The organism is Sporomusa rhizae (genome assembly GCF_041428845.1).
GTDB lineage: Bacteria > Bacillota > Negativicutes > Sporomusales > Sporomusaceae > Sporomusa > Sporomusa rhizae.
In genome coordinates this window covers 4,130,858-4,188,528 of sequence record NZ_CP156925.1, presented here as the reverse complement: position 1 = coordinate 4,188,528, position 57,671 = coordinate 4,130,858, and the positions used below count along the sequence as shown (strand labels likewise).

Sequence of the window (57,671 nt, the reverse complement as noted above, 5' to 3'; positions counted from 1 at the left end):
GCAGAAATTGAAAAATGGTTATCTCCTCGGACAAAAGCAATTATAGTAACCAATTTGTTTGGTTTGCCGGGAAATTTACCTGAGATTTTAAGAATTGCCAGAAAACATGGTTTATATGTAATTGAAGATAACGCTCAAGGGCCTGGTGCTACAATCGAGGGAAAACAGGCGGGCACATTCGGTGACTTAGGAATCTTCAGTCTTAACTATCATAAGGTCATTCATAGTGGCGAAGGCGGGATTATCCTAACTGATAATCCCAAATTGGCTTATCGCTGCCAGTTAGTTCGAAACCATGGCGAATTGGCAGTAGATGATCTTAATGATGATGAATCAGTAGTTTTGGGTTCTAACTATCGCATGACCGAGCTGCATGCAGTTATCGGCATTGAACAACTAAAAAAATTAGATGGCTTTTTGTCAATTCGTCGTGCACTAGCGGACAAGCTGACTGCTGCCTTAAAAAGCTATAATGGCTTACAGGGTGTTGTTGTACCTACAGGGTATGAGCATTCATATTATGTCTATCCTATTCAATTTGATAAAGCAATATGGGGAATTACACGCGCTACTTTTGCTGCCGCGATGAAAGCGGAAGGATTCCCGTTAGGTGAAGGTTATGTCAAACCAATTTATTTAATGAAACTATATCAGCATAAAAAGGTATATAACCAGACACAGTATCCTTTTTCGTTAATCGATAAACCGAGTCAATCTTACAAAAAAGGGATTTGCCCAGTAGTAGAAAATATGTATGAAGATAAACTTTTGATAGCTGATGTGTGCAGAGTACCTTATTGTGAGCAGGATATTGATGATTTTATGACAGCTGTTGATAAGGTTTGGCAATCGCGTCAAGGGCTTTATGAATATGAAAAAAATAATCTTACTAGCTCATGATCCTGGTGGCTATGATGTGGTTTTTCCAGTTGCGCAAAAATTGCAACGAGATGGTAATGCAGTAGATTTTTATACTATAGGTCCTGCTGCAAAGCTAAATCCAATGTACAGTGTTGCAAAAGCCGAACTGCTGCGATTAATCAGAAATCTTTTGAGCAACGGCGAAATATGTGGGCTTGTAACTGGAACGAGCGGGGGGAGCAGCCTGGAGTTACAAGCTATCGCTGCTTGCAGACAAGCCGGAATACCAACGGTCGCGATTATCGATTATTGGTCGAATTACCGAAGCCGGTTTGTCTGTCCCACGGGAGAGGTTATTTATCCTGATTATTGTATTGTGATGGATGGTTTGGCTAAAGATGAAGCTATTCGAGACGGTATACCCAAAACGATTATTTCGGTTTTGGGACATCCAGGATTAGATAAATATACTGCTTGTCAAACAATGATGCGTTGTTGTAGTAATGAATGGAATAAAGTATTATTTCTTTCCCAACCCTTATCGGCCTTCTATGGTGAGAATTTAGGTTATACGGAGCAGCAGGCGTTGTCCGACTGTATCAAGGTTGTTACTAAAAGAAATAATTGTAGTTTACACATAAAATTCCACCCTAAGGATGCAGAGTGTTTTCAACAGCGCTATGCGAAAATAGCAGTATCGGGGAATTTAATTGATATTTTGTCTGATTACGATTTGGTTATTGGTATGTCTACTATGGGTTTACTACACGCAGTACTAATGGGAATCCCAGCAATAAGCTACCAGCCGAATCTTCGGCAACAGGATTTATGTATTACCAATAAACTAGGATTAACTAAGTTGTCAACTTCGCCACAAGAGTTAGAAATGCTGATGAATTCAAGGTTTGACGTTCAAGTTACTACTAATAGTAGTGTTTTGTCACAAAAATTTATCTGGCTTGACGGGCACTCGACCGAACGGGTAGCCGGATTTATCATGGAGGTATTCAAGTGAGGATTAATGCGATAGTAGCGACTCGGATGACGTCTTCCCGGCTGCCGGGCAAGGTGCTAATGGATTTGGCCGGAAAGCCTGCCTTGGTTCGCCTGATTGAAAGACTGAGAAGATCAAAATATTTGAACGATATTGTTATTGCTACAACTACCAATCCGACGGATGATGTTGTAATGGAAACCGCTAAATCACAGGGAGCTAAGTTTTACCGGGGCAGCGAAGAGGATGTACTGTTACGGACCGTAGAGGCAGCGGAAGCTACCGGGACTGATTTTATTGTCCAAATTACCAGTGATTGCCCGCTTATTGATAATGAAACAATTGACAGGGTTATTGAGCAAATGCTGGAGCATCCTTATCTTGACTATGCTGCAAATCAGCTTGTCCGAACTTATCCATTAGGTTGTAGTGTCGAAATTTTCCGAACTGCGGCCTTGCGGCAGGTTGAAGAGACTATTTCCGATCCGGCTGTACGGGAACACGTTTCTTTATATTTTTATGAGCACCCTGAATTATATAATCTGTCAAATAGCGAAGCTCCACAATTTTTACGCCATCCGGAATATCGCCTAACTCTTGATACTGAAGATGATTATCAATTAATAAAAAGTATATATGAGGCTCTGTATTCTATTAAACCGGCATTTGATTTATATGATATTACTCGCTACTTGGAACGGAATCCCCAGCTAGCAGCTATGAATCGGCATATTGTTCAGAAGAAAGCTAGATAGGTGGTACAATTTGAACTTTTTCACAGGAAAAAAGATACTAATTATTGGCGGTACAGGGACAATCGGTCAGAGTTTACTAAAATATATACTAAGAGAAAATCCCGAGGTTGTCAGGGTATTTAGCCGCGATGAACATAAACAATTTGAATTGCGAGAGCAAATGAACCAATATTGCAATGTTCGCTATTTAATTGGTGATGTCCGGGATTGTGACCGCGTCGAACGGGCTATGCAGGATATTGATTATGTTTTCCATGTGGCGGCCATGAAACATGTTCCAGCTTGCGAGTACAATCCGTATGAAGCGGTGAAAACTAATATCATTGGTACACAGAATATTATTAAGGCATCACTCAATACTGGGGTAAAGAAAGTCATTTTTACAAGTACGGATAAAGCGATTGCCCCTACGAATACTTATGGGGCATCGAAACTTATGGCTGAGCGCTTGATTGCTTCAGCGCAGTATAATAGTGGTAACCATGAAACAATTTTTGCTGCTGTTCGGTTTGGCAATGTCATGGGGTCCCGCGGCTCGGTAATCCCATTGTTTAAATCCCAGATTGCCGATAAGCGAAAAATAACGGTTACTGATCTTACGATGAGTCGGTTTATGATGACTTTGCAACAAGCTACAGACTTGACCATAAAAGCGATGAAAAAGGCGCAAGGCGGAGAGGTATTTGTTTTAAAAATGCCTGTAATATGCCTGAAAGATTTAGTTGAGGTTATCATTAGCGAAACAACTAAGAAGCTAAATATTAGTACAGACGATATTGAGATAAAGGAAATTGGCTTGCGGCCCGGCGAAAAGATGTATGAAGAACTGATGACAATTGAAGAGGCCAAAGATGCTTATGAATTGCCTGATATGTTTATCATTCCCAATACCTTTTTGCAAAGAGAGTTCTCGTACCCGGGGGTTAAAAAAGCTATTCAGAAAAGTTATAGTTCTAATGATGAAGCACCTGTAAGCCGCCAAGAACTATTAGCTATGTTAAAAGAAAACGGACTTATTTAGCCGCGAATAAGGGGCGGTATTTTAACCGCCCTATTTTATTTAAATGGGGTATTGTTATGGAAATTAGAATTCTAGATAAGGTTTATAAATGTGAAAACCAAATTGTTGCTGCTGAAAGTGTGTTCAGCCAAATTAATGAATTGTTAGCAAATGCAAATGTTAACATTAGCAGTATAGAAATAGATGATATCGAACTATATTGCGACTATAACCAATATTTACTAGAACATATTGAAGACATCAAAACAATTGTTGTAAATGTAAGAACATTAAAGGAATTAATGGATGATACACTTATTTCAATCCAGGAATATTTAATCCGGGCTATTCCTGAAATAGATAACATGGTAAATGAATTTTATCAGGAAGTAACTCAAAATACTTGGGATAAATTTGGTCAGCTGCTGGAAGGATTGCAGTATATCACCAATACTTTGACTACTATTAGCGACAATAACGAATGGTATTATAACGCTTCCCAATTTGAGATTGTAAGAAAAAATATTTTAAAGCAAATAATCTTGCTGCAAGAGGCTATGGAACTTCAGGATCGTGTAAAGTTAAGCGATGTTCTTCTTTATGAAATTATTCCTTCGTTTAAGGCATTGGATAAAGAAATTTCTTTAAATACAGAATACGGAAAAGTACAATAAATGAAGGTGGATGCTAGTGAAGACAGTAGCTGTTATTCAAGCCAGAATGGGTTCGACCAGATTGCCGGGAAAGATACTGAAGGACTTATTGGGGCAAACTGTTTTACAGCACGTAATTGAGCGTGTTCAGCAGGTTAATAATATCGATGAAGTCGTTATTGCAACTACTACACTTAGCCATGATGACGCTGTCATGGAAGAAACAGTTAAATGTGGTGTTAAATGTTTCAGAGGCAGTGAAGATGATGTTTTGGCCCGATATTATTTTGCGGCTAAGGACAATAAGGCTGATGTAGTGGTAAGGATTACGTCTGACTGTCCTTTAATTGATCCGTTAGTAACCAATGAAATTGTTGGCTTCTTTAAGGATAAAAAAGATTATGATATTGTGACTAACGCCGCAAGCGATTTAAGTAAACGTACTTATCCACGCGGCTTGGATACAGAAGTGTTTTCATTTGAGGTATTAGAAAAAGCCTTCAAACAAGCAGATAAGAAATATCAGCGCGAACATGTAACTCCATATATTTATGAAACTAGTCCGCTAATATATTACTATACAAATGAAACTGACTATTCCAAGCACAGGTGGACTTTGGATACTGAAGAGGATTTTGATCTTATAAAAAAGATATACCAGTATCTATACAAGGGCAAACATGACTTTTATTTAGAGGATATTATAAAGTTATTCGAGAGGTATCCTGCCTTAATAAAAATTAATGCTCATATTGAACAGAAAAAAATAACTTTTTAAGGGAAAAAATGTGCTATGATTCTAAAAGAAGCTACGGTAGAAAATATCGATTTACTCTTTATATGGGTAAATGATAAGAGTGTTAGAGAAAGTGCATTTAACTCTAAAGTTATAGCATATCAAGAACATAAAGACTGGTTTTATAAGAAGCTGAATTCTTCGAATTGTAAAATCTATATTGGTTACGTAAATGATTACCCGATTGGGCAAGTAAGGATTGATATTGAAGAAGATATTGCGATTATTGATTATAGTGTTGACAGACGTTACCGGGGAAAAGGGTACGGAGTTTTATTATTAGAAGCACTCGCAAATAAAGTAAAAAATTTCGACCGGAAAATCGATAAATTGATAGGTAATGTAAAATATAGTAATCTTTCATCTCAACGAACATTTGATAAAGCCGGATATAATAGGCAAAATCAAAAAGAAAGCATATTTTTTTACAAAAAAATAGAAACCGCCTAAAAATTCGACTCTATCCTCTGTTTTACTATGTTAGAAATTAGTTTGATACATATCAAATTAAGGTAGGAGATTTGCTTGAAAAGTATCGCTATATCACAACCAAGGTATTTACCAGCTTTAAACTACTTGCAGAGAATAGCTATAACAGATGTTTTTGTTTTATTAGACAATGTACAAAGACAATCACGGGGAATTGAAAATCGTAACAAAATTTTGACGAGCGGAAAACCACAATGGTTAACTATACCTATAGCTAGTTCCAGTAGAGAGAAGATTCAGAATACAGTTGTAAGTAACGATGGTTGGATTGAGCATCACAAAAAATCTTTGCACTTTACATATTGTAAACATCCTTATTATAACCGAGAATTAATTGAAGCATATTATAAAGATTTGAATTCACTTAACTATGTTGACATGATTGAAACTATGTTAACGAACTTATGTGAAATTTTTGGAATTAAAATCAATTTTGTTCGAACAAGCAGTTTAAGCATTAATCAAGATATAACCGGCGTTGAGAATCTGTACGTTATATCAAAAGACCTAAAAGCAGATTTATACTTATCGGGCAGTAACGGACGAGATTACGGTGTGAAAGAGTGTTTTGAAGGTAATCAACCTAAAATAAAAGTATTATTTCATGATTTTGACTATCCAGTTTATGCGCAATTTGGTAATAGTGCTCAAAATTTTCAACCTTGGCTTTGTTTTTTTGACCCTCTATTTAATCTTGGCACAGATAAGATTAAGGAATTGATTTTTAATAAACCATTGCTGCGGGAGCGCTGAAATGAAAGTAAATTTTATTGGTAATTTTGACGAAGCATTTTATTATTTGGTTAATAATGAATATGAAATTAATTATTATTTTTTTCAATCCGGAAGAGCATCAAAAATGATTCTTCTATTTTGTAAAACTATGGGAATACCTACTGTTGAAATTAAAAATGCGGAAGATTTCCAGCGGAATGAAATAAATAAGTTATTCAATGAACGTGTTATTAATATAATTGCTAGCTTTGGTATTATTATTCCCAATGAACTCACACGGCAATATGTATTTATTAATGTTCATCCTGGTATATTGCCTGATTATAGGGGAAGACATCCGCTTCCACAAGCCATTGTCAATCAGGAAAAATATGCTGGTATTACTGTACATATAATAAGTCCAAATGGAATCGATACAGGTAAAATTCTAGGATTAGAAAAAGTAGAAATAGATTATTCGGAGAACTATAAATACAATGAATTAAAGTTACGGGGATTAATTCAAAGTGTACTGCATAAAGCAATTCATAATTATTTAAACCAGAAGTACTTAGGCGAGTCAAGTGATGGGAGTTACTATAAGCCCCTTACCGGTGACAGACTTAACCTAATATTTTCTGTTAGCCGATTAATTGATTTAAGAGATTAGGAGAGATCTAGATGTTTAATAAGACATTTGTGATAGCTGAAATAGGATCAAACCACAATCGAGACAAAGCTATATTAAAAGAACTAATCGATGTTGCGGCTAATGCCAAAGTGGATGCTGTAAAATTTCAAACTTTTTTTTATGGTGATATTGCTTCTGACATAGTATCGGCAACTGCTTATGGAGAAGCCGATTATACAAATAAAAAGAAAACGTGGAATAATGTTCTTGAAAACTTAGCTTTGCCTTTGGAATGGTATGATTATGCGTTTGAATATGCAAGAAGTAAGGGGATTATTCCGTTCTCAACTCCAGAGAGTTTGGAAGCAGTTGATTTCTTAGAGAGTCTTAACGTAGATTTATACAAAGTTGCTTCCATGGACTTAAATTATACAGATTTATTAGTCAAAGTGGCAAAAACGAATAAACCGGTTGTATTTTCTACTGGCATGGGAAAAATATCAGAGGTTGCTACAGCCTATGAATGTTTGAAAAATTCCGGGTGTAAAGAAATTGGAATATTGCATTGTTTATCTCAATATCCACCAAAGTATAATGAAATTAATCTGCAAATGCTTAAACGGTACCAAGACTTGTTTACTAATGCAACTGTTGGATTTTCAGATCATTCGTTAGGAATTTATACATCTATCGCTGCAGTCGCAATTGGTGCAAAAATAATTGAAAAGCATATCACGCTCGATAGAAGCATGCCGGGTCCCGACCACTGTTTTGCCATGGAACCAATCGAATTAGAGGATTTAGTTAAAGGAATACGGGCTGTTGAACAAGCTCTTCAAGATAATGAAAGAAATGATTTTGCAAGCAGAAAACACTATAGACGCAGTCTGGTTTATGTAGGTGATCTAAAAAAAGGAGACATTCTTAAAAAAGAAGATATTGAATTCAAAAGGCCTGGAGATGGAATGGGACTAGAATTCACTGATGTATTAATAGGACTGAAACTGACTAAGGACGTTTATAAGGGTGAGTTAATAAACTCGAATGATTTTAAAGAAGACTAACTATTTATTAAACACTTGCTGAGTCTTTATAAATTATGTCGGGAGGAGTTTAAGTTTACATGAAAACAATTCTCCTAGTAGCTGCTCATCCTGATGATGAGATTCTTGGAGTAGCAGGAACATTAAAAAAGTATATTAATAATGGCAATAAAGCTTATTGTTTGATTTTGGGTGAGGGAATTACATCCCGAAACGAACAAAGAGAAAATTCATCAAAAGAATTATTAGATGAATTGCACGCACAAACTTTGCAAGCAGCAAGCATAATCGGCTTCGAAAAAGTTTATTTTGCTAATTTTCCGGATAATAGATTTGACTCAATGGATTTACTTGATATTATTAAGAAAGTCTCAGAATATGTCCAAGAGATTAGACCAGACATTATTTTTACACATCATTACGGTGATTTGAACATCGATCACCGTAAAACTTTTGAGGCAGTAATTACGGCTTGCCGACCGGTTGGAGAGTATTGTGTTAAAGAAATTTATTGTTTTGAGACTCCCTCATCTACAGAGTGGAATTTCCAATATGGTGACAAAGCTTTTAAACCGAATGTATTTGTTGACATAGAAGATACTTTACAGGCAAAGCTGAATGCTATGGCGTGTTATAAAAGTGAATTAGGCCAGTATCCACATCCTAGGTCATTAAAGGCTTTGCAAATTTTTGCGGCAAAATGGGGTACTGTAGTGGGAAGAAATTACGCCGAGGCTTTTGAGTTAATAAGAAAGGTTATCTAATATGCTAAATATTGCTGTTCGAGCCGACGGCGGAAAAAATGTTGGTATGGGGCATGTTATGCGTTGCTTATCTTTAGCTAACGCGTTTAGGCGGAATGGTCACAAAGTTTGTTTCTTTACTAAACTAAACGAGGGAATAGAAGCAGTCAAGAGTGAGAATTTCGACGTTGTTCGTCTTCCTTCTGTAGCGCATAATGCAGAAGGTTTTTTTTACGGTGATCCTTCCGAACTAGGGACAGAGATTCAAAGAATTACTAAATTACTAATTACCCACCATATAAATATTTTAGTTGTTGATACTTACAATGTTAGTAACGAGTATTTTTTATCGCTCAAGCCGTATGTTGAAAAACTAGTATATATAGATGATATTAATACAGCAACTTATGCCGTTGATATTATTGTAAACGGTAATATTACCGGTCAATACCTGGAATACCAGGTTTATAACGAACAGCAGGTACTGCTATTAGGTCCTGCTTATAATATGATTCGAGATGAGTTCCGAGGTTTGCCCAAGAGAATGATTAGCAGGCAAGTTTTCGAAATTATGATAACTACGGGTGGAAATGATCTCTATAATCTAACAGAAAGACTGCTTGTGAGTTTATTGAATGACACAAGATTTAATGATTTGCGGTTTAATGTTTTAGTGGGTGGCGGTTTTACTAACAAAGAGTATTTAATTAAATTAAGCCAAAGGTACGATAACATTGTTCTTTATGCAAATTCAGAGGTAAATAAATTACCCCAGATATTATATTCTGAAGTGTCTGCTATAATGTTGAGGTCCGATCTAGCGATATCAGCGGGAGGCAGTACTTTATACGAATTTGCTGCCTGCGGTACGCCGACTATAGCCTTCATATTGGCGGAAAATCAGGAATTTATTGTACGTAAGATGGAACAATTAGGGTATATACAGAGTTTCGGATGGTATAATGAGATTGACGACACAAAAATAAGTAGCAAATTGGTGAACTTGATGTGTGATTATGAAAAACGCAAAGAAATGAGTCAAAAGGGACAAAGCTTGGTTGATGGCAAAGGCACAGAGCGAATTGCCCAAAGGATTATTGATAGTTTTGGAAGAATTTTATAAAGAGAGGATGATCTGGTTGTGAGAGAAAGCTATTTACCTTACGGCAAACAATGGATTGATAACGATGACATCAAGGCTGTAGTGGATGTGCTGAAATCCGATTACCTAACGACCGGACCTAATATTGCTGAGTTTGAAAAGGCTTTTGCCCAATATGTCGACGCGAAGTTTGCTGTTGCAATATGTAATGGCACCGCAGCTTTGCATGCGGCATGTTATGCAGCAGGAATCCAGGCAGATGACGAGGTTATCACTACACCGATTACTTTCGCCGCTTCTGCCAATGCAGTACTTTACTGTGGGGGTACTCCGGTATTTGCTGATATTAATGCTGCTACATATAATATTGACCCAAGTGAAATTCGTAAAAAAATTACGAGTAAGACTAAAGCTATTATTCCGGTGCATTTTACTGGACAGCCTTGTGATATGGACGGGATAGGACGAATAGCAAAGGAGTACAATCTAATAGTAATCGAAGATGCTGCCCATGCTGTAGGCGCCGACTATAAAGGCAAGAAAATTGGTAGCATTTCCGGTATGACAACCTTCAGCTTTCATCCAGTAAAGCATATTACCACGGGTGAAGGCGGTATGATTACTACTAATAGCGAAGAGTTATACCAAAAGCTATTGTTGTTTAGAAGCCACGGGATTACCCGCGATAAAGCTAAAATGCATAGTAATCAAGGTTCATGGTATTATGAACAGCTTGATTTGGGATATAACTACAGGCTGACCGACATCCAGGCGGTATTGGGGCATAGTCAGCTCAATAAAGTGGACAAGTTTTTAAAAAGACGTCGTGAGATAGTGGCAATGTATACGGAAGCATTCAAAGATAACAATTTATTGACAGTGCCATATCAACAAGCCGGCTGCAATTCAAGCTGGCATCTGTATGTAATTAAATTAAATCTGGAACGGCTAAGCTGTGGCCGGAAAGAGGTCTTTGAAGCATTGCAGCGAGAAAACATTGGTGTAAATGTGCATTATATTCCGGTATACAAGCATCCTTATTACCAGCAAAACGGTTATCGGGATGTGAAATGTATTCACAGTGAGAATCTTTATGAGAGGATTATCAGCTTGCCCATTTTCCCCAAGATGACAAATCAGGATGTACAAGATGTAATAAATAGTGTAAAGACCATTCTGGAAAGGAATGAAAAATAGTTGAAGATATTAGTTACAGGTGGAGCGGGCTTTATTGGCCGTTGGATAGTAAAAAGACTATTAGATGATGGTCATGATGTATGGGCGATGGATGATTTGTCCAATGGCCGCCGGGAAAATATCGAAGAATTTAAAGGGCATCCCGGATTGAAAGATTTTATCGAGGGTGACATTAAAAATGTAGAATTGCTTAATAAGCTCTTCCTCAATGGTTTTGATATCTGCTATCATTTAGCCGCAAGTATTAACGTTCAAGATAGTATTGATGACCCGCGTACTACTTTTGAAAATGATGTAACCGGAACATTTAATGTTTTAGAGCAATGTAAAAAATATAATACTAAAATTGTATTTATGAGTACTTGCATGGTATATGATCGTGCCAACGATGAAACCGGAATCACCGAAATCCATCCCGTAAAACCGGCTTCGCCGTATGCTGGCAGCAAAATAGCCGGCGAAAATATGGTTCTGTCATATTGGTATGCCTATGGCATGCCGGCGGTTGTTGTTCGTCCCTTCAATACTTACGGGCCGTTTCAAAAGACCGGCGGTGAAGGCGGCGTAATTGCTATCTTTATCAAAAATGCCCTTGCCAGTGCTGATTTGGGTATTTACGGCAGTGGTGAACAAACCAGGGATTTTCTATATGTAGAAGATTGTGCATCTTTTGTGGTACAATGCGGATACAATGATGCCGTTAACGGCGAAATTGTCAATGCCGGACTGGGACAGGATGTGACAATTAATGAGTTGGCCAAGCTCATTGCCAAGGATAACATTAAAATTAAGCATTTGCCGCATATCCATCCCCAAAGTGAGATTATGAAATTGCTTTGCAATTCAACTAAGGCTAATAAACTGCTGGGGTGGCAGCCAAAGTATGATTTAGAGACAGGTATTGCTAAGACTACAGACTGGATCAAAAATAACGCTAATCTCATATAATTATCCACATACCTGCCTCAAGGTAAATAGGTTATGGCTGGATTGCCAGTTGTAGTTGGGACGTTAAATACTTGAGGTGGGTGTGCCAAGTCCTTCAGAACGCAGGCAAAAGTCTGGTCGTTCTTATTTACTATCAGCAAGGGATATACTGTTGATAATGTAAAAAGCGGCGTTACTTTAGTAATGCCGCTTTTTCTTAAACCATAGGTTATTTTAATATTGCCAGTCTGCTTTTGGCCGGTTGGTATGTACCACACTGTTCATAATAGGCTCTTGCTTCTTTGCTGTAGCCCAGGATTTCATAAATAACAGCAATATTATAGTTTGCTAAATATGAATTAACACCTTGCATTTTTCCTTCTTTCATGCCAATGCAATTGTGGAAACTCTCCACTGCTTTGCTGAAGAGTGCATTATTCATATATATAAGTCCCAATAGAAAATTAAAATCTGGAGAGTTTTGGTAGTATACGCTATATTGCTCAATTTGGAGGGCTTGTTGATATTTTTCCGTGTTTATTAATGTATAGCCATAGCTCTCAATCAGATCCTGAACATATTCATAAGCGAAATTTAAAGGAAGTGATAGTGAAATTTGAAAACTGCCATGAGCTTGTTGGTATTCTTTCGCCATATAGTAGGATTTTCCCAACTGATAATGTAAATACGGATCATTGGAATTGGTGGTAATTGCTTGTTGAAGCATAGTGATATTACGGTTTAATTTGGATTTTTTGTTAACAACTTCTTTGTCATAGCCAACATGGTCGACAGTTATTCCAACCGGAATGGTTTTATAGGATTTGTCGCTGTCTTTTTGCACGATTTGTTCATGAATTATACCTTCGTAATGGAACCATCGTTTATTAAACAGACGGCTTATTCTTTCTGTGTTTTGGGTTGGCCCCCATTTATCTTCAATGCTATTAATTCTTTTTATTCTGCCTACAGTTAATTCCTCAACTTTCTCAAGCGATTTCAGGATATTTACATCAAATTCCGTTACTATTTCATCCGCATCCAGCACCAGAATCCAGTCATTCGAAGCCTTGGATATCGAAAAATTTCTTGCTTGCGAAAAATCATTGCACCATTCAAAGTCGTAAATGCGATCAGTAAACTGCTGGGCGATTTCTTTTGTTTTATCGGTGGAACCTGTATCAACAATAACGATCTCACTAACGTGAGAAAAAATCTTTTCTAGACATTTTGATAGTAATTCCTCTTCATTTTTTACTATCATACATAAGCTTAGCTTCATCCTAATCCTCCTGATTTTTTCTACATTTTCTTGTTCGATGCTAATCTACAGAAACCTTTATTATATTACCTAACAAGAAAAGAAAAAAATTAACGGACTTAGTAAGAAGGTTTATCCCGTGAATGTTTCCGGTAAAATATTAATTCTTTTTTAAATAACAAGGAGGGATTTATTCTTATGTCCAATAAAACTCGTAAAATTCTCCAACCAGAATATATGGAAAATTTCCACTGTATTGGAACTGACTGTGAAGAGACATGTTGTGCCGCCTGGCGGATTGTAATTGATAAAGATACCTATCAAAAGTATCGTCAATGTCCCGATAAGGATTTACGCAACAAATTGAAAGATGGCGTAACTCGGATTCGTACAGATGCTAGCGATATCAATTATGCCAAAATTAGGTTGAATCCTGATGATGGTATGTGTCCGCTGCTTGATTCTGATAAACTTTGTTCTCTCCAACGCAAATTGGGTGAAGAATATTTGTCTGTAACCTGTAGTTCCTATCCACGGTTAACAAACATAGTTAACGGTGTAGCAGAGAAGGTTTTAACCGTATCCTGTCCAGAGGCTGCCCGAGTTGTCTTGCTCAATCCTGATCTCATGGAGTTTGAGGAGAATTATGAAGATATGGGAATTCGAAATACACAACTTATTGTTTTTGAGCCTGAGAAAAGCAAAATTGTTCATCCTTTTTTGCGCTATTTTTGGGAAGTGCGTATTTTTATTATTTCCCTACTACAAAACCGTACCTATAAACTATGGCAGCGAATGGTTATTCTTGGTCTGTTTTGCCGGAGTCTTGACCAGCATATTAGCGAAAACAACAGTCAGGCTATACCAAATCTAATTACTACTTATCTCAATTATTTGGATTCAGGCGAATTTTTAAAAGAACTAAATGCTATTCCAAACGAATATACAATTCAAATGAAACTGATGAAGGAAATAGCAGACTACCGATTAGTTAAAACTGGCGTAACAGAACGATACCTTAAATGCTTTGCTGAATGCCTAGAGGGTATTCAATATACCGATGAAAATACGGTAGAAGAAATAGGTCAATACTATGCCGAAGCATATGTAAAGTATTATCAACCGTTTATGGAAGATCATGAATATATTTTAGAAAATTATCTTGTTAACGATGTTTTTACTAACTTGTTTCCATTTGTTGGGGCAAAGCATATTTTTGATAATTATGTAATGCTTGTTGTTAAATACTCTATGATTAAGATGTTGTTGATTGGTATGGCTGGTTTACATAAAGAAAAGTTTAATACAGAACATGTAATTATACTTATCCAATCGTTTACTAAAATGGTTGCTCATGATGTAGCTTTTTTAATAACTATATTTCAACTATTAGAGTCATCTAATTTTAATACCATGCCCTATATGGCAATTTTAGCAAAAAATTAATTGTAAAATCACACCAGCTATTATAGCCGTTTAAAAATATCTGCTTGCTTTTTTCAGACTGCATATCTATAATCTAAGATAAGAACCAATTTGCTTAGGTCTGTGGTTGAAAGTCGATGCCAGTCGCAGGCGAAACGACCCACGTAAGAAGCCCAAAGTGGCTTTGAGCATGGTGCGGCTTAGAGGTAAGTCCTGCCGATAGGAAAACAAGCTACATATATATGATCGAGAGAAGCAGTAGTGAGGGGATTGAATTCCTAGTAGCGAACCTTCCAGCAGGCGAGTGTGGGGTCAAAGACCAGGTCGGCTAAGCAGTGGTTTTTAATTTCTTAAGGTGAGGGGATTTCGTTAATGGCTTTTCAGGACAAAACTCTAAAGTGCAAGGACTGCGGAAAAGACTTTGTTTTCACAGCAGGGGAACAGGAGTTTTACGCAGAAAAAGGTTTTGAGAATGAGCCTGCCCGTTGTCGTGAATGTCGTGGTAACAGAAGACGCGGCCGCGATGGCGAAGGTCAGACAACTCAGCGGGAAATGCATGAAGCGGTATGCGCTGAATGCGGCGTAACCACTCAAGTTCCATTTAAACCTCGCAATGATCGTCCGATTTACTGCCGTGACTGCTTTATCGCCAAAAAGGAACAATAATACATATATATAGATGTGCTAAGCAATGCCCGGGATGATAATCCCGGGCTTTTTATATAGCATACAGCTTAAATTGCCAAAACTGTAGAATCTTATAGTAGCAGGCTTAATAGACTATGTTCCGCCTTAGCCGATTAGTAGTAAAGAAAAAATATTTGTGTGTACACATGTAAAATATCTTGATTAATTATACACTTAAATGTATAATTATTTACACAAGCTATTAAGGAGGTTACACTATGTCTAAAAAAGTTATTGCATTATCTGTTCTTATTCTATTTGTATTAGTTATAGGACTTACCGGTTGTGGCCAGCAAACTGCCAAACCGGCCGAGCCGGCAAAAGCTAAAGTATTAAAGGCTGGCGCTGATGCCGCGTTTGCGCCGTTTGAGTTTCAAGATGAAAAGACAAAAGAATATACTGGATTTGATATCGATCTGATTAAAGCGATTGGCAAGCAAATGGGTGTTGAGGTTGAAGTGCAGAACATAAACTTTGACGGACTTATTCCAGCCTTGGAAGCTGGCAATATTGATGTGCTTATCTCCGGGATGACGATTACCGAGGAGCGCACTAAGAAGGTTAATTTCTCCAAGCCTTATTACAGATCCGGCCTGTCGATGGTTGTTAAATCGGATAATAATACCCTAAAGAGCTTTAAAGATCTGGAAGGTAAAAATATTGCCGTACAAATCGGGACCACCGGTGCTAACGAAGCCAAGAAGATTAAAGACGCCAAAGTTCGTGAATTTAATAATGCCCCGGAAGCATTTATGGAACTTAAAGCCGGCGGTGTAGATGCTGTTGTTAATGACTTGCCTGTTAATGAATACTATATTGCCAAGACCGGCAGTAAAGACGCCAAGATTGTTGGTGAACCGCTGAACGCGGAAGAGTATGGTATTGCAACCGCTAAGAAGAATACCGAGTTGGCCGAAAAAATCAACAAAGCCTTGGAAGAACTGAAAAAGAATGGCGAGTATGAAAAAATTTACATGAAATGGTTTGGCAAGAAGCCTCCACAATAAAGGCGACTTACGGCTCGCCTGTACCCGTATGGGTATACCCCATACTCAGAGAAGGGGGAGTCTTAGAGTAAGTTCGTCAACAGATCAGAAATAGCTGCGGTGCGAGTATTCGCGCCGTTTTTCTTTTAATTGCTTATTGACACTCTGGACGTGTGCGCATATAATTGACATGTGAATTTATGCAACCTTTTATAATTTTTATTAAGGGTGAGGATGTTGAATTTTGATTTTGATTTAGTTGTACGGTCATTTCCGCTGCTTCTGATGGGAGCCGGTATTACTGTACAAATAACGGCACTTAGTGTCGGATTTGGTCTGTTAATTGGTATGTTTGTAGGCATATCTCGGCTGTCACTGGTTTGGCCGGTAAAAGCGTTGGCGGCTGTATATGTTGATTTTATCCGCGGCACCCCTTTGCTGGTACAGATCTTTCTGATTTACTTTGCATTGCCGCTGGTAGTAGGACAGCGAATCGATCCGTTTATTGCCGCGATTACGGCTTGTAGTATTAATAGCGGTGCCTATGTTGCTGAGATTTTCCGGGCTGGTATTCAGTCAATTGATAAAGGCCAGATGGAAGCAGGCCGTTCTTTAGGCATGACCTGGGCGCAGACCATGCGCTATATTATCTTGCCCCAAGCTTTTAAGCGGATTATTCCGCCGCTGGGCAACGAGTTTATTGCGATGCTTAAGGACTCATCCCTGGTGTCTGTAATCGGCTTCGAAGAGCTTACCCGGCGTGGTCAGCTCATTATTGCCCGTACTTATGGTTCCTTCGAAATATGGCTGACGGTTGCGTTTATTTACCTTGTAATGACTTTTACCATATCCCGCCTTGTGGATTATCTTGAGCGGAGGTACAAGACTGATGATAAGCATTAAAAATGTACACAAGAAATTTGGGAAATTACACGTTTTAAAAGGCGTTAATACTCATGTCAGCGAACAAGAGGTTGTTGTTATCATTGGCCCCAGCGGCTCAGGGAAAAGCACCTTGCTGCGCTGCATTAACTATTTGGAGCAGCCTACCGAAGGCGAAATTATTGTTGACGGCATTCCGCTTACTAATGAAGCAAACATTAATAAGGTTCGGGAAGAAGTCGGCATGGTGTTTCAACGCTTCAACTTGTTTCCACACATGACAGTGCTGAAAAATATCACGTTAGCACCGGTTCAAGTCCGGAAGATGCCTGCAGCCGAGGCGGAAAAGATTGCCCTCGACCTTCTAGTAAAGGTTGGGCTTGCCGATAAAGCCAATGCCTATCCGGACCAGCTTTCCGGCGGTCAGCAGCAGCGGGTGGCAATTGCCCGGGCGCTGGCTATGAGACCGAAAGTTATGCTGTTTGATGAGCCTACATCAGCCCTTGATCCTGAGATGATCAAAGAGGTTTTGGATGTTATGAAGACCTTGGCCAAAGAAGGTATGACCATGGTTGTTGTTACCCATGAGATGGGTTTTGCCCGCGAGGTAGGCAACCGGGTACTCTTTATGGACGAAGGCCGTATTGTCGAAGAAGGCACTCCCGACGAAGTATTTCTGAATGCCAAAGAAGAACGTACCCAGGCGTTCCTATCGAAAATACTCTAAGAATTTTAGAGAATGTAAATATTGCCAAACTATGCCGGATTGCCCCTGGGCACAACCGGAGCGTACTAAAAGTCCGCCCTTGCAGTTAATTGCAACGGCGGACTTCTTTTATTCAAGATACAACTCAAGGCCGGCAGCTGGCTTATTATAACTGCATTGACAAGAGGTCTCTATTGTCTTTTAGACTACTTATGATTTCAGGTTAGCCGGGGGATGGCGGGAACGATATTGCGCCGGTGAGACTTTGTCTCGCGCCTGGCCCCGCGATTGACAGTGCTGCCAATATATGTTATACTTCCTCTTGTGACTGTAAAGAGCAGTCGGTAGTTTATCTTAGGAGGAGTTTCACATGATTGGTAAAGTTAAGTGGTTCAGCGCAGAAAAAGGTTACGGATTCATTGAGAGAGAAGATGGCGGCGACGTATTCGTACACTTCTCGGCTATTCAAGATCAAGGTTTCAAAACCCTGAACGAAGGCCAACAAGTTGAATTTGATATCGTTGAAGGCGCTCGCGGACCTCAAGCTGCTAACGTTTACAAAGCGCAATAACAAATATAAAACCGCCCGGCGATTAATCGCCGGGCTTTTTAATTTCCTGATAAAAATTGCCCAACACTTAGTGTGAACTTCCTGTGTGTTTTATGTATATTTACATCTATTTTTGATTAATCGCAGTAACATAGTTAAGAATTATGCCGTCAAGATAAAAAAGCTGTAAAATAATGAATTTTCGGACAGGAATTTTTGATTTTATAGGGAATATTAAATATATAGGATTCATGAAAGGGGATGGGTAATATGGCAATTACAGTACGAGGAAAGAATATTGAGATTACACCAGCATTGAAAGACTATGTTACCAAACGCGTCGGTAAAGTCACCAAATATTTTGAAGGTGGTAATACTGGCGACATTACTGCAATCCTCACCGTTACTAGAGGCAAACATATTGTTGAGGTTACGGTACCGATCAATGGCATACTGCTGCGTGGTGAAGAAGCTACTACTGATATGTATGCTTCCATTGATTTAGTCATTGAAAAATTAGAAAGACAAATTGTAAAATATAAAGCTAAGTTATCTCGTAAATTTAAATCAGGCGGATTTAAAGCAGATGTGATTCCGGCGGCAACGCTGGCCAGTGAAGCGCTCAGTGATGAGGACTTCCATATTGTTAAGACCAAGCGGTTTGCAGTTAAACCTATGGCAGTGGATGAGGCTATTATGCAAATGAATCTGATTAACCACGACTTTTTCGTATTTACCAACGCCGACACGGAGCAGGTGAATGTTTTATACCGGCGTAAAGATGGCCATTACGGTCTGATTGAACCAGAATATTAAAAGGATAAAAACGGAGTCGGGATTTTTCCCGGCTCCATTTTTTTTGCAGCGACATGTTATTCCTGCTGCTGTACTTCTTACGCCACAGCGAAAGCTACGCATGTTGCCTTGTAGGTACAATTATTAGGTATCCTATTTGTGTGTGCGCAGTTCTGCTCGGCGCTTGAGAATAATTTCGACCAAGGAAGCCGATTCCAGCTCCTGCGCCTTCTGACTAAACTCCTGACGGGTAAATAAGCCTTTATCGATGAGGAGTTCTATAAAAGTGGCAATTGCCAGTGTATTCTTATGATCAATTTCTTTTAGGTCGGCGATCTGGCCGACAATATCTATTGTGTTCATTACATCCTGTTTCACTGTTGTACCTCCTAGGCAAACTCCTTTGGTAATAGTATGCTCTTAGGCAAAAAAATTTAAACTAAATTTCCTATTTTTTACATAAGTGAAATAATTAACTTATTCAGACTATTTCAATATTATTGACAAGTCATTAAATATAAATTAAATTTAGACTATGGCGTTATTATCTTTAGTACTTCATAATTGGTGCCAAATGTTCTAAATTTCACAAAAGCATTATTTTACAGGACTCTTAATTAATTTTCGTGGGTGAGGAGGTTTTGTCTTGAAAGGTTTTCAATCACAGGAATTAACACGTATTATTGAGATTGACCGCAAGACATGCAAAGGCTGTGATTCTTGTAAGGCATTTTGCCCGACAGAAGCAATTGAGGGCAAGTACGGGGCCATTCACAAAATCAACAGCGAGAAATGTATATCCTGCGGTCAATGCCTTATCAACTGTCCATTTGGTGCGCCCAAAGACGTTGTGGACGTAGTTGACAAGGTCATTGAGAAACTCAAGAACAAGCAGCTGACTGTTGTAGGTACAGTTGCGCCGGCTGTTCGTGTTGCTATTGGCGAAGAGTTTGGTATGGAACCAGGCAGCCTTGTTACAGAAAAACTCTACGGTGCCTTGAAGCAAGCTGGTTTCAAAGTTCTGGACACTAACTTCACGGCGGACCAGACAATTATGGAAGAAGGCATGGAACTCATTGCTAAAATCCGCCATTTTGCACTGGGCGAACCGTCAGAACATCACCTGGGGCCATTACCGCAGTTTACTTCCTGTTGTCCGGCATGGGTTCGCTATGCAGAACTCTATTACCCGGAATTACTACCCAATATGTCCTCGGCTAAATCGCCGATGATGATGGCAGGTGCTTTGGCTAAAACCTATGGAGCCCAGGAAGTTTGGAAGGTTAAACCTGAAGATATCTTCATGGTAGGAATTATGCCCTGTACTGCGAAGAAATTTGAAGCATCCCGTCCCGAATTTTATAGCGCGGCACATTACTGGGGAACCCAGGGGAAACCCGGCAGCTATCCGGATATTGACGTAGTATTAACTACAAGAGATTTGGCACGGTTGTTCAAAAAGCTGAACATTGACTTCAAAACAGTTCCCGAGTTTACCGACAAAGATAACCCGCTGGCGCAATATAGCGGCGCAGGTACTATCTTTGGCAATACCGGAGGCGTAATGGAAGCTGCGATTAGGACAGCCCATTTTGTTATCACCGGTAAAGAGCTTGGTGTTTTAGAATTTAAGCCTGTACGCGGACTTAAAGGGGTAAAAGAAGCTTCTGTAACCCTGACAGACGTTAAGACCGGTAAAGAGGTTACCCTTAAGGTAGCAGTAGCGCACGGCATCAAAGAAAATGTTAAACCGCTCCTGGAAGAAGTCAAGGCCGGTAAATCGCCGTATCATTTCATTGAAATAATGAATTGCCCGGGCGGTTGTGTAAATGGCGGCGGTCAGCCAATTAATCCGATGGGCACTTCCTGGCTTGATAAAGCCAAGGCTGTAATGCCTTGGTCATAAGGAGGGGACAGTATGGCACATTATGATTATGTAGAAAAAGCCGTCAAAGTTACACGGCGTGAATTTATCGGAATTGCGGGCGTAGGCGCGGCTGTACTTTGGACTGGCGCATATGTAGCTACCGATTTGGTACAAGACCGTAATAAATATATAAAAATGCGGGCACAAGGGATTTATAAAGATGATGAAAAGGCCAAAGTCCGTCAAAGCCATAATAATGAGGCTGTGAACGATGTGTACAAAAAGTTTGCACATAATCCACTGAGTCCGTTGGCTGAAGAACTATTTCATACTAAATATGTAAATAGAACCAAGTTGGTATAGGAGGGATTAACTGATGAGTCATCATGATGAACATGGTCCGCGGGTACTCAAGCACCCTCTTATCTCGCGGTTGTTTCACTGGGGTCTGATTTTAGGCTTTATGCCTGCAGCAATTACCGGCTTTTTTATTTGGCTTAAACCGTTTAGTGATGATACCCAGAATCTTTTAATGCAAATCCACATCGTAGGCGCTTGGATTCTTACTATTGCTTGTGCAGGTTACATAATTTTTGCTATGGATAGGATTGTTGCTTTTGTTCGCCGCCTAACTACCTGGGATGAGCGGGATATGAAGTGGATGCTCGTCGGCGGCGGCTATCCGCAAAAAATGTTATTAGGCAAAACCATTCCCGTACCGCCTATGGGGAAAATGAATTCCGGACAGAAACAAATGGGTATTATGATGTTGTTAGGTGGTATCGTTCTGATTGTTACCGGCTGGGGACTGTATGCGTTCTTACCGGTGGCCCCCAAAGCAGTAATGTATTGGTTCGATATGTTCCATCTGGTTATTGGTATTATTCTTGGATTGGCAGTATTTGCCCACATCTTCTTGGGTGTCTACAACTGGGGCGAATTCCTCTGTATGTTTGGTGACGGAACTCAATCCCTTGAGGAAGCCAAACACCATAACCCGGTATGGGTAGAAAATGAAATTGAGCCGGTTAAAGACAGTCAAACCACTACTCCTGGCCAACATCAACCAGGGTAGTCCTAAATACAGGTTCTAGTTAAAAATAAGCGAGATTGCTGCGAAGGTCACAATGTAACCTAGCGCGACAATCTCGTTTTTCTTTATTTTCGCAATAATTTTCGTAAGCTTACCAACCAATCCAGTTTTTGACTTTGCTAAGGGAATCTGTTAAAATCATATATTAGGCACATACTAACCTATAGGCTGCTTTTAATGTCTCGTGTGCCATAACAATTTCATTTGTTTTGCCGGGGAGTTGATAACTATGTTTAACTTTTTGAAGAACATATTTGGTGATGATAACGAAAAAGAAATTAAACGCATGATGAAGATCGTAGAGACTATTAATGCGTTTGAACCTGAGCTTCAGAATATGAGCGATACCTCACTGACATCCAAGACGAGTGAATTTAAACGTCGCCTTGAGAAAGGTCAGACATTGGATGATATTTTGCCAGAAGCTTTTGCTGTAGTACGAGAAGCATCTCGCAGAGTACTGGCCATGCGCCATTTTGACGTCCAAATGCTGGGCGGCATTTCCTTGCACGAAGGTAAAATTTCCGAGATGCGTACAGGCGAAGGTAAAACCCTTGTGGCTACCCTGCCGGTATATTTGAATGCGCTTACCGGTAATGGTGTGCATGTAGTTACCGTAAATGATTATTTGGCTCGCCGTGACAGCGAATGGATGGGTAAGTTGTATCGTTATCTTGGCTTGTCGGTTGGTCTGATTGTCCATGGCCTTGATTTCGATGATCGTAAATTTGCTTATGGTGCCGATGTTACATACGGAACTAATAATGAATTTGGTTTTGACTATCTACGTGATAATATGGTTATCTATCCGGAACAGATGGTGCAGAGGCCGCTTCATTATGCCATTGTGGACGAAGTTGACAGTATCTTAGTCGACGAAGCGCGGACACCGCTCATTATCTCCGGACCTGGTGAGAAATCAACTGAGTTATATCATGTATTAGCTAAAGTTGTGCCAAAATTAAAAGAAACCGAAGACTATACTATTGACGAAAAAGCCAACGTGGCAACGCCTACCGAAGCCGGTGTAGCCAAAGTTGAAAAACTATTAAATGTTAAAAATCTCTACGACAGTGAAAACATGGAAATGTCCCACCACTTCAATCAGGCGCTGCGGGCACATGCCATTATGAAGCGGGACAAAGATTATGTGGTCAAAGATGGAGAGGTTGTTATTGTCGATGAATTTACCGGACGGTTAATGTTTGGCCGCCGCTATTCCGAAGGTCTGCATCAGGCTATAGAAGCCAAAGAAGGCGTTAAAATTGAGCGCGAAAGTCAGACCCTGGCGACAATTACCTTTCAGAATTATTTCCGGATGTACCAAAAATTAGCCGGTATGACAGGTACCGCTAAAACGGAAGAACCTGAATTCCGCAAGATCTACGGTCTTGATGTTATTGTTATTCCGCCTAACCGGGAAATGCAGCGACAAGATTTACCTGATGTTATTTATAAAACAAAACGCGCCAAATATAAGGCCGTTGTAGCCGAAATTGCTGAGCTTCATGCTAAAGGCCAGCCGATGCTTGTAGGCACAACCTCGATAGCCCAATCGGAGGATTTATCAGCCATGCTCAAAAAGCAGGGTGTGCCGCATAATGTACTAAACGCCAAGTTTCATGAAATGGAAGCCCAAATAGTAGCGCAAGCCGGTCAGCATGGTGCGGTTACCATTGCTACTAACATGGCAGGCCGTGGTACAGACATCGTGCTTGGAGCAGGCGTAGCCGAACTAGGTGGTCTTCATATCATTGGTACCGAACGGCATGAGAGCCGCCGGATTGATAACCAGCTGCGTGGCCGGGCAGGACGTCAGGGTGACCCTGGTTCCTCACGGTTCTATCTGTCGTTGGAAGACGATTTAATGCGGCTGTTTGGCTCTGATAACATTGCCGGCATCATGGATAAACTGGGAATGGAAGAAGACGAGCCAATTGAACATTCGCTGATTACCAGGTCAATTGAACAAGCGCAGAAGAAAGTGGAAGCGCGTAACTTTGATATTCGTAAATATGTCCTTGAGTATGATAACGTTATGAATCAGCAGCGCGAGGTTATATACAGCCAGCGCAGAAAGATTTTGACCGGTGACAATCTCAAAGAAAACATCTATAACATGATTGAAAAGATCGTCGATTTTGGTATGGATGTATATGCCAATGAAAAGGTTTATCCCGAAGAATGGGATTATGCCGGTTTAATCGAATATTGCGAAGGCTATTTTGCACCCGAAGGCGAGCTTAAGGTTGACGTACTTGATAAGTTAAGCCGCGATGAACTCAAAGAAGAACTGATGCGTGCAGCCGATGCCGCTTATAGTGCCCGTGAAGCTTTATTTGGTTCTGATAATATGCGGGAACTGGAAAAAGTAGTTATGCTTAAAACGGTTGACTCGAAGTGGATGGATCATCTGGATGCCATGGAAATGCTGCGTCAAGGCATCGGATTGAGAGCCTATGGTCAAAAAGATCCGCTTATTGAGTATAAATTAGAAGGCTATGATATGTTCCAGCAGATGATTGAACATATACAGGAAGATATTGTTAAGTATATGTTCAGAGTCAATATAATTTCTCAGGCTCAGCCTGAAGATCATCTGCGAGGCGCTCATGCCACCCGTGGCGGTGAAGAAGGCGAAGAACAGTCACAGCCGGTAGAGCCAATTGTCAATAAAGATGTAACCGGACGCAATGAACTGTGTCCCTGCGGCAGTGGCAAAAAATACAAACGCTGCTGTGGTGCTAAATAGGTAGGAGTTGAGAAAGTGCTTTTGGAAGACTTGCGTGGGTCAATAGAGGCCCTGGCTGAACGACTTGAGGAAATGAGGGCTTCTCTTTGACGTAGCCGGTAAACTGGAACGTATCGAAGAGTTGGAAGACCGAATGAGTGACCCCAATCTCTGGGATAATCCTGAGGAAGCGCAAAAAATTGCCCAGGAGGTCACCCGTTTAAAAGACAGCATTGCCCAGCACCGGGAATTGTCAGACCGTCACAGTGATACGGTGATCTTGTGGCAGCTGGGAATGGAAGAAAACGACGAGAGTGTATATCCCGAAGTAACGGCAGCTCTTGCCGGTATCGAAAAGGATATTGAACATTTGGAACTGACGCTTATGTTGTCAGGTGAGTATGACAATAACAATGCAATTTTAACACTGCATGCCGGAGCCGGCGGTACTGAAGCCCAGGACTGGGCGCAAATGCTCCTCCGGATGTATGTACGGTGGGCGGAAAAAAACAACTATAAAGTAGAGACCATGGACTTTCTCGCTGGGGATGAAGCCGGCGTGAAAAGTGTTACCATCATGGTAGCCGGCACTAACGCATACGGGTATTTAAAAGCAGAGAAAGGCGTTCATCGACTTGTCCGCATATCTCCCTTTGATGCCAGCGGCCGTCGCCATACCTCGTTTGTTGCTGTTGATGTGATGCCGGAAATTGATGACTCGGTAGAGATTGCCATTAATCCGGCTGACCTTCGGGTCGATACCTACCGGGCCAGCGGTGCCGGTGGTCAGCATATTAACAAGACTGATTCGGCTGTCCGTATGACCCACTTGCCGACAGGGGTAGTGGTTCAATGCCAAAGTGAACGTTCCCAGATTCAAAACCGCGAACAGTGTATGCGCCTCTTGCGTGCCAAATTGTTTGAACTGGAGCGCCAGAAGCAAGAGGAGAAGAAGGCCGAAATTGGTGGCGAATATCAGGCCATCGAGTGGGGCAGCCAAATTAGGTCCTATGTTTTCCATCCGTATAATTTGGTAAAGGATCATCGTACATCGGCCGAGACAGGCAATGTTCAGGCCGTAATGGATGGAGACTTAGAGTTATTTATTGAAGCATATTTGAAAAGCGATTTAAGTCAGAGGGGGTAAGTAATACCCTATGAAACGTTTAACTACAATACTCTTATTTATTGTTATGGTCGTGGCCGCCGTAGAAGTGGTGCTGCCCAAAGTGGTATCTGATGCTGTGGCTCAAGGAATACGCGACATGACGGGCAGCAGGCAGGTAACTGCCAAGGTGAGTAAGAGTCCGGCCATACTTATGCTTGATGGCAAATTTGACAAGATTTCCGCTGATGCCAGTGACGTAAAGACCGAAAAGATCACTTTTCGTAATATGCATATCATGCTCACTGGGGCGGCTGTGGATATTAAGACGCTGTTAACAAAGAGAGCGCTGGTACTGGACAAAATTGATGAGGTTGAAGTAACAGCAATCATTGCTCAGGAAGAACTGGCTAACTATCTTAATACTTCGATAAAAGGCGTAAAAAATGCCGTTGTAACTATATCGTCAGGCAAAGTGGAAGTTAGCAGTGCTTTAACCTTAGGTGGTATTGCGCGGGTTGATGTTAAGTTAGAGGGACGGATTGTCGGTGACCGGGAAAATCATCGTATCAAATTTGTTACAGACAGATTTTGGCTGAATAATACGCCTGTAGGCAACATTGGCGGTTCTCTTCTTACTGAACTGCCGCTGGTAGACCTCAAAAAACTCCCGTTTGGCGTCAACGTACGTGATATTGTAATGGAACCCGGGCAAGTAGTTATTTATACCGATAATCATAGCTAGTACCTTGGCAACCCTAAAACAGTATTCACTGAATTAGGGTTGCCAAGGTACCGCTTCGGGAATAATTTGATTATACGAATATATGAGACTACGAAAAGTTTCAAAAGGGTGGAGAGATTTTGTCAACCTTTCACTATAATAAGCTGCTAATCTGCCTGATTATTATCGGATTATTAGCATCGCTGACCATTGACTGGCAGCGTTACCATGTTGAGAAAGCCAATTCTACTGTGGAAATGGTCATGGATTATGAAGATATTGTAGAACTGGCCCAAATTGAAGGTATTCCGCCGGTTGCATTGTTTAGCCAATTCAAAACGGCAGGGATAACTTCATTGGCTGTTTATGAAACTACATTAGAAAAGCTCAATAAAAATGGCAAAGTCACAGCAATGCCTGGGACTGATATTCTCCACCAAGAGCGTACAGGCACGCTGACAGATCCATTTTGGCGTAGTTTATTGGCCGAAGGAAAAATTAAGGCGGAAGATGTTTACATTGTCGGTCAGGACAAGAAAATCTTCGATGAGGTCAAGAGTGATTTAATGCGCCGTCTCGGGCCGGGCCGGGTAACAATGCTGGCCGAAGGTGACCGCCCGGTGCTGGCAGCTAAGGCTAATTATGAAAAAGTGGTAAAATGGAATCTGGGCTTGCCTACCGATGAGCTTATGGCTGTTGAAAACATGGGTTTCTACGTAGTAGCCCGCCCGACAAACTATACTAAAGTAACACCGGAAGATGTCAACTCGGTGTTTCAGCGTTTAGCCAGTGTGCAGAATGTGAGTTCAATTATGTTTGTTGGGGAAGAGGTCTTAGGATATCCTGACCTGCTGCCGTTAACTGTCAGCAATTTCAAAGAGCGTAAGCTGACGTTAGACATGATTGAACATCCCTTACAGCTGCAGTTCGTAAAACAGGAAGGTCTGACACAAGTTGCGGCTGCGATAAATTATCAGGCGGCCCGCGTGTATGTCATTCCTAAGGATGAACAACCAAAACTTAAACTGACCGAAGCGATTCAGCGTTGGATGGTTACCGACCAAGAGCGTAATATCCGCGTAAATCTTATGCGTAAATACGATAAAGCTGAGCCGGGAAAAACACTTGTCGAAACCAATCTGGCTTATGTGTCAGGAACTAAGGACGTGTTGCTTGCAGAAGGCTTTAGCCTGGGGCGGGCAACTACTTTTCCACCGTACTTTGCTTCCCCTTGGCTGTTGGCTCTGGTTGTCCTGGGCGCTACTGCAGCCGGCGTACTGTTCTTGTCACTGATCTATCCGTTTGCCGCCCGCTGGCAGTATGCGCTTACTTTGCTAATAGCCGTATTGTTACTAGTCCCGATTATTAAAGGCGGCGGGACCTTCTGTCGTCAGCTGACGGCGCTTGCCTGTGCTACTGTTTTCCCTGCCTTAGCTATGACTTGGCAGCTCGACCGCTGGCGCAGTCAGGAAGCGGCCGGATTATTTAGCCGTCCGATTGGCGTAACTAAGATTATCCGGGACGGGTTGGGCTCTATCGTGCTGACAACTTTGTTCTCGTTGGCCGGCGGACTATATTTAGCTGCTGTGCTTAGTGATGTGCGGTTTTTCTTGGAAATAGAATATTTCCGGGGCGTAAAAATAACCTTTGTAGCTCCGATTATTCTTGTTACCATTGCTTACTTAGCCCGGTATAATTTGTTTGGTAATGTTCAGACATTAACTGCCCGGAACATTTGGAAACAGATAACCGGTTTATTGAATTACCCGATCTATGTTAAGACTATGCTGCTATTTGGCGCTGCTGCATTTGCCGCTTGGGTATATGTCGGTCGCTCCGGACATACTGCCGGTGTGCCTGTTCCAGCTGTGGAACTTAAACTAAGAGCTTTCCTGGAGCAAATTTTATATGCAAGACCCAGAGGCAAAGAGTTTTTAATTGGCCATCCGGCATTTTTGCTTGCCGTTATGGCGATTTATCGGCAATGGCCGCGTCTTACCCAATACCTTTTGATTGTGGGGGCAACTATCGCACAGGGATCTCTTGTCGAAACCTTTGCTCATATTAGAACACCTATATTTATGTCAACGATTCGTGGACTGGACGGTATGGTGCTCGGGGCTGCAATTGGTGCGATTGCTGTAATCTGCGTATATCTAATTCAGGTAATAGTGGCCCGGTTGGCGGGAAGGAGTCCGGCTGCCAATGAGTAATATTGTTATTTCTGGCTATTACGGGTTTGCTAACGCCGGTGATGAAGCTATGCTGGCAGCTATGATTGAGGCTCTGACTGACATTGAGCCAACTGTTAGTATAACTGTTATTTCCGGCAACCCTGAGGATACTAGACAGCGGCACGGTGTGTCTGCTGTCTACCGCCTTAACTACCCGGAAATCGCCAGAATTATGGCTAAGAGCAACTTATTAATTAGCGGCGGCGGCAGTTTGTTGCAGGATGTAACAAGTGACCGCAGTTTATACTACTATTTAAGTATTATGATGCTGGCCAAAAAAATGGGCTTGCCGGTCATGCTTTACGCCCAGGGCATAGGCCCGGTACAAGGAGCATTGGCCCAGGGCGCTATGCGCTATATTGGCAACATGGTGGATTTGATTACCGTTCGCGACGATGGTTCCTATGATGAATTAAAACGGTTGAAAGTAACGGCGCCGCCTGTATATATAACGGCTGACCCGGTATTGGCAATGCATCAGGTAGATAAATCCATTGGCCGCGCTATTTTGAAACAACATGGTCAGGAAGGGGTAGCCCCACTGATTGGTATCTCAGCCCGGGAATGGAAAGACTGGGGGCACTACAAGCAAGTGCTGGCCCATGCTGCCGACCAGATGATCGAAGAGTTAGGCGCCCGTGTGGTATTTATACCTATGCAGTTTCCTGACGATTTTAGTGTTTCTCAGAAAATTGCCGGCCGCATGACTAATAAAGCAGGAATGCTGCCGGATGAATATACTACCGGCGAGTTATTATCGCTGGTGGGAAATTTAGATATGCTTATTGGCATTAGACTGCATGCGCTCATTTTCGCGGCTGTTATGCATGTGCCGATGGCGGGCATATCTTATGACCCGAAAATTGACCGGTTCCTGGAAACCATTGGCGAACGGCATGTTGGCACACTAAAAACGGTGACCGCCGATAACTTAATGGCAAAAGTACGCCAATTATGGGTTGAACGTAAACAGCCCAATCAGGAGCGCACAGAACGTATTAATACTCTTAGAAATAGAGCTTTTCAAAATGCCGAACTTGCGCTCAGCCTGGTTAAAGAACGTAAGTAGGAGGTTAGCTATGGTCAAGATGAAGTGGCTGAAGGACTATTTGGGTATTGCGCTGGGGACAGTAATTACCGCATTGGCGCTGAATATGTTCCTCATTCCCAATAAGGTCGCGGCTGGCGGTACAAGTGGTCTGGCCACAGTTCTTCATTACACCTTTGGACTGCCTGTGGGCATGACGATGTTGTGTTTTGACATTCCGATGCTTTTGCTTAGTGTTAGGATCCTTGGGGCGCGTTTTGGCATTAATACCCTGCTGGGAGCCGGCATATTGGCGGCAACCATTGACTTAACTGCGCCATATGTGCCGGTATTGACCCATGATTTGCTGCTGTGCTCCTTATACGGCGGTGTTATGAGCGGGATTGGCATGGGGATTGTATTTAAATTCAAAGGAACAACCGCAGGTACTGATCTAGCAGCTGCTATCATTAATAAGCTAACAGGTATCAGCATTGGTCAGGCTCTGCTAGGGGTTGATTTCTTCGTAATTGCGCTTGCCGGCGTTGTTTTTGGTAAAGCGGAATTATCGTTATATGCACTTATTTCTTTATATGTCACAACGAAAATTATTGATCTTGTACAGGAAGGTCCCAGCGCTGCTAAAGCCTTTATCATTATGTCCGACTCCTCGGCTGAAGTTGCCGATGCAATTATGGCTGAGATTGGCCGGGGGGTGACTTTCTTATCCGGGCGCGGCGCGTATACTAAGGTCGAGCGCGATGTTGTTTTCTGTGTTGTCAGTACCCGGGAAGTTTCTTATATAAAAGATCTGGTGTACCGTATCGACCGCCAGGCTTTTGTTATTGTCGCAGATGCGCATGAGGTGTTGGGCGAAGGATTTTCCTCCCCAAGCTGAAACTGGCTGAAACTGGCGATAAACGCCCATCTACTTCGTTACTTCTGCGGGCGTTCCCTGCGACGTACTTGCCAGTACTACTTCGGTCACGTCCTCGGCGTGCCTCGTATATGGACATTTCTCACCAGTTTCAGGCCTTAGCATGATAAGGTGTTTGGTGCAAACCGAGTAGTGGATGGAAGAAGTTTACGGCATAGCTTAGATACTATTACATACGTTATTTCTTGCAAACTAGTATAGATAGATTATAGGAGGTTGTAATGAAGGAAATGGAGATTAAGTTAACACCGGAGGAGCTTAGTGAGCTTGCCAGCCGGGCTAAAGCTATCAGGGGTAATATTGTGCGCATGGTGACTGAGGCCAAATCCGGTCATCCTGGCGGTTCTTTGTCGGCCGCCGATATTTTGGCAGTATTGTATTTTGCTGAAATGAATGTCGATCCGTCGCAGGCGCAAAATGCTGACCGTGATCGCTTTGTATTGTCAAAGGGACATGCTGCCCCTGTTCTGTATGCCACGTTAGCCGAAAAGGGGTATTTCCCGAAAGAGGAACTGCTATCGTTGCGTAGAATCAACAGCCGCCTGCAGGGACACCCGGAAATGAAAAGCATCCCCGGTATCGATATGTCGACAGGTTCTCTGGGACAAGGCTTAAGTGCAGCTTGCGGCATGGCACTTGCCGGTAAAGTGGACGCCAGAGACTATCGAGTATTTGCTTTACTTGGTGATGGCGAATTGGAAGAAGGCCAGATTTGGGAGGCCGCCATGTTTGCCGCTCACTATAAATTGGACAACCTTACAGCCTTCGTTGACTTTAATGGTCTGCAGATTGACGGACCGGTTGCTGAAGTTTTATCGCCGCTGCCTATTCCTGAAAAATGGCAGGCATTTGGCTGGAATGTACTTATCATTGACGGTCATAACTATAACGAAATTTATGATGCCATTCAGACCGCCAAAACAGTTAAAGGCAAACCGACTATGATTGTCGCCAAAACCGTCAAAGGCAAAGGCGTCAGTCAAATGGAAAATATCGCCGACTGGCATGGCAAAGCCCCCAGCCGCGAAGAATGCGAAACCTTCCTAGCCGCCATCGAAGGCGCGTAGAACTAATACAATTTCCCCCGTAAAATATGAATATATGCGATGCTGGTTATGAATGTCCAGATGCGAGGCGCGACGAGGACGTACCCGGAGTCGTACTGGGAAGTACGTCGGAGGGAACGCCCACAGGAGTAACGAAGCAGATGGCGTTCAGAACCAGTATCCCTTGAAAGAGGTGCAAAGTTTCATATGGCTAATCAACTCGCCACTCGCGAAGCCTACGGTCTGGCTTTAAAAGACTTGGGTGATCGCAATAAAAATGTTGTGGTATTAGATGCCGACCTGTCTAAATCCACGAAAACCAATGTATTTGCCAAGGCACATCCCGACAGATTCTTTAATGCCGGTATAGCCGAACAAAATCTAATAGGGGTTGGCGCCGGATTAGCGGCTGCCGGTAAAATCCCGTTTGTATCGACCTTCGCTATGTTTGCTACCGGCCGGGCTTTTGAACAAGTTCGCAATTCTGTTTGCTATCCGAAACTCAACGTCAAAATTGCCGCTACCCATGCGGGTTTGACGGTAGGTGAAGATGGTGCTTCCCACCAGTCGATTGAAGACGTCGCTATTATGCGGGCATTACCCAATATGACGGTAATCGTACCGGCTGATCCGGCAGAGACCAAGCAAGTCATTGATTTCGCCGCAGAATATAAAGGTCCGGTATACATTCGCTTAGGCCGGGCGGCTGTGCCCAATATATTTGGGGAAGCGTATGAGTTCCAGCTTGGCAAAGCTGCGCTTCTTGCGGATGGTACCGATGTAACCATAATTGCCTGTGGCATTATGGTGGCACCGGCCCGCCATGCTGCCGAACAGCTTATTTCCCAGGGAATAAGTGCCCGGGTTCTAAATATGGCTTCCATTAAGCCGATAGATACCGAGGCAATTATTGCCGCCGCTCGTGATACAGGTGCGATTGTAACCTGCGAAGAACACAGTATCATTGGCGGTCTGGGCAGTGCTGTGGCCGAAGTTTTAGTTGAAAATACTCCTGTACCGCTTGAGCGGGTAGGTGTCAAGGATACTTTCGGTGAGTCTGGTACCCCGGGAGAACTGCTGAAAAAATATAATCTGACAGAAGACGCTATTGTAGCGGCTGCCAAAAAGGTCGTAAGCCGTAAAAGAGCGTAAGCTTCAGGGAAAGCATTAAAAAAGCCTGTGCATGCATATGTATTATGTATGTGCGGGCTTTCTTTATTTTGAGTAGCATTCGCCTGGGTAAGGACAACAATTGTTTTGGGTTGTTGAACAACGGAATAAGCGCATGTACTTACTTTATGGTGATGGCTTCAAAACAGGAAAAAACGTCTGCTTGATTTAGCTAATGCTCAGGCTGTATGTTCTCCCTGAAAAAAAGGAGGGATGAGGTGAACTCCTGGAAAGTGATAAATTTAGGCCGGAGGGTAATAAGGCGGCTTGGGATTAGTATTGTTGGCCTCTTGGCACTTGTGCAAGTAGGCGGAACTATATCAACTGCCATTTCCATGTTGGTTTCTTTAGCCTTTTATGCCTTGGCTTTTGGGGTAAAATTCGCTGCTGGGTTCGTTCTGTTACTGCTGGTGCATGAACTGGGGCATGTGGCGGCTTCGCGTATTGTCGGTCTGAAAGCCAAAGGACCAACGTTCATTCCGTTTATTGGCGCTGTGATTCGATTAAACCGGGTGCCGGTAAACGCCAAAATGACTGCTAATATTGCCATCGGCGGGCCGGCAGCCGGTACGCTCAGTGCGCTCTTATGTCTGGCATTTTACCTTTGGAGTGATAGTACACTGATGCTGGTGCTGGCCTATACGGCCTGTCTCTTAAACTTATTTAACCTTATCCCTTGTTCGCCGCTTGACGGGGAACGCATTGCCGCCGCTATTTCGCCACGGCTGTGGTGGATTGGTAGTTTTGTAATTGGCATTGTTTTCTTATATACATATAATATTTTTGTATTGATTATTTTTCTGTTCTCATTGTTTGAACTATGGCGTGGGGACGAGGCGCAAGACGACAGCTATTATCAACTGACTGCCACCCAACGGCTTAAAGTGGCTTGGTGGTATTTTGGCTTGCTCAGTGTTTTGGGATTAACGACATTGTACACGTTGGAATTGTTAAAATAGTAAGAGGCCGAAAAAAGTGTTTGGCAAAATATAGCAATAAAAAATTGATATTACAGAAATAAGGAGGTTTTTCGTAACTGTTGTCGAATAACTATTTTGTTTTAGACTTTCACTATACAATGGGGGTACTATAGTTTGATTTACATGAGTGAAGTGTCGAAGGTATACAGCAACGGCTCAGTTGCGTTAGCCGATGTTACAGTAGAAATTGATAAAGGTGATTTCGTCTTTGTGGTAGGTCCAAGCGGCGCTGGCAAATCGACCTTCATTAAATTAATTTTTAGGGAAGAATTGCCCACAAACGGGCGGCTTGTTGTTAATGGCCGCAATGTTGTTGATATGCAATTAAAAGATGTTCCGTATCTACGACGGGGACTAGGAATCGTATTCCAGGATTACCGTCTATTACCAAATAAAACGGTATATGAAAATGTCGCGTTTGCCATGCAGGTAATAGAGGCGCCGCGGCGCGAGATACAAAAGCGGGTACATAATGCGCTTGATTTGGTAGGACTAAGGCATAAGCTACGAACTTATCCATCGGAATTGTCAGGTGGTGAGCAGCAGCGGGTAGCCATTGCCCGGGCCATTGTTAACAATCCGGTCATTGTAATTGCCGATGAACCTACAGGAAATCTGGATCCGGATACTTCGTGGGAAATAATGAAGGTGTTTGATACTATTAACAAATCCGGCACAACTATTGTAATGGCTACCCATGATAAAACTGTTGTTGACGCCATGCGAAAGCGGGTTATCGCCATCGAAAGAGGCCGTATTGTCCGTGACCAAGTGAAAGGGGTATACGGCTATGAAGATTAGAACCGTCGAATATTTCATTAGGGAAGCAATATCTTCCTTACGACGTAACGGTTTAATGAGTATTGCTTCGGTAAGTACGGTAGCGCTGTCGCTGTTAATTTTGGGCATGTTTTTAGTTATGGTGCTTAACCTCAACCATATTGCTTCTACGCTGGAAACTCAGGTTCAGATAACTGTATATATGGAAGATGGCTTATCTGAAAGGGAAATGCGGGAGATCGGCACAAGAATTACGAAAGTTGGCGGCGTGACCCAGGTCATGTTTATCGATAAGGACCAGGCCATGACTAAATTTAAGGAACGCTTGGGCGAACAGCAGGGATTGCTTACGGCGTTAGGCGAGACCAATCCGCTGCCTAATTCTTTTGAAGTGAAGGTGGACAAGCCAGAACTTGTGAAGCCGGTGGCGCAGGCGGTTGCTCAGCTAAAAGGTGTTGAAAATGCCAAGTATGGCCAGGAAGTGATTGAGCAGCTATTCAGTCTGACCAAAATGATTCGGATTTTTGGGCTTGTGCTCATCATTTTCCTAGCTCTGGCCGCTTTGTTTATTATTTCCAATACGATTCGAATTACGGTTTTTGCCCGGCGTAAGGAAATTGGCATCATGAAGTATGTCGGGGCCACTGACTGGTTTATCCGGTGGCCGTTTATGATCGAAGGCATGATATTAGGTTTTGGCGGTGCCTTGTGCTCAGTGTTGATTCTCAGCCAGACATATAGTGCGCTAACCGAAAAAGTATATGAATCCCTGGCTTTTCTGCCACTTATTCCTAAGTCGCCTTTCTTAACCAATATCAGCATTGTGCTGCTGGTGGTGGGGACGGCCATAGGGGCGCTTGGCAGTACCATATCTTTACGGAGATTTATGAAGGTGTAGCGTAGCGTATAGAATGACTGGGAGGGATGAGTTTGACTAGTAAACGAAATGTATCACTACTGTTAATTATAGTGCTTGTTGTTACGGTGCTGAGTACAGCGCTGGCCAGTGAAATTGAAGAAAAACAGCAGGAATTGCAAAGTGTTCAGCGGCAGGCAGAAGCTCAGCAAAACAAAGCGGCCCAGGCGCAGCAGCAAGTTGATAGTGTGTCTGAACAACTGCGTGTTATCCAGGGGGATTTGGACACAGCTGCCAGTGAATATAATAATATCCTGGATAAGCTGAAGGCTACTGAACAGCAAATAACAACGAATACTGCGTTATTAGAAAAAGTAGAGAAGAACCTAGCAGCGCGCAGTCAAATTTTGAATAAGCGTATGCGCGATATTTACGAAAACGGTCAGGTTAATTATCTGGATGTTTTGTTTGGCGCTGTCGATTTCTCCGACTTTACCACCAGAGCCGAGTTGCTAAAAAGAGTAGTTAATCAGGATCTGGCACTTGTTGCCCAAGTAAAGGCTGAACGGGAACTGGTTGTACAAAAAAAAGCTGAATTAGAACGTGATAAGGCAGCCATTTCCGAACTCAAGGCACAGGCTGCCGCTAAAAAGGCTGTAATCGAAACTAGGAAAAATGACCGGGAACAGGTGCTGACCTCTGCGGTCAGTGAACGTGATACGGCGGAACGTGCGTATCAGGAACTTATTGAGACCTCCCGCCAAATTGAGCAAATGATACGTAGCAGCCAATCATCAGGCGGCAAATCCTCAGCGCCTGCCGGTGCTACTGGTGCCATGATGTGGCCGGCATCCGGCCCGATCACCTCTCCATTTGGCTGGCGGACCCATCCGATCTTCGGAACCCAGCGCTATCATAGTGGTATTGATATCGGTGCCGACTATGGCGATGCTGTTGCGGCAGCTGACGGCGGAGTTGTTATTTTCAGCGGCTGGATGGGTGGCTATGGTAACGCCGTGATCATTGATCATGGCAACGGTATATCTACCTTATATGCCCATAATTCGGAGCTGCTTGTCGAGGAAGGGACCCGGGTTAGAAAAGGTCAGACTATTTCCCGTGTAGGTTCGACAGGGTATTCAACAGGGCCGCATCTGCACTTTGAAGTAAGGGAAAACGGTACACCGGTTAGCCCGATGAACTATCTGTAATCCTTCCGGGTGGTGCATAGTATGCCCACCCGTTACACTTACTTTTGCTGTTAACGCACCAATTTGTCACAGTGTTTGAACTCGCTATGTGAGCAAACGAGCGAATATTTACTATCGTTTTGACATATATTTAGATGTATTGTAATTTGAAAAGCTGAGTTGAGAGCGTCGGAGAACCTCGATTTGAAAACCTCAAACTCACGACTTTTGCGAGGTGTATTGATTGAGCCGCCGTAAAATAATTTTTGGCGCAGTAGTATTGGTATTGGTGACGTTCTTAGCCACCTCAGCTGGTTTCTTATACTTAATGAATGCCTGGTCATCCGATGTTGTCAGCACCCTGCGCGTGCTGCGGGCACTGCATGTCGTACAATCCCGCTATGTTGAGGATGTACCTGTCGACACCCTGATCGCCGGATCTATCAAAGGGATGGTTAATTCCCTGAATGATCCGCATTCCGTGTATATGGATCCCAAGATGTTCAAAGAATTTATGATCGAGACGGAAGGTTCCTTTGGTGGTGTAGGTATTGTTATTGGAACCAAAGATAAGCAATTGACCGTTGTCGCCCCGATTGAAGGCACTCCTGGTGAGCAGGCCGGCATTAAAAGCGGCGACCAGATTATAAAAATTGACGGTCAGGAAACTAAAGATCTGGCACTTGATGAAGCTGTCAACAAAATCCGCGGGCCTGAGGGCAGCAAAGTTGTTTTAACAATTAAACGCGCTCAGGAAGTCAAGGATTATACACTAACCAGATCAAATATCCAAATCAAAACAGTTGCCGGCAAGCTTTTGGATGACAACATTGGCTATATCCGTATATCCATGTTCAATGAAAATACAGGCAACGACTTTGTCCGCAAGCTGCAGGAATTGGAAAAGCAAGGTATGAAAGCGTTAGTGCTCGACCTAAGAGACAATCCGGGCGGACTGCTTGACGAAAGTGTCAAAGTCGCTGGCCAGCTTGTGCCTAAGGGGCCGGTCGTTTCCGTGGTTACCCGCGATGGGCGGCGCGAAACACATTCTTCTAGCTTGGATCAACCCAAATATCCGGTAGCAGTATTAGTGAATGGCGGCAGCGCCAGCGCCTCGGAGATTGTGGCTGGAGCTATTCAGGATACTGAGGTTGGTACTTTGATTGGTACAAAGACTTATGGTAAAGGATCCGTTCAGACGGTCATACGCCTTGATGAAGGTTCAGCCATTAAGCTGACAATCGCCAAATATTTAACGCCTAAAGACAGAGCCATTAACGGCGTAGGGATTGAGCCTAACATTAAGGTTGAATTGCCTGAGACCAAAGACAAAGATACACAACTCGAAAAAGCGCTTGAGGTTTTAAAAAGTAAGCTATAGGCATGTAAGGTTGGTTTATACTATATATAAACCAACCTTCTTTATCATTGAGGTGAGGACAAGTTGTTCCCATGGCTTGACATAACATTACTTATTGTTCACGGTGCCGTAACTATATTGTTTGACTTTAATTTTTGGCTGGTGTTAGCGCTGGTAGGCTATCAATACTGGCAAATGCAAAAACAGCAGCGACAAATGTTTGGCGTGTACAACTATAGCCTGACACGGCAGATTATGCTGGCCGGGTTCTATGGCTTGGTTGGCGGTATTACCGGCAGCTGGCTGCTAACCCTGGTGGGGGTTACCCTTAATCAGCTTGGACTTAGCTATATTTGGCCGGTAGCGCTGGCGCTTATGCTTATTAATATGAGGTTTCTCTGTTTTGCGTACGCCGGCGGGTTAGTGGCTTTAGCCAATGCTCTGTTTGGCTGGCCTGAGGTTAATGTGCCCCAGATACTTTCGCTGGTTGCGGTTTTGCACATAACGGAAAGTCTGCTTATTGCTATCAGCGGTGGTTACAGTGCTATGCCCATGATCCTAAAAAAGCCGGATGGGCGGTTGGTAGGGGCTTTCAGCCTGCAGAACTTTTGGCCGCTGCCGCTGGTTATTCTGGCCGCTGTGTCAGTCCCGGCAGATACAGTGCCAGGGGCCATGATAAAAATGCCGGAATGGTGGCCGCTCCTGTCGCTAGCCCTGGAACCACCAACCGGTTCCCAGTGGATATATCTTATGGCTCCGGTTGTGGCTGCCCTTGGTTACACCGATATGGCCATTGCCAGTCTCCCCCACCAGCGGCGGCGGCAGTCGGCGCTGCATTTGGCGGCTTATAGTGTAATTCTCTTGGGATTTGCACTGCTATCGGCAAAATACTCCTGGCTGCAGGTGGTAGCCGCCGTGCTTTCACCTGTCGGTCATGAATTTTTAATTCAGCTGGACAATCGCCGGGAAATGGGAGGGGCTCCTTGCTTTGTTCCGTCTGATCATGGCATAATGGTGCTTGATACGGTTGCCAATACGCCGGCGGCTAAGATTCTCAAGCCAGGCGATATCCTTATTAATTTAGCGGGAACCCCGCTGAACAACCGGTACGACTTAGCGGCAGCTATTTGTTATGCGCCGGAGAGTTTTAGCATTACGGTTGAGCGTGCCGGAAAACGCTTGCTGCAAACAATAAGCTTCAAAAGCGGAGAACGGCGGTTAGGTGTTATTTTAGTGCCGGACGGGGACGAGCAATATTATGTGGAAATGATCAATAACCGTTACGGACTTGTTGATTGGCTAGTCGATAAATGGAAAAGAAGACGATAAAGCAGACTAGCTTCTGCTAGGGTTTTTAACCCTAACGAAAGCTTAGTCGTTGATAACAGGTCAATTTGACTGATATATACTGGATTGGAGGCTTAATGCAAGATGGCTGTTACCGTACCAAAACTTAATACCGTTCATAGGGAGGGGGATGTTCCTTTTCAGGTAGAAGCTCCATTTACTCCTACCGGCGATCAGCCGCTAGCCATTAAGCAATTGGCAAACGGTATTGTGAAAGGTGACCAGTCGCAGGTGCTGTTGGGGGCTACCGGTACTGGCAAAACCTTTACCATAGCTAAAGTAATTGAAAGTGTACAAAAACCTACCCTGGTGGTAGCGCACAATAAAACACTGGCTGCCCAGCTTGCCAGTGAATTTAAAGAGTTTTTCCCGAATAATGCTGTTGAATACTTTGTCAGCTATTATGATTACTATCAGCCTGAGGCCTACATTGCCCATACAGATACTTATATCGAGAAAGATGCGTCAATTAATGATGAGATTGATAAACTGCGCCACTCGGCTACAAGCTCGCTGTTTGAACGGCGTGATGTTATTATTGTTGCCAGTGTGTCATGTATTTACGGCTTAGGCTCGCCGGATGACTACCGGGGGCTTGTGTTATCACTCCGCCAGGGCCAGATTAAAGACCGGGATGAAATTCTTCGTAAGCTGGTTGCGATTCAGTATGAACGCAACGATTACAACTTTTCCCGGGGCAATTTCCGGGTACGCGGTGATATTGTTGAGATATTTCCGGCAGCGTATGGGGAAAAGGCCATAAGGGTAGAATTGTTCGGTGATGAAATCGAAAGGCTCTTAGAGGTTGATACTCTTACCGGCGAAATTGTGGCGGAACGCAAGCATATTTCCATCTACCCGGCTTCCCACTATGTTACGTCACGGGAAAACATGCTGCGGGCTGTGCAGGATATTGAAGCCGAATTGGAGGAACGTTTAGCCTATTTAAAAGCCAATGGAAAACTGCTCGAAGCACAACGCCTGGAGCAGCGCACCCGCTATGATTTGGAAATGATGTTGGAGATGGGGTACTGTTCCGGAATTGAAAACTATTCACGGCACCTAACTAAACGGCAGGCGGGGGACGCCCCCTATACCCTTGTGGACTACTTCCCGGAAGATTTCTTGCTTGTTATTGATGAGTCCCATGTTACTTTACCACAGCTCAGAGCTATGTATGCCGGAGATCGTTCCCGCAAGGAATCACTCGTTGACAACGGCTTCCGGCTGCCCTCCGCGTTTGACAACAGACCGCTTACCTTTGATGAATTTGATGCCAGGATTAATCAGATTGTATATGTTTCTGCTACTCCGGCGCCTTACGAACTCAAAGCCGCAAGTCAGGTAGCGCAGCAGATTATCCGTCCTACCGGTCTCCTTGACCCTGAAATTGAAGTACGCCCGATTAAAGGCCAGATGGACGATTTGCTTGATGAAATTAAACTCAGGACAGCCGCCAATGAGCGGGTGCTTGTTACTACCCTCACTAAAAAAATGGCAGAAAACCTAACAGAGTATCTTAAAGGAATGGGGATAAAGGTCACCTATCTTCATTCAGATATTGCGACATTTGAACGGGTAGAAATCATTCGAGACCTTCGGGCCGGCGTTCATGATGTGCTTGTTGGCATCAATCTGCTACGGGAAGGTCTGGATATGCCGGAAGTATCGCTTATCGCCATTTTGGATGCTGATAAAGAGGGCTTCCTGCGTTCGGAAACTTCGCTTGTTCAGACAATCGGCCGGGCTGCCCGCAACGTTCACGGCAAAGTCATTATGTACGCCGATCGTATAACCGACTCTATGCGGCGGGCGATGAGTGAGACTGAACGGCGCCGGGAAATTCAGCAGGCCTATAATGCCAAGCATGGTATAACTCCTAAGACGATTGAAAAGCGGGTAAAAGAGTTAATTGAAACAACTAAAGTTGCCGAAGCGCCGGTCGAATACAAGGCCGACAGAATTGGCAATATGAGCCGTGACGATATGTTGGAACTTGCCGCAAATCTGGAGAAAGAAATGCGTCAAGCATCCAAACAGCTGGAATTTGAACGGGCGGCCGAACTGCGTGACATGATTGTTGAACTCCGGCAAAAAGCAGGCGGAGCTTCAGCTAAAGGCCAAGTAGAAAAAAAATCCAGTAAGATTAAATCAAAAAAGAAATAGAAATAAAGTAGAAATAAAAAGAGATTGTTTCGCGGATACTGCAAGTATCAGTGAAGCAATCTTGTATTTTTTTAAGAAAAGACATGGTATTCCATGTCTTATTGCATGCAATGAAGCGAAAAAGAATAATATTAGCCCAAACAAATGTTTGCTTTGGAAATCGTATACCATTATAATAAGAATACTGGTATAATATAAGTAAAATAATTATTATCCACTAATAATGTATAGTAAAGTATGAAAGGAACCAAGATGACAGACAGTATTATTGTGAAGGGTGCCAGACAGCACAACCTAAAAAACATTGACATAACCATCCCGCGTGACCAGCTGGTTGTTATCACCGGTCTGAGCGGTTCTGGCAAATCCTCCTTGGCTTTTGATACCATTTATGCCGAAGGCCAACGCCGCTATGTAGAATCTTTGTCCGCATACGCCCGGCAGTTCCTGGGACAGATGGACAAGCCGGATGTTGACTATATTGAAGGATTGTCACCGGCGATCTCAATTGACCAAAAGACAACAAGCCGTAATCCACGTTCGACGGTGGGTACAGTTACCGAGATTTATGACTATCTCCGGCTGTTGTTCGCCCGGGCCGGCAGACCCTTTTGCCCTAAATGCGGCAAGCCGATAAGCCAGCAGACCGTAGAACAAATGGTAGATCAATTGCTGGCGTTGGGCGAGGGCGCCAGACTGAGTATTATGGCGCCGGTAGTGCGCGGCAAAAAAGGCGAACATCAGAAGGTGCTTGAAGATATCCGGAAGAACGGCTATGTCCGGGTGCGGGTAGACGGAGAAATTCGCGATGTTACGGAAGAAATTAAGTTAGAAAAAAATAAAAAACATACGATTGAGGTTGTTGTTGACCGGATAGTTGTCCGCGAGGGAGTAGCAAGCAGGCTGGCCGATTCAATTGAGACTTCGCTTAAACTTGGTGGCGGTATTCTCACTGTAGATGTCGGTGGCGCCAGCGAACTCATGTTTAGTCAGAACTTTGCCTGTGTGGACTGTGGCATCAGCCTGCCGGAGATTGCGCCGCGAATGTTTTCGTTCAATAGCCCGTTTGGTGCCTGCCCGGATTGTACCGGTTTAGGCAATAATCTGGAAATTGACCCGGCCCTGGTTATTCCTGACCCGAGTAAAGCTTTTATCGACGGGGTAATTGCGCCGCTGAGCAAAAGCTCTAACTCTTACTTCATGTGCCAGCTGGAAGCCGTACTTGAAAAGTATGGGCATACCTTGTACGACACCTGGGAAAAGATTCCGGATACCGTCAAGGAAATAATTCTAAACGGCGCGGGCGAGGAACGGTTTACCTTCCGTTATGAAAATATGTATGGTGAAAACAAGACATATCACTCGACTTTTGAGGGAGTGCTTCCACTGTTATCCCGTCGCCACCGTGAATCAACTTCAGACTGGGCGCGCGAAGAGATCGAAGAATACATGAGTTCCAAACCTTGTCCGGCGTGCAAAGGGGCCAGACTGAAACCGGAAGCGTTGGCAATTAAGATTGGCGGAAAAAACATCTACGAAGTCACCCGCATGACGGTGGGTGAGTCCAAAGAGTTTTTTAGTAACTTGGAGTTGACAGACCGGGAAAAGGTAATTGCCAATCAGATTTTAAAAGAAATAAATGCCCGTCTGGGCTTCTTGCTGAATGTTGGCCTGGACTATCTTACCCTTGACCGGGCAGCCGGGACGCTTTCCGGTGGAGAAGCGCAGCGAATCCGGTTGGCTACCCAGATTGGTTCCGGCTTGATGGGCGTGCTGTATATCCTGGATGAACCCAGCATCGGTTTGCATCAGCGCGACAATAACCGCCTGCTGGATACATTAAAGCATATGAGAAATCTAGGTAATACACTGCTGGTAGTTGAGCATGATGAAGATACCATGTATGCAGCTGATCACATTATCGATATTGGTCCGGCAGCCGGTGCGGGCGGTGGCGAAATTGTTGCCCAGGGTACGGTGGAACAAATTAAGAATTGTGAAGACTCGGTTACCGGTCAATATTTAAGTGGACGTAAAGCGATCCCGGTGCCGGAAGTGCGCCGCAAGCCTAACGGCAAATGGCTGGAGGTCATTGGCGCTAAGGAAAATAACCTCAAAAAAGTAAATGTGCGGTTCCCTATTGGCGTATTTACCGCCGTTACCGGGGTATCCGGTTCAGGCAAAAGTACGCTGGTCAATGAGATTCTGTACAAGGGTCTGGCCAGCCAACTGTATCGCGGCAGCCATGCCCGGCCAGGAGCCCATGACAGTATTCGCGGCCTTGAATATATTGATAAGATCATTGATATTGACCAGTCGCCTATTGGTCGTACGCCGCGTTCCAATCCGGCTACGTATACCAGCTTATTTGATAACATCCGGGAATTATTCAGTCAAACCTCGGAAGCCAAGATGCGGGGGTATCGCCCGGGACGGTTCAGTTTCAACGTTAAAGGCGGCCGCTGTGAAGCCTGTAAGGGGGATGGCATAATCAAGATTGAAATGCACTTCTTACCGGATGTCTACGTGCCGTGCGAAGTATGCAAAGGCGCTCGCTATAATCGGGAAACCCTGGAAATTCACTATAAAGGCAAAAGTATAGCTCAGGTACTGGATATGGTTGTCGACGAAGCCGTAGAATTCTTCCAGAACATCCCTAAAATTCACCGTAAGCTGCAAATTCTCCAAGATGTTGGTTTAGGCTATATTAAACTGGGGCAGCCGGCTACTCAATTATCCGGTGGGGAAGCGCAGCGAATTAAGCTGGCAACCGAACTGGCACGCCGCAGCACCGGCAAGACCTTGTATATTTTGGATGAGCCGACCACCGGTCTGCATACAGCCGATATACACCGTCTGTTGGAAGTATTGCAGCGGTTGGTTGACGGTGGTGATACCGTTGTGGTCATCGAGCACAACCTGGATGTAATTAAAACCGCCGACCATATAATTGACCTTGGCCCTGAGGGAGGCAGCCGGGGCGGGACAATTGTTGCCCAAGGCACACCGGAACAGGTTGTTGCTGTCCCGGAATCCTATACCGGCCAATTTTTAGCTCCGGTATTGGCGCGCGGCCAACGGCAATAAAGGAGGTGTCCGGTCATCGCTATTGTAACTCCTGTTGTTGAAGAAAAACTGGCGCTATTGTCTGATAAACCCGGTGTTTACCTTATGAAAGACGATAAAGGCCGGATTATCTATGTTGGCAAGGCGATTAACCTAAAAAACCGCGTTCGGTCTTACTTTCAGTCAAGCCGCAACCATACCCCCAAAGTAATTGCCATGGTGGCGCGTATTGCTGACCTGGAATATATCATCACGGCCTCGGAAATCGAAGCCTTAATTTTAGAGTGCAATCTGATAAAAAAACATCGTCCCAAATATAATATCAGCATGCGGGACGACAAGAATTATCCGTATATTAAACTGACTAACGAGGAATTTCCCCGCGTATATATCACTCGCAAAGTAATTAAAGACGGAGCCCGGTACTTTGGTCCGTATACCAGTGCTGGCGCTGTCCATGAGACTCTGCGGCTGCTAAAGACTCTATTTCCCCTCCGTTCCTGCCGCAAACTGGATAGCAAACGGCCTTGCTTAGAGCATCATATTAAGCGGTGTTTGGCTCCTTGTGCCGGAAAAGTGGACCCAGAAACGTACGGCGAGATGATCAAAGCAGTTGGATTGTTTTTGGAAGGACGCAGTGATGCCGTCGTTAAAAATCTCAAGCGTCAGATGGCGGAAGCGGCTGAAGAGCTGGAGTTTGAAAAAGCGGCTCGCTTGCGTGACCAGCTTGCGGCGGTCGAAAAAGTCATGGAAAAACAAAATATCGTAACAGGCAGCGGGGATCAGGATGCCATTGGTCTTGCCCGGTCGGCTGCCGGGACCTGTGCCCAGGTATTCTTCATTCGCAGCGGCAAAATGGTCGGGCGTGACCACTTCATGCTGTCAGGTGGCGAAGAGGAAAATGACCAGGATATTTTAGCTGCTTTTGTTAAGCAGTATTATAGCCAAGCCGCATTTATTCCCCGGGAAATTTTGTTGCCGCTCGAACTGGGCGAGCAGCATCTTGTAGCCGAATGGCTAAGCAGTGTAAAAGGCGGTAAAGTGCAGGTTGAGGTACCTAAGCGCGGCACCAAGCGGGATTTGGTCTCAATGGCGGCCGGCAACGCCGCAATCGTACTTGAGGAGCAGGCTGAACGGCTTAAAGCCGATACGGATAAAACCGCCGGCGCGGCTGCTGAGCTTGGTCAGTATTTAGGCTTACCGGCTGCACCTGAGCGGATAGAATGTTTTGATATCTCACACATTCAAGGCTCGGAAACGGTAGCATCCATGGTGGTGTTCGAAGGCGGACAGCCGAACAAGAATGAATACCGCCGTTATAAGCTTAAAACCGTGGAAGGTAAGCCTGATGATTTTAAATCGATGCAGGAAGTAGTGGGGCGGCGGTACCGTGATGCCTTGGAGAAGGGCCCTGTACCTGATCTCATTATTATTGATGGCGGCAAAGGCCAGCTTAATTCGGCACTGCCTATTATCCGGGCGGCCGGACTTATCGATGTTCCTGTTGTTGGTCTGGCCAAAGAATTTGAGCATATTTTCCGCGAAGGAATCAGCGACCCGCTCATACTGCCGCGCCACTCTCAATCACTTTTCTTAGTACAGCGGATCCGGGATGAGGCGCATCGTTTTGCTATCACTTATCACCGTAAACTGCGCTCGAAACGGAATATGGTTTCGGTACTTGACCATATCCCTGGCATTGGCGAGAAACGCCGCAAGGCCCTAAGGGATCATTTCGGCAGTTTAGCCAAAATTAAGGCGGCTGAAGTGGATGAACTTGTCAAGGTGGAAGGCATGACGCTGCCGGCGGCCGAAGCGGTTTATAATTTTTTTCGTAATAAGAGCATATAAAAGAAGCGGCACAAGGATAGTCAAGTTGCATAATTTTTCCCTTGTTGTTATAATATAAGAAAAGGTTGACGTGTTAGCGCACGTCAACCCACACAGATTGCCTAACCGGAAACGGTTAGCCCAAGTTGGATTATTCAGGGAATAACCGCAAAACCTTGGCACAGGAGGCGGTTATTTCTGTTTTATGATTAAGACAACAAGTGTTGCAAATGCGATCATCAGATACATTGCCTCAAATATTGTCATCAAACCACCTCCTCTTTAAAGGAAGTGGCTAACCGCTCCTCGACAACCTGTACAATTATTATAGCATATTTTCCCATTATAGTTATATGACAAATACTATATAACTCAAACCCGCCTCTTATAAATACCATAACTCATTTAAAAATGGTCTGCTTACGAAAACGATAGTTTTCGTGCAGACCATTAATTTTAATGGGTTATTTTTCGCAGATGGGGCAGCCAGCCGCGTTTAAGCATGAGCTGGAGCAGACGATAATCCCAATCCAGGCCGTCATCGAGAGCCTTGCGGTACATTAGGGCAACATCCAGTTGATACGACTGATGCAAGGAAGTTAAGATTGCCATTTGAGAGCCTTTAGCCATAGTACCGATGGCGATTGCGATTTCCATATCGGTTAAGCGGGCGTCATCGGGAATATTGAGGGGAGTATCATGCAGGTTGCGCTTTACAAAGCGTAAGGCAGGAGAATGTACATCACTTTCCAGCAGTTTTTCTTCTGCTTTGGCTATTGTTGTTTCGGTATGGGCATCAATTGCCTCCTTAATTAAAGCCTTTAGTTCAGGATCGCTGGCATGATTGTGTAATACCTGCAATAAGGCATTATTAAACCGGCCCTGTCCGATAATGCCATAGAGTCCGGCAGCTTCCAGGTAGTTAAGCGATTCTTTGTCAAACGCTAAATTCATAATGTTGCGGGTCTGTGAATTGATTTTATCCATAATCGTCATAGTTCTACCTCCTAATTAGAAAAATATAAGTAGACTTAGCTTCGGTAGGGTGTTAACTTCCACTGAAGGTTAGTCACAGGATTAGTTGTAATATAGACAAGTTGACGAATTTTATACTTGCGATGTTTTCCGGCAGCAGGATTTTGGCGGAGAAACAAGAATTTGATCAAAGATAGCGAAAGTATAACTCAGGAGGCTGACATGGATATAAAGACCATTAAAACTACAGCAAAAGAAAAGTTTCGTGGCTCATGCCGAGTTTGTCCGGAGTGCAACGGCGTTGTTTGTGCCGGTGAGATGCCTGGTATGGGCGGAGTAGGCACAGGCATTGCGTTTCGTCATAATATACAAGCACTGGCTGACTGCCGGTTGAATTTAAGAACAGTACATAGTGTTAAGAATCCTGATTTGTCCTGCCGCATTTTAGGCATAGATTTAGCTTTCCCGGTTATTGGTGCGCCCATCGGCGGCATTGAACGGAATATGAAGGGGGCGCTAACCGAAGAAGAATATGCCGTGTGTATTGTCAGTGGCTGCCGTAAAGCCGGCAGTATCGGAATGACCGGAGACGGCCAAGTGCCGCTGGTTTTTGATTCAGGGATGGCTGCCGTCACGAATGAACAAGGCTGGGGCATACCTACCATTAAACCGCGGAATATTGAAAAAGTGGCCGAGATGGCCAACAAGGCTGCTGCTGCCGGTTGTCCGGCTTTTTGCATGGACATTGATGCAGCGGCATTTGCGAATATGATTAGTGCCGGCCAGCCGGTAGGTCCTAAGACTATCCAGGAACTGGAGTACATTAAGAATCATACTGCCATACCGTTTATTGTTAAAGGCATAATGACACCCGATGATGCCGAAGCTTGTTGGCAAGCCGGTGTTGATGCTATTGTTGTCTCCAACCATGGCGGCCGGTCGCTTGATCATACACCGGGTACCGCTGAGGTGCTGCCTTATATTGCTGAAGCGGTTAAAGGCAAAATGACGGTGCTGGTTGACGGTGGTATCCGCAGTGGCGGTGATGTACTAAAAATGCTGGCGCTGGGAGCGGATGCCGTATTGATAGGACGGCCGCTATCCATTGCTGCAGTTGGCGGTGGCCGGGAAGGCGTGGAATTTGCCCTTAATAAAATGAAAAATGAGCTAAGAACTGCCATGCTGCTGACCGGAACGGCCCAGGTCAGCGATGTGTCTGTGGAGATTTTATGGTAAAGCCGGTTCTTTGCTATAGTCTGATTACCACAGGCTGGGGCCAGGTGGTGGCTGTCTGGTCTGACGTCGGTTTGTGGGAATTGGGCTTTCCCCGTCCAGATCAAGCGGCTGCTTTCACCGATATTCACGCCAAGGATATTGCCGAGCTTGCATCCGGGCACGAGGCTTGCTTGTGGTCTGACCAGTTAACTCATGAGTTAAAACTATATCTTCAAGGATATCCAGTCACCTTTTCCGTACCGGTTGACTGGCGGGTTTATAGTCCGTTCCAAACGGCAGTACTCAGGTACACGGCAGATATTCCTTACGGAGCTACAGTCAGTTACCTAGAGGTAGCTCAGGCTGTCGGCAGTCCCAAGGCGGCTAGGGCGGTAGGCGGAGCCATGCATAGCAACAGAACACCGATCATTGTGCCTTGCCACCGGGTAGTTGGTGCTGATGGCAGTCTTACCGGTTTTGGCGGCGGACTGGATATGAAAAAAGCCCTGCTCTTGCTTGAGAGCCAAAAAGAATAATAGGAACATCCTTCCTGTTACACTTTGCTGGATATTATATATCGAAAAATATATTGCCGGAATTTTGTCCCATGGGATATAATATGTATGTTGGCTTCAATAATCAGTTGTCTTTATTACGGCAGGAGGGATATGTGCAGTGAGTGGTTTTTTACTGCGAATTATAATAAATGCGGTAATTTTAGTGCTGGTGGTAGTAAAACTGCCGGGAATATTTGTGGATACTCTTGGCGGAACCTTGTTAGGAGCAACAATTCTAGGTTTAGCAAATGCTGCAGTCAGACCGCTGTTATCGGTTGCCGATTTGCCGCATACCTTTCTAAACCTTGGCGGTTTTACTGTCCTAACAAATATTTTTACGCCGCTGATGGTCGTTAAAACCTTGCCTGGGGTGCAGGTGTCAGGTGTCATAACCTCATTGGCAGGAGTTTTACTAATGACTCTGTGCAGTGTTACTTTGTCCAAGGTAATACACGATAGATAAAGTAAGACTTGCTTCAGGTGGAGTTTAACCCCGTCCGAAGCTTAGTCGCACTTATCCAGGGACTTAGTCGCTCTTACTCCCGCCTGTAGAGGAGGGAGTCTTAGAGCGAGTTAGTCATCGGATAGATTACTGCAGGAATTTTGTGTACAGCAAAATTCCTGTTTCTTATTATTTTAGAAAAGAGGCAGAAGACTAAATGACAATAAAGCTTATAGCACTTGATATGGATGATACATTATTGGATAGTAAACTGGCTGTTTCCCCGCGCGCCAGCGCCGCTATCCGCAAGGCAGCGGAGCAAGGGATAAAGGTAACAATAGCAACCGGACGTATGTATCGCTCGGCTGTGCCATATGCCCAGCAGTTGGGCTTGGATGTGCCGCTTATTACCTATAACGGGGGGCTCATTAAGTCCTGTTTTTCCGGCGAAACGTTATTACACCGTCCGATTGATAAAGATATTGCCCGGGAGGTGCTGTCGTTATGCCGGGAACAAAATTTGTACATTCAAACTTACGTTGACGACAACCTGTATGTAAAAGAACAAAACGAATATTCGGAGATATATTCGCGCATGTCGAGAGTGCCGGCTATCGTTGTCGGCGACAGCCTGTACGCGGGTGAAGGGTATTCCACAAAAATGTTAATTATGTCCAGTAAAGAAGGGATTCGCGAGATATATAACTCTTTTAAAAAGATTTTTGGCAATAAACTTAGTATGGCGATATCCAAACCAACTTTTATGGAAATAACGCACCCAGAGGTTAATAAAGGAAAGGCCTTAGCTTATTTAGCGGATAAGCTTATGATAAAACAAGATGAGGTAATGGCAGTTGGTGACAGCGGTAATGATGTTGATATGCTTAAATATGCCGGCTGGGGAGTAGCTATGGGAAATGCCAGCGCCGCGGTTAAAGCCATTGCCCGCCTGGAAACCGCTTCTAACGACGCCGATGGCGTAGCTGAGGCTATAGAACGCTATGCATTGAATTAATTAGAATAAAATGTGTCCGAATGGGTATCCGGCGACAAATAGCGATTTGCCGCCGGATACCAGTTTCCATTGATAAAATAAAGGGAACTGTTCTTTTGCTTTTTTTCCCATACTACCCTATAATTGAATAGGGAAAGAATTGGGGTCGACTCGGGTAGGAAAAGTTGAGGTGTACATATGATACTAGATAACTTTCGCTTGGTAATAATTACCGGCATGTCAGGCGCCGGTAAATCACAAGTAATACGGGCTATGGAAGACTTAGGCTATTTTTGTGTTGATAACTTGCCGCCGATGCTGATTCCTAAATTTGCTGAACTGTGCGCCCAATCTGGCGGCAAAGTTTCCAAGATTGCCTTAGTGGTTGATATTCGCGGCGGCGAATTTTTTGATACCCTGGTGCAAGTTCTGGAAGATATGGAAAAACAGGGCTTCCTTTATGAAATATTATTTTTGGAAGCCTCGGATGCTACAATCATCCGCCGTTATAAAGAAACACGCCGACGTCACCCGATGGCGCCGCATGGACGTATTAGCGAAGGAATTAGCCGCGAGCGAGACCGTTTGGAGCAAATTCGGGGGCGAGCCAATCATATTATTGATACATCCGGCTTATCTACTACCGAGCTTCGGGGTAAGATAACTGCACTGTTCACCGAAGAACATGAGCAGGAACGCATGACAGTAACTGTAGTGTCCTTTGGCTTCAAATACGGTATTCCGATGGATGCTGATATGGTAATGGATGTTCGGTTCCTGCCTAATCCCTTTTATGTCGAATCTCTACGGCGAAAAAGCGGTCGGGAAGCTCTTGTCGGTGAGTATATCTGGAAGTGGCCGGTGACACAGCAGTTTATGGAGAAGCTGTCCGGTATGGTGGACTTTCTTGTGCCACATTATATTAAAGAAGGCAAAAGTCAGCTTATCATAGCCATCGGCTGCACCGGTGGCCTTCATCGCTCAGTATTTGTTGCCGAGAAGATTTTTGAATATCTCAAAGGCAAAGGCTTCAAAGTAAATGTTGAACACCGGGATATTAAGCATAACGTTGTCGAATAACTTGGGTTTGGAAATAAATTGTTTTAACAGCATCGCCCAGAATAGTGGATATAATATAAGTTCAGAGGCGGTTAGAAATGCCCAGATGCTAGGCGCGATGAGGACGTACCCGGAGTCGTACTGGTAAGTACGTCGGAGGGAACGCCCGGAAGAGTAACGACGCAGGTGGGCGTTTATCACCGACTCGGGAGTGATGGTATGCATTTTATAAAATGGCTATACCCAGGCATGAAGTTCAAACGTTGGCTGCTCCTGTTTTCCGCAGGGGTTATCTTTGTCAGCATGGGTTTAGCAATTGTTTTTAACTATAAATATATTGGCGTAGTGGAAGAAGCTATTTTCCGCTTGTTTTATCTGACGACAGGCAGGTTTTATTACGCAGTTACTACTATTGTCGGCAGCGCAACTATTATTTTGGGTCTGAGTATCATGCTGGCGGCTACGCGCCAGATCATTAAGTCAGTTATTAGTGTACTGGTGCCCGAAGGCTCAGATAAACTTGTCGAAATTATTTTTGAAAAACGCAAGCTTAACCGCGGGCCGGCTATTGCCGTTATCGGCGGCGGTACAGGCCTGTCGGTGTTGCTCAGGGGCATAAAAAGTATTACCAGTAATCTAACTGCAGTTGTTACAGTAGCCGATGATGGCGGGTCATCCGGCCGGCTGCGTGAAGATCTGGGGATTATTCCGCCTGGTGATTTACGCAATTGTCTTGTTGCCTTGGCAGATACCGAACCTTTAATGGAAAAGCTTTTTCAGCACAGGTTTGGCGGCAGTGGCGAACTGGCCGGCCACAGCTTTGGCAATTTATTTATTGCTGCCATGACTGAAATTGTTGGTGATGTGGAACTGGCGTTAAAAGAGTCGAGTAAAGTCTTAGCCGTACGTGGCCAGGTGTTGCCTTCCTCCACCGCAAGGGTACTGTTGGTAGCGGAAATGACTGACGGATCGGTAGTGGCGGGTGAGTCGCAGATTCCCCTGTCGGGCAAGAAAATTAAGAAAGTATGCATTAACCCGGAAGATGTTGCGCCGGTAAAAGGTGCGGTTGAAGCAATCCGCGAAGCAGATGCCTGCATTTTGGGACCAGGCAGTTTATACACCAGCGTTATACCCAATCTATTAGTAAAAGGAATTGCTGAGGTTTTACAGGAAAGTGACGCGGTCAAGATATATATATGCAATGTTATGACCCAGCCGGGCGAAACCGATGGCTATACCGCATCCGATCACGTCAAAGCCATAATTGACCACGCCGGTCCTGGTTGTATTGACATTGTGGTTATTAATGACCAGAGAGTAGCTCCGGAACTGCAGGGAAAATATGCGGAGCAGGGGGCATACCCAGTAGTACCTGATGTGGAAGCAATTGAGGCATTAGGTGTCAAAGTGGTCAAGGCTAACCTGATCAGCGAAACCAATTTAGTCCGGCACGACCCTGCTCGTTTGTCCCGGACGATTATGTCAATGGTTTACGACTTACGAATTAATTCTGACCGCATGCGGTTATTGGATTATTACATTATGTCGGAGAGTATTAAGAAACTAAAAGATTAGCCAAAGGACTGACGCCCTTGTCATTTTCAACTGAAGTAAAAAATGAACTTGCCCGCATAACGGGCGAGAACGACTGTTGTTATGGCGCTGAATTGGCAGCGCTTATCCGGATGGGTGGTGCCATGTCCATCGGCGGCAACGCTAATTTGGGCATCAATTTCAGCAGTGAAAACGCCGCTGTTACCCGTAAGGTAATTGGTTTGATAAAACGTTATTCTAATGTTAAGACCGAAGTAGTCGTTACCCGGGGCAGGCGCTTAAAAAAGAATAATACTTACCATGTGCGGGTAGTACCATCGCCCGGGGTGAACGAATTGCTGGCGTCGTTAGGGATTATGCGTGGAGACGGTCTTAATGTTCAGTCAGACAGCGCTATTACGCGGAAAACCTGCTGCCGGCGTGCTTACCTGAGAGGCGCTTTTTTGGGAGCCGGTTCGGTTAACCGGCCTGAGGGTTCTTATCATTTAGAAATGGTGACAGGCAATGAGGAGTTGGCCAAATCGCTTGTCCGGGTTATGAAATCGCTAAGTTTGCCTGGGCGCATGACTGACCGGAAAGATGATTATATTGTGTATTTAAAGGATGGTAACGCCATTACCTCTTTCCTGCAGATTATTGGCGCACATAACGCCTTATTAACCTTTGAAAATGTCCGTGTGGTCAAAGATATGCGCAATCAGGTCAACCGCTTGGTTAACTGTGAGACGGCTAATCTCCAAAAGACTGTTAATGCGGCGGTTAGACAAGTTGAGAGTATTAGGACGATTGCCCAATATATGGGGCTTGATAAGCTACCCCCGCCGCTTAGAGAAGTGGCAGATGCACGACTGGCCTATCCGGAAGCCACGCTTTCCGAACTGGTCGAAATTTTGGAGGGCAGAGTGGGAAAATCAGGTATTAATCACCGGCTGCGTAAATTGGGGGAGATCGCGCAGTCGTTAGGTGGTTCTGCGGAAACCGAGAAGGATAATAATGCGTAAATTTTTACTGACTACTGTTGCCATCGGTTTACTATTTTTCCTCTGGTTATTAGCGCCCGGCGCCGGAGTCCCCATTTTGGCCTACCATCAAGTCGGCGACCTGCCGGAAATCTACAGTGTAACTGCCGACGAGTTTGACCAGCAAATGCAGTTTTTACAAACTCACGGCTATACTGCCATTTCCCTTGGCGAATTGTTTGCCGCTAAAAAGGATGGCAAGCAGTTACCGGACAACCCAGTTATTATTACCTTTGACGACGGTTATGCCGACAACTATCTGGCGGCACTGCCGATATTGGAGAAACATGGCATGAAGGGTACCGTGTTTGTAATCACCGGGCAAGTCGGCCAACCCGACTATTTGACTTGGCAGCAAATTAAGGAAATGCAGACCAGAGGAACAGAGATCGGCTCCCATACCCATAGTCATGTTGCTTTAACCGAAATTGGACAGCCTCAACTTCAGGACGAACTGCAGCGTTCTAAACAAATAATAGAAAATAATCTAGGCACACCGGTTAAATTTTTGGCCTATCCGTATGGCCAGTTTAACACACAAGCTATTGCTGCCCTCGAACAAGCCGGTTATACCGGGGCGTGTACCGGGGATCCCGGTTTAGGTACACCAACGGGTAATGCTTATAAGCTTAAACGGGTCAATGTTCCCAAGCCGAAGTATGGTTTATGGGAATTTCGACTGCGCCTGCTTCGGGCTCAGATATACGCGAAACTATCCCTTTAATTAGCAATACAGGCTTGCTATACTGCTATAGCAAGCCTGTTATTCTTAACGGAGCGGATTTAGTAAAGTCTGCCTAGTGGTTGAAGGCTGGTCCATTGTTTGTTATAATGCCTAGTAGGTGGCAAGTTGTTAGGAGGAATGCTTTTTGTTAAAATGGCTGAGACTTGCAAGTGCGGCAGTTGTTGTCACAATTGCAGTCAGCATGATTGGCTCCCAGCTTGCGCTGGCCAAATCCGGGCTTCCGGCGAATACTGATATGTTTAATATCACCGAACTGCCTGTTACTGTTACTGAACAAAGCGGTAAGCTACTGCTTTCTGATAGTCCGGAAATGGTACCTGCAGACGGGATTATGTATCAGGATACTGTTAGCGGTGATATTCGCCTGTTTTTTCACCATGTTAACGCTACTAAAGAACCCAAGAAAATCGTAGTACTGCTCATGAACAACACCACGGAAGCGGCTGATGTTTTTGTTCATAAGTATGGTCTGGGTGGACCGGGGCTTGATTATCTGGCAATAGGCAAAGATGCTCAAATGAAGTATTTAGAGCAAAAGGAAGTACAGCTTATTGAGGTACCGGCCAATGGTTCTGCTCTCTTGGAGCCTATACTTAAAGATACTGTGGTTTTACCTGACGAGTTGGTTAACGGTATTTACGATTTTGAGTCCAAGACTCCCATAAAAGTAGTAGTTATGATGCTGCCAGTTGACGCCAAACCGGCAGAATTTGTTGCTAAAGCCCAAATATTACCCACTGACAGCCAACGGCTAAGGGGAACTTTTTCCGGCAGTGACCGGGTGATTGTACCTAACCAGGCGTACAACGCGGCGAAACAAGGGGTCGTAGGTATTACTCTTGCTGACCATAAACTTGACCGCTATGTTAGCGGCATTGATGCTACAGACGGTTCAAACACGCTGAACTATGGAAATTACGGCGTTATGTACAAGCTGTTCCTTCCTACCGCGTTTGAACAAAAGTATGCTGTTTACTTAAATCCCCGGGGCGGGGAATATGCCGGTGGAATGTTTGTTAACTACCGCCACCAGGAACAACTGACACTCGGAACGCCGGCAGACAAATTATTTTTTGGCAACAAAACTGTCAAAGATGTAAGCCATCTCGGCGATTATGACGGTGGACAGTCTTTATGGCTGACTTTTTCACCACCAGGCGCGTCTAACTTGCCAGTAAAGATTCTTTTGGCGCCTACAGCCAAGTAAACGAATAATCAAAGATGCGAGATTGCCTGCCATGTTTGTAGACGTCGCCACCGTTAAATGCGAACCCCTGGCGCGGCAATCTCGTTTTCCTATTGATTCCTGTCCGTAAAACGGCTAAAATAGTATAGTAATACCTATTTTATTTAAGCGTAGGCAAGGAGGGATTTCGAATATGAAAAAGCATGTTGTTACAATTAATAAAGCATCACTCGCTCAAACTGTACATACCGGCGGCTGCGGGGAATGCCAGGCTTCCTGCCAGTCGGCCTGCAAGACTTCCTGCACTGTTGGCAATCAGGTCTGCCAGAAGTAACAGTAGCAGCCAGCCCCTTGCCTGCCAAGGGGCTTAATTTTTTACTTTGCTCTAAGCATGCCAGCGCAAATAGAAAGGAAATAAACAGATAGATGCAAGTTCATAAATTTACATTAAACGGTTTATATATCGTTCTTGATATTAATAGCGGCGCCGTACATATTGTCGACAAAATGGTATATGATATAATGGATAATTTTAACGGCGCTAACGAGGAAGAAGTCATTGCAGCGCTAGAGGATACCTACGCGCAAGATGATATTCGCGAGGCGCTGGGAGAGCTTAAAGAGCTTGTGCGCGCCGGCCAGTTGCTGTCACCCGAACTTACTGTTCCGATTACCTTTAGCGAAAAGCCGCTTGTTAAGTCCTTGTGCCTGCATGTGGCGCATGATTGCAACCTGCGCTGCGGTTACTGCTTTGCCGGAACAGGCGACTTTGGTCATAACCGCGGTCTTATGCCGAAGGAGATTGGCGAGCGGGCTGTGGATTTTATCATTGAAAATAGCGGCCCCAGACGTAACTGTGAAATGGATTTTTTCGGCGGCGAGCCGCTCTTAAATATGGGTACCGTCCGCCATGTCGTTAGTTACATCAGAAAACGCGAGGCGGAGACAGGCAAGGTATTTAAATTGACCTTGACTACCAATGCCGTATTGTTGAGCGATGAAATCATTAATTATTTAAATGACAACAACATTAGTCTGGTACTCAGCCTGGACGGCCGGCCTGCGGTTCATGACCGCATGCGGCCTGGTATAGATGGCAGCGGCAGTTATGACGAAGCGGCCAAGATGTGCAAAAAGGTTGTTCAAGCCCGTGGCAATCAGAACTACTATCTGCGTGGTACTTTTACTGCCTACAACCTGGACTTCTGTGCCGATGTTT

The 57,671-nt window shown here is 43.9% G+C and carries 56 protein-coding genes (2 of these 56 running past the window's edge); 52 read left to right on the top strand and 4 right to left on the bottom strand.

Translation table 11 applies throughout. The features are described from left to right. The 14 genes from SRRS_RS19795 to SRRS_RS19730 form a co-directional block, all read left to right on the top strand. A protein-coding gene (locus SRRS_RS19795; RefSeq protein WP_371362963.1) for a DegT/DnrJ/EryC1/StrS family aminotransferase crosses the window boundary here: on the top strand, positions 1-900 show its 3' portion. The gene continues 399 nt to the left of window position 1, outside the view; only the last 900 of its 1,299 coding nucleotides appear in the window; the start codon falls outside the window, past its left edge; the stop codon is at positions 898-900. Then, positions 872-1,876, top strand: a complete 1,005-nt coding sequence (locus tag SRRS_RS19790; RefSeq protein ID WP_371362962.1) for a hypothetical protein — start codon at positions 872-874, stop codon at positions 1,874-1,876. The genes SRRS_RS19795 and SRRS_RS19790 overlap by 29 nt, the downstream gene beginning before the upstream one ends. Then, on the top strand, positions 1,873-2,610 hold the full coding sequence (locus SRRS_RS19785) for a cytidylyltransferase domain-containing protein (protein ID WP_371362961.1): 738 nt from the start codon (positions 1,873-1,875) through the stop codon (positions 2,608-2,610). Before SRRS_RS19790 ends, SRRS_RS19785 begins: the two co-directional genes overlap by 4 nt. A 10-nt stretch (positions 2,611-2,620) precedes the next feature. Next, on the top strand, positions 2,621-3,631 hold the full coding sequence (locus SRRS_RS19780) for a UDP-N-acetylglucosamine 4,6-dehydratase family protein (protein WP_371362960.1): 1,011 nt from the start codon (positions 2,621-2,623) through the stop codon (positions 3,629-3,631). 56 nt (positions 3,632-3,687) lie between these two features. Next, positions 3,688-4,284 carry a hypothetical protein gene (locus tag SRRS_RS19775; RefSeq protein WP_371362958.1) on the top strand — a complete coding sequence of 199 codons (597 nt, stop codon included), beginning with the start codon at positions 3,688-3,690 and terminating at the stop codon, positions 4,282-4,284. A 16-nt stretch (positions 4,285-4,300) separates the two neighbouring features. Then, positions 4,301-5,041, top strand: a complete 741-nt coding sequence (locus SRRS_RS19770; protein ID WP_371362956.1) for a cytidylyltransferase domain-containing protein — start codon at positions 4,301-4,303, stop codon at positions 5,039-5,041. A gap of 15 nt (positions 5,042-5,056) precedes the next feature. Next, the gene (locus tag SRRS_RS19765) at positions 5,057-5,509 is read left to right on the top strand and encodes a GNAT family N-acetyltransferase (protein ID WP_371362954.1); all 453 of its coding nucleotides are present in this window, start codon (positions 5,057-5,059) and stop codon (positions 5,507-5,509) included. Positions 5,510-5,584: 75 nt separating this feature from the next. Next, positions 5,585-6,301: a WbqC family protein gene (locus SRRS_RS19760; RefSeq protein ID WP_371362952.1), complete on the top strand. Its 717-nt coding sequence runs from the start codon at positions 5,585-5,587 to the stop codon at positions 6,299-6,301. Position 6,302: 1 nt separating this feature from the next. Further along, the gene (locus SRRS_RS19755; RefSeq protein ID WP_371362951.1) at positions 6,303-6,932 is read left to right on the top strand and encodes a formyltransferase family protein; all 630 of its coding nucleotides are present in this window, start codon (positions 6,303-6,305) and stop codon (positions 6,930-6,932) included. Between the two features lie 11 nt (positions 6,933-6,943). Next, a complete protein-coding gene (locus tag SRRS_RS19750) occupies positions 6,944-7,957 on the top strand; it encodes an N-acetylneuraminate synthase family protein (protein WP_371362949.1) in 1,014 nt (337 codons plus the stop codon). Positions 7,958-8,016: 59 nt separating this feature from the next. Next, complete coding sequence (locus SRRS_RS19745; protein WP_371362948.1) at positions 8,017-8,700, top strand: PIG-L deacetylase family protein; 684 nt, start codon at positions 8,017-8,019, stop codon at positions 8,698-8,700. Position 8,701: 1 nt separating this feature from the next. Beyond that, complete coding sequence (gene pseG / locus SRRS_RS19740; protein ID WP_371362946.1) at positions 8,702-9,802, top strand: UDP-2,4-diacetamido-2,4,6-trideoxy-beta-L-altropyranose hydrolase; 1,101 nt, start codon at positions 8,702-8,704, stop codon at positions 9,800-9,802. 18 nt (positions 9,803-9,820) lie between these two features. After that, a complete protein-coding gene (gene pseC / locus SRRS_RS19735; RefSeq protein WP_371362944.1) occupies positions 9,821-10,978 on the top strand; it encodes a UDP-4-amino-4,6-dideoxy-N-acetyl-beta-L-altrosamine transaminase in 1,158 nt (385 codons plus the stop codon). Next, the gene (locus SRRS_RS19730; RefSeq protein WP_371362942.1) at positions 10,979-11,926 is read left to right on the top strand and encodes a dTDP-glucose 4,6-dehydratase; all 948 of its coding nucleotides are present in this window, start codon (positions 10,979-10,981) and stop codon (positions 11,924-11,926) included. Between the two features lie 208 nt (positions 11,927-12,134). Here the strand turns inward: SRRS_RS19730 and SRRS_RS19725 are convergent, their stop codons facing one another. Beyond that, entirely contained in the window at positions 12,135-13,187 is a 1,053-nt protein-coding gene (locus SRRS_RS19725; protein ID WP_371362940.1) for a glycosyltransferase, read from the bottom strand. Positions 13,188-13,364: 177 nt separating this feature from the next. Between SRRS_RS19725 and fliB the strand changes: the two genes are divergently transcribed. The 7 genes from fliB (at position 13,365) to hpf (ending at position 19,218) form a co-directional block, all read left to right on the top strand. Continuing rightward, the gene (gene fliB, locus SRRS_RS19720) at positions 13,365-14,612 is read left to right on the top strand and encodes a flagellin lysine-N-methylase (protein ID WP_371362938.1); all 1,248 of its coding nucleotides are present in this window, start codon (positions 13,365-13,367) and stop codon (positions 14,610-14,612) included. A gap of 351 nt (positions 14,613-14,963) precedes the next feature. Continuing rightward, positions 14,964-15,257: a zinc-ribbon domain containing protein gene (locus tag SRRS_RS19715; protein ID WP_371362936.1), complete on the top strand. Its 294-nt coding sequence runs from the start codon at positions 14,964-14,966 to the stop codon at positions 15,255-15,257. Positions 15,258-15,496: 239 nt separating this feature from the next. After that, a complete protein-coding gene (locus SRRS_RS19710; protein ID WP_371362934.1) occupies positions 15,497-16,285 on the top strand; it encodes a basic amino acid ABC transporter substrate-binding protein in 789 nt (262 codons plus the stop codon). Positions 16,286-16,501: 216 nt separating this feature from the next. Further along, positions 16,502-17,167 (top strand): amino acid ABC transporter permease, encoded by a 666-nt coding sequence (locus tag SRRS_RS19705; protein WP_371369890.1) that lies wholly within the window; start codon positions 16,502-16,504, stop codon positions 17,165-17,167. After that, the gene (locus SRRS_RS19700) at positions 17,154-17,873 is read left to right on the top strand and encodes an amino acid ABC transporter ATP-binding protein (protein WP_371362932.1); all 720 of its coding nucleotides are present in this window, start codon (positions 17,154-17,156) and stop codon (positions 17,871-17,873) included. Before SRRS_RS19705 ends, SRRS_RS19700 begins: the two co-directional genes overlap by 14 nt. A gap of 349 nt (positions 17,874-18,222) precedes the next feature. Further along, complete coding sequence (locus SRRS_RS19695; protein WP_371362930.1) at positions 18,223-18,423, top strand: cold shock domain-containing protein; 201 nt, start codon at positions 18,223-18,225, stop codon at positions 18,421-18,423. Between the two features lie 249 nt (positions 18,424-18,672). Continuing rightward, positions 18,673-19,218 (top strand): ribosome hibernation-promoting factor, HPF/YfiA family, encoded by a 546-nt coding sequence (gene hpf, locus SRRS_RS19690; RefSeq protein WP_371362928.1) that lies wholly within the window; start codon positions 18,673-18,675, stop codon positions 19,216-19,218. A gap of 132 nt (positions 19,219-19,350) precedes the next feature. Here the strand turns inward: hpf and SRRS_RS19685 are convergent, their stop codons facing one another. Beyond that, entirely contained in the window at positions 19,351-19,575 is a 225-nt protein-coding gene (locus tag SRRS_RS19685) for a hypothetical protein (RefSeq protein ID WP_371362927.1), read from the bottom strand. Positions 19,576-19,843: 268 nt separating this feature from the next. Between SRRS_RS19685 and SRRS_RS19680 the strand changes: the two genes are divergently transcribed. From SRRS_RS19680 to uvrC, 20 genes are all read left to right on the top strand, one after another. Then, entirely contained in the window at positions 19,844-21,103 is a 1,260-nt protein-coding gene (locus SRRS_RS19680; protein ID WP_371362925.1) for a [FeFe] hydrogenase, group A, read from the top strand. 12 nt (positions 21,104-21,115) lie between these two features. Further along, on the top strand, positions 21,116-21,427 hold the full coding sequence (locus SRRS_RS19675; protein WP_371362923.1) for an iron hydrogenase small subunit: 312 nt from the start codon (positions 21,116-21,118) through the stop codon (positions 21,425-21,427). A gap of 13 nt (positions 21,428-21,440) precedes the next feature. Beyond that, the gene (locus SRRS_RS19670) at positions 21,441-22,139 is read left to right on the top strand and encodes a cytochrome b/b6 domain-containing protein (RefSeq protein WP_371362921.1); all 699 of its coding nucleotides are present in this window, start codon (positions 21,441-21,443) and stop codon (positions 22,137-22,139) included. Between the two features lie 247 nt (positions 22,140-22,386). After that, complete coding sequence (gene secA, locus SRRS_RS19665) at positions 22,387-24,909, top strand: preprotein translocase subunit SecA (RefSeq protein ID WP_371362919.1); 2,523 nt, start codon at positions 22,387-22,389, stop codon at positions 24,907-24,909. A 15-nt stretch (positions 24,910-24,924) separates the two neighbouring features. Continuing rightward, positions 24,925-26,035, top strand: a protein-coding gene (gene prfB / locus SRRS_RS19660) for a peptide chain release factor 2 (RefSeq protein WP_371362917.1) whose coding sequence is annotated in 2 segments (ribosomal slippage) — positions 24,925-24,996 and positions 24,998-26,035 — 1,110 coding nt in all. Because the reading frame shifts where the segments join, the coding sequence is not laid out codon by codon here. A gap of 10 nt (positions 26,036-26,045) precedes the next feature. Beyond that, positions 26,046-26,738 carry a DUF2993 domain-containing protein gene (locus tag SRRS_RS19655; protein ID WP_371362915.1) on the top strand — a complete coding sequence of 231 codons (693 nt, stop codon included), beginning with the start codon at positions 26,046-26,048 and terminating at the stop codon, positions 26,736-26,738. Between the two features lie 119 nt (positions 26,739-26,857). Further along, complete coding sequence (locus tag SRRS_RS19650; RefSeq protein WP_371362914.1) at positions 26,858-28,930, top strand: DUF5693 family protein; 2,073 nt, start codon at positions 26,858-26,860, stop codon at positions 28,928-28,930. Further along, a complete protein-coding gene (csaB, locus tag SRRS_RS19645; RefSeq protein WP_371362912.1) occupies positions 28,923-30,020 on the top strand; it encodes a polysaccharide pyruvyl transferase CsaB in 1,098 nt (365 codons plus the stop codon). The genes SRRS_RS19650 and csaB overlap by 8 nt, the downstream gene beginning before the upstream one ends. A gap of 10 nt (positions 30,021-30,030) precedes the next feature. Continuing rightward, on the top strand, positions 30,031-30,876 hold the full coding sequence (locus SRRS_RS19640) for a YitT family protein (RefSeq protein ID WP_371362911.1): 846 nt from the start codon (positions 30,031-30,033) through the stop codon (positions 30,874-30,876). 269 nt (positions 30,877-31,145) lie between these two features. Then, positions 31,146-31,982 (top strand): transketolase, encoded by an 837-nt coding sequence (locus SRRS_RS19635; RefSeq protein ID WP_371369888.1) that lies wholly within the window; start codon positions 31,146-31,148, stop codon positions 31,980-31,982. 186 nt (positions 31,983-32,168) lie between these two features. Beyond that, positions 32,169-33,113: a transketolase family protein gene (locus tag SRRS_RS19630; RefSeq protein WP_371362909.1), complete on the top strand. Its 945-nt coding sequence runs from the start codon at positions 32,169-32,171 to the stop codon at positions 33,111-33,113. Between the two features lie 236 nt (positions 33,114-33,349). Next, positions 33,350-34,090 (top strand): site-2 protease family protein, encoded by a 741-nt coding sequence (locus SRRS_RS19625; protein WP_371362908.1) that lies wholly within the window; start codon positions 33,350-33,352, stop codon positions 34,088-34,090. Between the two features lie 135 nt (positions 34,091-34,225). Next, positions 34,226-34,912, top strand: a complete 687-nt coding sequence (gene ftsE, locus SRRS_RS19620; RefSeq protein WP_371362906.1) for a cell division ATP-binding protein FtsE — start codon at positions 34,226-34,228, stop codon at positions 34,910-34,912. Beyond that, a complete protein-coding gene (gene ftsX, locus SRRS_RS19615; protein WP_371362904.1) occupies positions 34,902-35,789 on the top strand; it encodes a permease-like cell division protein FtsX in 888 nt (295 codons plus the stop codon). The genes ftsE and ftsX overlap by 11 nt, the downstream gene beginning before the upstream one ends. A gap of 32 nt (positions 35,790-35,821) precedes the next feature. Beyond that, positions 35,822-36,958 carry a murein hydrolase activator EnvC gene (locus SRRS_RS19610; protein WP_371362903.1) on the top strand — a complete coding sequence of 379 codons (1,137 nt, stop codon included), beginning with the start codon at positions 35,822-35,824 and terminating at the stop codon, positions 36,956-36,958. Positions 36,959-37,181: 223 nt separating this feature from the next. Continuing rightward, on the top strand, positions 37,182-38,318 hold the full coding sequence (locus tag SRRS_RS19605; protein WP_371362902.1) for a S41 family peptidase: 1,137 nt from the start codon (positions 37,182-37,184) through the stop codon (positions 38,316-38,318). A 63-nt stretch (positions 38,319-38,381) separates the two neighbouring features. Further along, positions 38,382-39,626 carry a PDZ domain-containing protein gene (locus SRRS_RS19600; RefSeq protein ID WP_371362901.1) on the top strand — a complete coding sequence of 415 codons (1,245 nt, stop codon included), beginning with the start codon at positions 38,382-38,384 and terminating at the stop codon, positions 39,624-39,626. Positions 39,627-39,728: 102 nt separating this feature from the next. Continuing rightward, a complete protein-coding gene (uvrB, locus tag SRRS_RS19595) occupies positions 39,729-41,810 on the top strand; it encodes an excinuclease ABC subunit UvrB (protein WP_371362899.1) in 2,082 nt (693 codons plus the stop codon). A gap of 252 nt (positions 41,811-42,062) precedes the next feature. Continuing rightward, complete coding sequence (uvrA, locus tag SRRS_RS19590) at positions 42,063-44,897, top strand: excinuclease ABC subunit UvrA (protein WP_371362897.1); 2,835 nt, start codon at positions 42,063-42,065, stop codon at positions 44,895-44,897. A gap of 21 nt (positions 44,898-44,918) precedes the next feature. After that, the gene (gene uvrC / locus SRRS_RS19585; RefSeq protein WP_371369886.1) at positions 44,919-46,727 is read left to right on the top strand and encodes an excinuclease ABC subunit UvrC; all 1,809 of its coding nucleotides are present in this window, start codon (positions 44,919-44,921) and stop codon (positions 46,725-46,727) included. Between the two features lie 171 nt (positions 46,728-46,898). Here uvrC and SRRS_RS19580 read toward each other — a convergent pair whose 3' ends face one another. Together SRRS_RS19580 and SRRS_RS19575 are read right to left on the bottom strand one after the other, a co-directional pair. Further along, positions 46,899-46,973 (bottom strand): putative holin-like toxin, encoded by a 75-nt coding sequence (locus SRRS_RS19580; RefSeq protein WP_371369884.1) that lies wholly within the window; start codon positions 46,971-46,973, stop codon positions 46,899-46,901. Between the two features lie 189 nt (positions 46,974-47,162). Next, the gene (locus tag SRRS_RS19575; protein ID WP_371362896.1) at positions 47,163-47,702 is read right to left on the bottom strand and encodes a DUF3231 family protein; all 540 of its coding nucleotides are present in this window, start codon (positions 47,700-47,702) and stop codon (positions 47,163-47,165) included. A gap of 201 nt (positions 47,703-47,903) precedes the next feature. On the opposite strand from SRRS_RS19575, the gene SRRS_RS19570 reads away from it, so the two are divergent. The 11 genes from SRRS_RS19570 to scfB form a co-directional block, all read left to right on the top strand. After that, positions 47,904-48,917 carry an alpha-hydroxy-acid oxidizing protein gene (locus tag SRRS_RS19570; RefSeq protein WP_371362895.1) on the top strand — a complete coding sequence of 338 codons (1,014 nt, stop codon included), beginning with the start codon at positions 47,904-47,906 and terminating at the stop codon, positions 48,915-48,917. Continuing rightward, the gene (locus SRRS_RS19565) at positions 48,911-49,432 is read left to right on the top strand and encodes a methylated-DNA--[protein]-cysteine S-methyltransferase (RefSeq protein WP_371362894.1); all 522 of its coding nucleotides are present in this window, start codon (positions 48,911-48,913) and stop codon (positions 49,430-49,432) included. Before SRRS_RS19570 ends, SRRS_RS19565 begins: the two co-directional genes overlap by 7 nt. 139 nt (positions 49,433-49,571) lie before the next feature. Beyond that, a complete protein-coding gene (locus SRRS_RS19560; RefSeq protein ID WP_371362892.1) occupies positions 49,572-49,916 on the top strand; it encodes a phage holin family protein in 345 nt (114 codons plus the stop codon). Positions 49,917-50,112: 196 nt separating this feature from the next. After that, on the top strand, positions 50,113-50,910 hold the full coding sequence (locus tag SRRS_RS19555) for a Cof-type HAD-IIB family hydrolase (RefSeq protein WP_371362890.1): 798 nt from the start codon (positions 50,113-50,115) through the stop codon (positions 50,908-50,910). A gap of 177 nt (positions 50,911-51,087) precedes the next feature. Then, complete coding sequence (gene rapZ, locus SRRS_RS19550) at positions 51,088-51,969, top strand: RNase adapter RapZ (RefSeq protein WP_371362888.1); 882 nt, start codon at positions 51,088-51,090, stop codon at positions 51,967-51,969. Positions 51,970-52,167: 198 nt separating this feature from the next. Further along, positions 52,168-53,523 (top strand): uridine diphosphate-N-acetylglucosamine-binding protein YvcK, encoded by a 1,356-nt coding sequence (gene yvcK, locus SRRS_RS19545; protein WP_371362886.1) that lies wholly within the window; start codon positions 52,168-52,170, stop codon positions 53,521-53,523. Positions 53,524-53,540: 17 nt separating this feature from the next. Further along, on the top strand, positions 53,541-54,503 hold the full coding sequence (gene whiA, locus SRRS_RS19540; protein ID WP_371362884.1) for a DNA-binding protein WhiA: 963 nt from the start codon (positions 53,541-53,543) through the stop codon (positions 54,501-54,503). Next, positions 54,496-55,245, top strand: a complete 750-nt coding sequence (locus tag SRRS_RS19535; RefSeq protein WP_371362883.1) for a polysaccharide deacetylase family protein — start codon at positions 54,496-54,498, stop codon at positions 55,243-55,245. The genes whiA and SRRS_RS19535 overlap by 8 nt, the downstream gene beginning before the upstream one ends. Positions 55,246-55,390: 145 nt before the next feature. Continuing rightward, positions 55,391-56,473: a copper amine oxidase gene (locus SRRS_RS19530; protein ID WP_371362881.1), complete on the top strand. Its 1,083-nt coding sequence runs from the start codon at positions 55,391-55,393 to the stop codon at positions 56,471-56,473. Positions 56,474-56,645: 172 nt separating this feature from the next. Continuing rightward, positions 56,646-56,786, top strand: a complete 141-nt coding sequence (scfA, locus tag SRRS_RS19525; protein ID WP_075757400.1) for a six-cysteine ranthipeptide SCIFF — start codon at positions 56,646-56,648, stop codon at positions 56,784-56,786. 92 nt (positions 56,787-56,878) lie between these two features. Further along, on the top strand, positions 56,879-57,671 hold the 5' portion of the coding sequence (gene scfB / locus SRRS_RS19520; protein ID WP_371362879.1) for a thioether cross-link-forming SCIFF peptide maturase. 563 nt of this gene lie beyond the right edge of the window; 793 of the gene's 1,356 nt are visible here — the first part of the coding sequence; its start codon is at positions 56,879-56,881; the stop codon falls past the right edge of the window.

What these genes read in the sequence shown, in the direction of transcription:
- SRRS_RS19790 (WP_371362962.1), top strand. Translation starts at nt 872, where the DNA reads ATGAAAAAAATAATCTTACTAGCTCATGATCCTGGTGGCTATGATGTG.
- SRRS_RS19775 (WP_371362958.1), top strand. Translation starts at nt 3,688, where the DNA reads ATGGAAATTAGAATTCTAGATAAGGTTTATAAATGTGAAAACCAAATT.
- SRRS_RS19765 (WP_371362954.1), top strand. Translation starts at nt 5,057, where the DNA reads ATGATTCTAAAAGAAGCTACGGTAGAAAATATCGATTTACTCTTTATA.
- SRRS_RS19755 (WP_371362951.1), top strand. Translation starts at nt 6,303, where the DNA reads ATGAAAGTAAATTTTATTGGTAATTTTGACGAAGCATTTTATTATTTG.
- SRRS_RS19750 (WP_371362949.1), top strand. Translation starts at nt 6,944, where the DNA reads ATGTTTAATAAGACATTTGTGATAGCTGAAATAGGATCAAACCACAAT.
- SRRS_RS19745 (WP_371362948.1), top strand. Translation starts at nt 8,017, where the DNA reads ATGAAAACAATTCTCCTAGTAGCTGCTCATCCTGATGATGAGATTCTT.
- pseG (WP_371362946.1), top strand. Translation starts at nt 8,702, where the DNA reads ATGCTAAATATTGCTGTTCGAGCCGACGGCGGAAAAAATGTTGGTATG.
- SRRS_RS19725 (WP_371362940.1), bottom strand. Translation starts at nt 13,187, where the DNA reads ATGAAGCTAAGCTTATGTATGATAGTAAAAAATGAAGAGGAATTACTA.
- fliB (WP_371362938.1), top strand. Translation starts at nt 13,365, where the DNA reads ATGTCCAATAAAACTCGTAAAATTCTCCAACCAGAATATATGGAAAAT.
- SRRS_RS19715 (WP_371362936.1), top strand. Translation starts at nt 14,964, where the DNA reads ATGGCTTTTCAGGACAAAACTCTAAAGTGCAAGGACTGCGGAAAAGAC.
- SRRS_RS19710 (WP_371362934.1), top strand. Translation starts at nt 15,497, where the DNA reads ATGTCTAAAAAAGTTATTGCATTATCTGTTCTTATTCTATTTGTATTA.
- SRRS_RS19700 (WP_371362932.1), top strand. Translation starts at nt 17,154, where the DNA reads ATGATAAGCATTAAAAATGTACACAAGAAATTTGGGAAATTACACGTT.
- SRRS_RS19695 (WP_371362930.1), top strand. Translation starts at nt 18,223, where the DNA reads ATGATTGGTAAAGTTAAGTGGTTCAGCGCAGAAAAAGGTTACGGATTC.
- hpf (WP_371362928.1), top strand. Translation starts at nt 18,673, where the DNA reads ATGGCAATTACAGTACGAGGAAAGAATATTGAGATTACACCAGCATTG.
- SRRS_RS19675 (WP_371362923.1), top strand. Translation starts at nt 21,116, where the DNA reads ATGGCACATTATGATTATGTAGAAAAAGCCGTCAAAGTTACACGGCGT.
- SRRS_RS19670 (WP_371362921.1), top strand. Translation starts at nt 21,441, where the DNA reads ATGAGTCATCATGATGAACATGGTCCGCGGGTACTCAAGCACCCTCTT.
- secA (WP_371362919.1), top strand. Translation starts at nt 22,387, where the DNA reads ATGTTTAACTTTTTGAAGAACATATTTGGTGATGATAACGAAAAAGAA.
- SRRS_RS19655 (WP_371362915.1), top strand. Translation starts at nt 26,046, where the DNA reads ATGAAACGTTTAACTACAATACTCTTATTTATTGTTATGGTCGTGGCC.
- csaB (WP_371362912.1), top strand. Translation starts at nt 28,923, where the DNA reads ATGAGTAATATTGTTATTTCTGGCTATTACGGGTTTGCTAACGCCGGT.
- SRRS_RS19640 (WP_371362911.1), top strand. Translation starts at nt 30,031, where the DNA reads ATGGTCAAGATGAAGTGGCTGAAGGACTATTTGGGTATTGCGCTGGGG.
- SRRS_RS19635 (WP_371369888.1), top strand. Translation starts at nt 31,146, where the DNA reads ATGGAGATTAAGTTAACACCGGAGGAGCTTAGTGAGCTTGCCAGCCGG.
- SRRS_RS19630 (WP_371362909.1), top strand. Translation starts at nt 32,169, where the DNA reads ATGGCTAATCAACTCGCCACTCGCGAAGCCTACGGTCTGGCTTTAAAA.
- ftsX (WP_371362904.1), top strand. Translation starts at nt 34,902, where the DNA reads ATGAAGATTAGAACCGTCGAATATTTCATTAGGGAAGCAATATCTTCC.
- uvrB (WP_371362899.1), top strand. Translation starts at nt 39,729, where the DNA reads ATGGCTGTTACCGTACCAAAACTTAATACCGTTCATAGGGAGGGGGAT.
- uvrA (WP_371362897.1), top strand. Translation starts at nt 42,063, where the DNA reads ATGACAGACAGTATTATTGTGAAGGGTGCCAGACAGCACAACCTAAAA.
- SRRS_RS19575 (WP_371362896.1), bottom strand. Translation starts at nt 47,702, where the DNA reads ATGACGATTATGGATAAAATCAATTCACAGACCCGCAACATTATGAAT.
- SRRS_RS19570 (WP_371362895.1), top strand. Translation starts at nt 47,904, where the DNA reads ATGGATATAAAGACCATTAAAACTACAGCAAAAGAAAAGTTTCGTGGC.
- SRRS_RS19565 (WP_371362894.1), top strand. Translation starts at nt 48,911, where the DNA reads ATGGTAAAGCCGGTTCTTTGCTATAGTCTGATTACCACAGGCTGGGGC.
- SRRS_RS19555 (WP_371362890.1), top strand. Translation starts at nt 50,113, where the DNA reads ATGACAATAAAGCTTATAGCACTTGATATGGATGATACATTATTGGAT.
- rapZ (WP_371362888.1), top strand. Translation starts at nt 51,088, where the DNA reads ATGATACTAGATAACTTTCGCTTGGTAATAATTACCGGCATGTCAGGC.
- yvcK (WP_371362886.1), top strand. Translation starts at nt 52,168, where the DNA reads ATGCATTTTATAAAATGGCTATACCCAGGCATGAAGTTCAAACGTTGG.
- SRRS_RS19535 (WP_371362883.1), top strand. Translation starts at nt 54,496, where the DNA reads ATGCGTAAATTTTTACTGACTACTGTTGCCATCGGTTTACTATTTTTC.
- scfA (WP_075757400.1), top strand. Translation starts at nt 56,646, where the DNA reads ATGAAAAAGCATGTTGTTACAATTAATAAAGCATCACTCGCTCAAACT.